Here is a 40,906-nt window from a genome sequence, read left to right on the forward strand (position 1 = left end):
CATAATGATTAAATGGTGTGTTTTAAATTGAGATTAGCTACTTTCTATGTTCACAAAATTAGTTTGCTTGTGAGCAAGCAAACTTTCCTAGATTCCAGCGTCACACGCTGGAATGACAAAGTTATGGGTATCATCTAAGCGCACTTTTCCCGTCATCCCAGCGCACAACGCTGGGATCTCATTTCATTTTACAATGGCATCACCCAAGTAGCCTTTTTTTTGTCATCCCAGTACTCGATACTGGGATCTAGGATACTACTTTAGTAGTAAATATTTAAGAAATTTACCAAGTGAGGAAAAAAGCAAAAAACCCCGTGGTAGCTAGTTATTTACTACCTATCTTATAACATTGGCGTTTTTGATGTCTTAAACGACTTATAAGCGCGTTTGAGCTTGTATAGGTAAAAAACCAAAAGTTTTAAAAGAGATGCAGTACACATAGTGCGAAAAATTAAACATGAGACGCCAAATATGCTAAGTTTCTTTGTCATTTAATCTGCACAGACTGAAGATAAATAATAACTTCAGTACTATGATAATGGTAACGGCGAAGGTTGTTAAGTAGTTTTTTTGTTTCTATTGGAAACAGTTGTTATATGCCTATTTCAACAGTAGACAGTGTCACTTCTAATTACCTTAACATTTTCTCTTGGTAGTTCTTTAATGAATCGCGAGACATACATTGGCTGCCACTGGTTATTCACTTCCCTTCTGTCTGCGCATGAAATGATCAACTTTTCTTTTGCTCTGGTTATTCCAACATATGCAAGTCTTCTCTCTTCTTCCAAAGCTTTACCACTGCTGTCCTCGAAAGATCTTTGATGTGGAAATAGCCCCTCTTCCCAGCCAGGCAGAAACACACATGGAAATTCAAGTCCTTTGGCTGCATGAAGAGTCATAACATACACGGTGTTGTAATTATTCATATTATCAACTTCCATCACTAGACTTATGTGCTCTAGGAGAGTTGTAACACTATCGAAATTTTTCAAAGATGAAATGAGTTCTCTAACATTCTCTATGCGTGCTAAACCTGTCACTTCTTCATTTTCAAGCATTTCAATATATCCTGATTGATTTGCTATAGTCTTAACAAGCTCGTTTAGCGGCTTTACGCTTACTATTTTTTCCCAAGCTTTAATTTTATTTAAAAAACCATTTAGCGAAAGTTTGGTTTTCTCAGCCACTTGATTACTATCAACCAATGTTTTTGCCACTTCAAAAAAAGAAATTCTGTTATTTTGAGCAACCGCATATATCTTTTTCATGGTGGTCGGCCCTATGCTTCTTTTTGGCTGATTTACAATCCTCTCAAAAGCTAAGTCATCATTATTGTTTATAACGAGTCTTAAATATGCAATTATATCCCTAACTTCTTGACGTTCGTAGAATTTTACACCACTTACAATCTTATAAGGGATTGAGTATTTTATAAAGTACTCTTCTAGAACTCTAGTTTGGAAAGTAGCTCTCACCAGCACTGCAATGTCACTGAATTTGTATTTATTTAGCTTTAATATCTGCTCGCTTATGAACCTCGCTTCGATTTTCCCATCCAATAGTTTTATTAGATTTACTTTCTCTCCTTTAATATTTGTCGTCCACAATTTTTTTTCTAAGCGGGTTTTATTGTGATTGATAACATGTGATGCAGTTGCAAGTATATGGGATGTTGATCTATAATTGCATTCCAGTTTGACGGTTTTTGCACCTTTAAAGTCGTCGGAAAATTTTAAAATGTTTTCAACTTCTGCACCACGCCAACTATATATCGATTGATCATCGTCTCCAACACAGCAAATATTTGAGTGCTCTTTTGCAAGGTATTGTAGCCAAAAATATTGTATTGTATTTGTATCTTGATACTCATCTACCATGATATATTTAAATTTGTTTTGGTAGTAGGACAGAGTTTCAGTATTTTGGTTGAAAAGTTGTATATTGTATAGCAGTAAATCACCAAAATCGACAGAGTTAAGGAATTTTAACCTCTCTTGATATTGGTGATAGACTTTTAATGCTGTTACATATACTGGCCTAAATAATTGGGTTTCTTCTACTTCAGATGGCAGTAAAGACTTTTCTTTCCATTGCTTAATAATATTCATAATGGTCTTATGTTTTTCTGATAAATTATTCGGGCTTATATCATTAATAATATTTTTTATCACCTGTAATTGGTCATCTACACCAATGATTGTAAAATTAGACTTTAAACCTATAATTTCAGCATTACGACGTAAAATTCTTGCTGCAATTGCATGGAAAGTGCCAAGCCATGGTATATTTGTGCCAGTGAGTTCAAGTACCCTTGATACCATTTCATTTGCTGCTTTATTTGTGAATGTGACTGCTAATATCTCATCGGAATTAGCGTAGCCATTTCTAATTATATGCGCTATTCTTGAAGTAATTGTTCTTGTTTTTCCTGTTCCAGCACCGGCCAATATCAAAACTGGCCCATCTACGTTAGTTACAGCCAATTGTTGTTCCGAATTTAGCAGTGAGAGATAATCACTCATTGTAGCCCTACCAAATATAGTCACATAAGTTAACCCTATTGTTTGTGCTCTGTAAAGTTTTTGTTTTGAATGTGATCTAGGCAGTGACAATCACTGAAGCAATTGACCTAGATTTACAATTAGATATGTAAGGAAATATCGTGCATATACTAAAACCGGTGGGATTGGTAGGACTCGAACCTACGACCAATTCGTTATGAGCGAACTGCTCTAACCAACTGAGCTACAATCCCCTTCATTAATATTTATAATACACACAAAAACAAACTTGTCTATTAGCTTATTTCGCTATCAACCCAACTTGACAAGTCACTTATTGCACCAATTTTGCGTGCAACTTCCTTACCGTCTTGAAATATGATCAAAGTAGGTATAGATTGAATTCCATATTCACTCGGCACTTCAGTTCCTTCATCTATGTTGAACTTGCAGACCTTAACCTTGCCCTTCTTATCTTTAGCTAACTGTTCAATACGCGGCATTAGACTTTTACATGGCCCACACCACTCTGCCCAAAAGTCCACTAATACAAACCCCTTGTAATCAGTGACCTCAGACTTAAAATTTTGATCATTTATTGATGTAATATCGTCACTCATAAAATACCTAGCTAAATTTGTACAATATAGCGCACTTACCAGCAACTAATCAACTAAATTCTTACTGAAGAGCCTGAAAGATTGTCTAAAGTATTTTGCATAACTTCCATTACATCTGATGACTAAAGATGTCCACATTTTCCCACCCCATTAAATCTAATTTAACACGAGTAGGAAGAAATTCAAAGCACTTTTGGGCTAATTCTTTTCTGTTTTCACGTTCCAGCATAGAATCTAGCTTTTCCTTTATTTTATGGAGATATAAAACATCAGATGCAGCGTAGCTCTTTTGCTTGTCTGTTAAATCATCGCCTCCCCAATCAGAGGATTGCTGCTGCTTATTTAACTTAGTATCAAGCAATTCTAGGCATAATTCCTTTAGACTATGATTGTCTGTATAAGTACGAACCAAACGTGAAGCTATTTTTGTGCAATAACATGGAAGTGCCCAAGTTTCCAAGTAATAGCATATGATGCTGACATCAAACCGTGCAAAGTGAAATATTTTAGTTATATTTTTATCCCCTAATATTTTTCTTAAATTTGGAGCTGCATAATCACTTTTCAACTGAACTAAGTGAGCGTTGCCATCGTTAAAAGAGAGCTGTACAAGACACAATCTGTCTCTAACATGAAATAGTCCCATCGCCTCTGTATCAACAGCTATAGACCTTACGTTATCTGGTATTGAACTAGCCGGCAAGTCATCTTTATGTACAAATATTCTCATAAGACTTTGTGGAATATTGAAGGACTAATAATAATTGAAAGTGAGTTTTAAGTACACAAATAATAGACAACTCCTAACATTTTAGTATGCATGGGGTTTACAAATCGTTGTATATGCCTATAATTTAAGAAGTGAAAGACTGCGGGAGTAGTTCAGTTGGTAGAACGCAACCTTGCCAAGGTTGAGGTCAAGGGTTCGAACCCCTTCTCTCGCTCTTTTTTTCAAAATCATTCAAAAAATTTGCTTGACAACCTCCGCTGTTACCCTTACCATGGAACTGAAGCTATTCATTTAGCTTCAGTCTGTGCAGATTAAACAACGAAAGTATCACCGTTGGTGTCTTATGTTTAATTTTTTGCACTATGTGCACCTCATGTCTTTATTAATTTCACCTAGACTTCTAGGTTTTTCCCTATACAAGCTGAAACGCGCTTATAAATCGTTCAAGACAGTATAGTACGCCAATTTCAAGGATTAGAGAGTGAGCAACTTCTACCACGGGATTTCTTTTGCCTTTTTTTCCGCTTGGTAAATTTCTTAAACATTAAGCTAAGGTTAGTTGCGGTTTAAAAGCAGCTAAATTGCAGCGTTTAAAGCTAAAAAGATGCCAATGTTTTGAACAGATATTGACCGTGGCTTCTTTTGCTTTTTTTTCAGCTTTTATGCAGGAAAATAGTCAGATCATAGCAAACTAAGTTTTGATGCAAACGTGGCTTTTCAAAATTTTGCAAAAATCCCCTAATTAGCAGGGTTGACTTATCTTTTTAGTGTTTATAATGAAGGTTAGGTTATCAGATAGCATAGGTAGTGCGTAATCTTCTGCAGAAATGTTTAATTCTACTAATTCTTAGCATAAATGTCTGTTATGCAGAGAATGTTTTACTACAAGCCCCACATAAAGTTTCTGAAGAAGATATTAACAGAGTACCAGCTAATCATGTCAGTAGTATATGTTTCGCTCAGACAGAACCGCAAAAATGGCATGTGAAATGGTGCTGTAACTCTTGTATAGACTCTGGAAGCAGCAAATCAGGGTTTCAGCTATCCTTTAATGGTGAAGATTTAATTAAAGAATTAACAAAGCAAGAAAACGTCTTGCTCAGCGATAAAGAAGGACAAAAAAATTACGAATACGGTTGTGTGGTTAGTGACAAAAGGTTAAGTAGCAAAAGATCAAACAATACCTATCATTTTGCTCAAACTTTGTACGAGCAAAATGCAACTCCCAATAGGATGTCAGTACCACAAATTGCTAGACTCATCAACGACAAGAATGTAGTTTTCTACACTGGTGCTGGAATATCAGCGCTAGTAGTGCCAGATGTATCCGAGCTTAATAAACAAATTGGAGTGGCTTTTTACGACCGCAACTTAAAACAAGACGATGTTATTGTACTTATACATAAAATTCTCAAGGAACCAGAAAAGTTTTCAAAAATTATAAGCAATTTCTACAAAGCTTGTCTTTATAGTACGCCAACTTCAGCTCATTACGCAGTGAAGAACATAGCTCTACTTAAAAATTGGCAGCTACTCACTGAAAATGTGGATCTACTTCACAAACGTTCAGGGATTGAGGTCTTGGGAAACACGAGTGGTAAAATGAATTTTAATTGGTTGATGAATAATATCAAACCAGAGCACTTAAGGCAAATTGATTTTATTGTTACCTGTGGACTCAATAGTGACACAGTTGGGTTTCTCGCTTTGTATAAAAAACATAATCCTAAAGGAAAGATAATTGCAATGAACCTAATACAACCAAATTACTTAGGAGATGATGATATTTTGGTAGCTGGTGATTTACAAGAAACTTTGCCTGATTTATTTGAGAACTTATCTCGGCTTTAATTGCGTGAGAACAGAAACTTTACAGAGTGCAAATAGCGAGAATAACTTATTGTTGACAGCTTTAATTTATTAATATATAATATATATATACTAATAAATGGAGCTCAAAATGTACGACATATTTGGTTACTTTCCAAAAAATAATACTTGCAACACACAAAGTGATAAATCAGATAGAGAAAGTTATCAATACACAAAAAGAGATTACGTAACAATTTACTTCAACAACACATTAGCCAGTTTAGACAGATCATGGGAAAGTTTTAAAATAGATGCATATTTGACTATGTATAAAATTAGAACTTGGTTAGAGAAAAAATACAAAAGCTTTACTGAACAAGTTAAAAAGTACGATTTTCACGCCCCAACAGAAAAACCTCCAATTATTGAAGAAATAGAAATGAAGGAACTGAACTGTGCATTTAGACCATTCCGAACTCCTCCTATTCATCCAGCAAGCAGCGATCTTGACGCCAATAACCTAAAGCAAATTGCTGTTACTCAACACGCACCTCAAGTTACTCAACAAAAATAGATTAGGTCTTTAATGCATGATCGTATTTATTCAGTGGCGTGGTGAATATTGAAGCAAAAGTGGTATCATATAAGTAGCTGACACGCAACTGTACGAACGTTGTGCGTCACGCGCTGGAATGACACCCTTCACAGGCTTTTGAATTGCTTTAGCTATAAATATTAAGAAGCTTACCAAATAAAAAAAGGTAAAGAAACCCCGAGTGGCGAGTTTTGACTCTATAATACTGTAAATTGGCGCTATAATAATTTACTGACGCTTAGTTTAAGCCCGATTTGGCTGAATGTAGAAAAAATGAAAAAGACATGCAGCCGCTATAATTTGATACAATCCGCCAAAAAATACCCTGAGTTTTTTACTGAATTTTGTCATTGAGCCTGCAGATCAGAAACAAGTTTTGAGTCAGAAATACCCTTGTTGTAACAATAAGGGTGCTGGAGGAATTTGTCAAGTAGTTTTTTGTTTCTATTGTTGGTTTTTTAGAAATAGCGCTTTACAGTATCATACTGTCTGCAGAGTGATATTGCTTATTCAACCAGTCTGCAAATTCTTTACTGCTACTTATTTCCCATATTTCGCTTTGTAGATCATGGTGACACTTGTAATCTCCTTGTCCAGTACAGTGGAATTGTTTTACAATCGTCTTAGGATGTCGATCGCTTAAGAACTTTGATACTACAATTCCCGTTTTATAAGGATTATCGCTTGTTTGATCATAATAACCATAATATATATTATATAAACTCAAGTTCCCAGACTTAACCTTATCGATTCCCTGCTTAAAACGAGCTTTACATATGGAATTTTCTTCAAGCTCATCGCATGTTTTTTCGCATGCTATAAAGTCTGCACTTCCCTCAAAAACTGGCAATTGAAGCTTCGGCGACAAACCTTCAATGACTGGCTGATAAAACTTGAGAAACTGAATGCAATGGGCAAATTCATGGGAAATATGATACTCAATAGAATTGTCAGAAAAGGGCGTGTTAAAAAGCAATCCATCTCTTTCATTGAGAAAGAGAAATATATCTGAAGCTGAGAACTTTGAAAGCTCTCTATACTTGGGGTGGTTATTGTTGACTGTTAATCCAGTCCAAGTTTTCGGTGGATCAAAGTTGTGTACTTTCTTCAAAACTTCAGCGAGTTGATCCCTATTTTCCAGCATAAAAATGCGAAAATTTGTGTAATCATCAATCTGAACATCAAAAAACCTATAACACCTCTTTAAAGTATTATTGGTGGTTTCTTCGATATTTTTTAATCTCTCACTGCTAAGATTCTTGTGAAATACCTCCACTATCAAATTACTTCCTTCAACACTATAAACATGCTTATCAGGAAGGATTCCACCCACCTCAATTTCAAGTTTGTCTCTAGGCTCGTAGTTTGGCTTACTAGGACCAAAGAATTCTTTAATGCTGCTAAAAAGGCTCATACCATTTTATGGTATTAATATACCTATTATATTATAATAGGTAATTTCCGTCAAGAAATGTAGCTAGCTCAAGCCATATAACCACTTACAGGAGTTTTAGACAGTTTCGGTTTTATTGATGTATTACCTCAGAATATAAAAAGAAGATTAACTTATTAATATTTTTGTTGACATTAGTATGTTAAAATAGCTATAATAACTTTTTATTAAAATAATAAATAAAATTATGTTTATGTTAAATAAATTGTTCAAAGTTAACTCAAATACGTTAAAAATTAAAGAAGCGACAGGTTTCAACCAAGCAAACATAGCACTCATTGAGAGAAATGGTGTTGCTTATAGACTCAGAAATCAAGATAACGGTAATGGAACCAGTAAAGTAAAATTACTCATTAGTCCATTATACCAATCAAAAACATACGAGTGCGATATAGATGTTAACGTAGCAAATGAATTCAAGGGCCAATTATCCCTCACACTGATAGAAAATTCATCTGAAATAGATAAAGTTGGAATAATCTCTCCTGAAGAAGGGATTAACAAAGAAGGAAAAAAACACATTAAAGGCCTAACATTCAGCACTTACAAAATCAAGCATTCAACTAACGCCCCTTCAGTTGAGTATTCAGGTAAAACTAAATTGCAAAAAAAAACGATAATAATAGCAATCCTGCAAATAAAGATAACAGTTACTTTCAACCAAAAGCAGTGAAAGTTGACAATGGTAACGTTATTGTAATCGCCCATAACTTAAAGGATCAAACCCTAGTTTCTTGGTATCTGAAACCAAACGAAAGCGGAACATTTAGAGCACTACCTGTAAAAAAAGGCATCATAGAAAGAAAATTATTCAAATTTGATAATCCAGGGCAATTGGCATTAAATGAAAACACGATGCTTTATGCTCAAATGAGTAAAAAAAGATTATCAAGGAAAATCAGGTGAGAAAAACACAAATTTTTAAATTTGATGTAGCCAAAATAGTCTAGAATTTGAAGGACAGAAAGGGAGCTAACGAATGTCTGCTTAGTAAAAAAGAGTGCCAAGTAGATAATAAGGCATTATCTCTTTCCAGTAAATATGAAATAAGCTTTTTACAGCATGTAAAGCAAACAAAGGGAAATGATCTAGTTGCTTTTCTTGCGAAAGGCCAATCTTCTAACATGCAAGAATTGCATTTAGCAAGTCTTGCTAAGAACGGATCAAAATCGGACTTTATTGTTCATGAATTTAAAGATCCTATAGATCAATTGTATGTTAAAGACGGTGGTCAAGGTTGCTTTATTGTAACTGCAACAAGCGGAGAAAATATCATAATTTTCCATCACAGAAGATTCGAAAAAGCTTCCAAGATAATAACAATACCAGCAAATAGTATTAAAGCTCTCAATGATTTTGTTAATATCATTAACGGTCAATTGACGCCTAGTATTATTTCTAGTAGTACCGTAGCTCCCACAACTACCACAAAGAAAGTTGATACTTCTACGAAAACGTCAACCACTGCAATTACTTATACAACAAAAACTGATGCCGTGGAGACTACTCATCCTTCAACAGCAGAGTTAACAACTCAAACAAATACAGTGTTTACAATGGTGAAACCAACAACATCTGAAACAACCGTTACTTCAAAAGCTACCACAGTTATTACAGACACTGATGAAATAAGTACTGCAAAATCTTCTGCAACAGCGAAGCCAACAACGCCTGTCACTCCACAAGCAACGACAGTTAAACGAGTCACAACGCCAACTCATGAGCCAATTACAAACTCAGAGAAAACTACATACACAGTATTTACTATACCAAGCACCAGAACAAGAGAGTTGACAACTTCTGCATCTATCACAACTTTGCCTCCTCAACAAACTTCTTCTTCGTATCCAGTTCAACATGCTATAATGGGTCCTTAGGCAGGAATAATAGCAGGATCTGTACTTGGAGCAATGGGCATCGTTATTGGAATCATAGGATTCATAGCATATAAATATGTTCAGAAACATCGTCGCTATAGTGCTGCTACTGTGTTAGAGCTATCTGATTTAGAGTCAAATTCGAATAGCAGTAGTGGAGAACTTTTTATCAGTAACAGCAGAACAAGCAGTCCTGAAATAGTGTTAGGCAGCGTATCAGTGGAAAGTGGTAGCAGATCTAGCGGTCCATCACCCGAAGGTAGTATAAATTCAGGGTCTAGAAGACCATCTTTAAATAGCAATGATGTACTAGGACATTACCTCTAGCTGTTTTGCTTGATGTTTGATATGCGGACCATTGATTAGCAGGGAAATTATTTTACTTTTATGATTTTCATGTTAAAGTATAGTCCTAGGTGAAATAAGTAGCTGCTGTTGTGTGATAAGCACAGCAGAGGAAAGTCCGGGCTCCAAGGAAAAATAGTGACGGGTAACGCCCGCCGGGGGTAACTCCAGTTATAGGGCTACAGAAAATTACCGCCTAAAGTATTTTAGGTAAGGGTGAAAAGGTGTGGTAAGAGCACACCATAACAATGGCAACATTGGTAGTCGAGCAACCAACACTAGGAGCAAGATTAAATAAGAGTAGACCTTATGTTTTTCCTCATATCTACTCGGGTAAATCGCAAGCAGTAAATGGTAACATTTACTCCAGATAAATAGCTACATAAACAGAACCCGGCTTACATTTCACCTAGACACTCACATAAATATCAATTATACCGTATTCAAATGTATAAGCACTTTATGCATTGTCTTTTACTTGTTCTACTTGATAGCCACCACTATTCTCACCTACATTGGCATTAGAATATTCTTCTTCATCAACATACTCTTTCAGGACATACCCTCTGCCCCAAACGGTTTCTATATGGCTTTTTCCATCATTTGCACTTTCAAGTTTCTTACGCAACTTGCACATAAAGACATCAACTATTTTGTTATCTGAAGGTTCATCTAAGCCATTGTAGAGATGATTTAAAAACATTTCCTTTGTTAGTACTGTTCCTTTACGTAATGCTAGCAACTCTATCATAGAATATTCTTTATTAGTCAGATGAACCGTTTTACCTTTTACCTCAACAATCCTATGATCAAAATTGATATTTATGTTACCAATTTTTATAACTGATTCAGGATGACCTTTAGTACGACGTACTATTGCCTTTATTCGAGCAAGTAGCTCACTTTTATGGAATGGTTTAGTTAAGTAATCATCAGCACCATATCCAAGTCCTTTAGCTTTCTGATTAACGGCTGATATACACGAAAGTATCAGGACAGGAACTTTAATTTTTGCACTTCTTAGTCTTAACAATATATCATATCCATCAATATCACCGGGCAAGTGTATATCTAGAATAACTAGGTCATAGTGATCTCCATTTGAGGAAACCATATTATTGTTGTAGTCTTGCGCAGAAGTTACAACATCACAAAAGTGCCCATCAGAAGTTAAAGCGTTAACCACAGTCTTTGCACTTACTTGATCATCTTCAATTAGTAATATACGCATATTTTACACCCCGTAAGTAATTTATAATTTTAGTAATATATATAACTAAGGAAAGTAACAAATCAAACTTTTATTAATAAATGGTTAAAACTACTAGTAATAGATATACCATTCCAAAACTATATAAATAGATCTAAAACATAATAGATATACTATATATCATAAGAATAATATTATTTTTAGTAAATATTGAGTTAAAACTATTATTACTAAAAGAATACTTAGGTTAATAAATATTTAACTATTTTATATATCTGTGTTATATTTTTAATTTACTTATCCTAGCATTCTAAAGTATAAGTAATACTTTTCAGGGACATTGTGTGACTATATCAATTTTAGGTGCTGGTGCATGGGGTACAGCAATTGCAATTTCACTAAGTGATAAACAAGATGTGATTTTGTGGACCCACAATAAAACTACTTTCGAATCAATCAATAGAACAAGAGAAAGTGACAAATTATTTGGTTGTAGAATCCCTGATAGCGTGCAAGTAAAATTAGCTATTGAGGAAGCAGTTAATGCTTCAGCAATAGTCCTCGCTGTTCCTACCCAATCTCTAAGACAGGTATGTCAGCAATTACATGATTGTGACCTAAAAAAAGACGTAGCAATAATCTTAGCCTGTAAGGGAATAGAAAGATCTACATTAAAACTACCTAGTGAAATAGTAAATGAAGTTTTACCTAACAATCAAGTTGCCATTTTTTCAGGTCCAAGTTTCGCCATAGAAGTCGCAAAAAAACTACCATATTCAATGGTTCTTGCATGTCAAAACAGCACATTAGGTCCAAAGCTAATATCAGAACTACAGCAGGAAAATATTAAACTACACTTTAGCAGGGACATCATAGGAGTACAGATTTGTGCAGCATTAAAAAACGTTTTTGCTATAGCATGTGGAATTATTTTAAGTAAAAAACTCGGATGCAATGCTCACGCAGCACTGATAACAAATAGTATGAATGAAGTAAAGACTTTATATCTAGCAAAAACAGGTAACGCTAACATAGACATAGACACGCTACTTGGGCCAGCATGTTTGGGTGATCTGGTCATGACATGCACGTCCTTGAATTCAAGAAATCTGTCCTTTGGGTTTAAAATAGGTAGTAGTAACGATAGCTTTGACGTTCAGCAGATTCTGTCAGAAGGTAAGTCAGTGACTGAAGGTTTTAGTACTGCTCAATCTGCATTTAATTTAGCAAAGAAGTTAAAGATAAAAATGCTTATATGTGAAGCGGTATATAGATTATTGTATGAAAGTATATCTATAAAGGATACTATCTTTGCTCTTGTAAATTAATTTTGTAGTTTTGTGTACTGTGGAATTTTTATATAAATTGATATCAACATGGTGGCTATCTGGCACAGTAAAAAAAATGCCAGGTACTGTAGGCAGTTTAGCTGCTTATCCAATTGTTCCTCTAATACTAGGTAATAAAATTTTAGGTGCAGCAATTATCTTTTTCTTATTCTTAATCGGATTGTGGTCCACAAGTAATTACGTAAAACATTATCAGACTTCACATGATCCAAAAGAGGTAGTGATTGACGAAGTAGTTGGTCAATTGCTGACAATATTTCTAATTTCAACATTGCTAAACCAAGAAGTGAATTGTCCTTTATTACTGTTGTGCTTTTTTTCTTTTAGGTTTTTTGATATAATAAAAACGTGGCCTATAAATTTGATCGATAAAAATATCAAAGGTCCTCTAGGCGTTATGCTAGATGATATTATAGCTGCAATTTTAGCCTGTGTTCTCATATGGGCCTTTTATTGTTCATTGTCTGTATATGCAGGATAAGAAAATTTATTATTCAAGATTGGTTACTAAAAATCTGAAGGATTATATACTGTACACAGCAAGCTTATCTCAGTGGGAAGTGCATGATGAATTTGATAACATTACATTTACAATAAATGGCACTAGAGAGTCATTATTCAATTTTGTGTTTTGTGGAGACCAATGTAACGAGCTTTCTGTACAAAGAACTCTAGATTATCTTAGAGCAAGGAATATAGAAGCAACATGGGTAATGGATTTTCATGTAAAGACAAATGACATTTTAGAAAAGTGTGAGATAAAACACGTTAGCACACCAAAAAAAGCTTTACTTAACATGAAAAACTACCTCTTACCTGCTGATATTGTTCCAGATTTGAGGTTGAACGCTGTAAATAGTAGCAACCTCTTAGAACAGTTAGATTTATGTACTTCTAAGATTTTTCATCACAACGTTGGAATTGTCAGCACATTTTTTCGCGGATTATCGAGTTATAATGATAAAGACTCGGGATTAAGATTTTTTCTTGCAACGCTAAACAACGAAGTTGTTGGAACATGCGGCTTTTGCATTCAGGACAACATAGCTGGTTTCTATAGCGATGGAGTTTTACCGATTCATAGAAATCGTAGAATAGGTACCCAAATGGTTTTAGAAAGAATCAAGATAATTCAGCAGCTTAAGTGCAAATATACAGTAGCACATTGTATGAAACCTTCCATCAACCTCTACAGAAGATTGGGCTTTCAGATATTAGGCAATCTTTACTTGTACACTTCTTCAGCGTAACTTATACATACCCTTGTTGAGCGGTTATAAATTTTTACGTCTGTTTTAAAAGTACTATGTTTTTTTTGTATGAAGTAGTTTTATTACTAATTTTAATATTATTCTTTCTTTCTTATTCCAAATTGAAAGTGGATAATAAAATTAAGAGCCTACAACATCAAAATATTATAATAAGTAACTTAATTGATACTGTGGATGATGGGTTTTATATTTGGGATGCAAAAAAACGTATAGAAAAGTTTTCCCCTAACTTACTAATTTTACTTAATACCGTTTTTTACTCATTTAATGAGTTTGTCAATTTTTTTGAGCAATCAGAAAGCTTAATTAAAAATTTTACTGAGGCAAAAAAAGTAAATAAATCTTTTACTCTGGACTTGAAATCAAAAGACGGCGAAGTTTACTGTATATGTTATGGTAGAAGCATAATAAACGACTCTAATAACGTAATTGGTGTGCTGTTGTGGATAAGAAACGTCTCAGACTACAAAATAAAAGCTAACGAACTGGAGTTAGAAAATAGTAAGCTTAAACAGAAAGTAGAGAACTACAGGAGCATTTTCAACTCTCTGCCGTTTCCAATACTAAAATATAATGAAAATAAAAAAGTAAAGTTTTACAACCTATTTTATGATAAATATATAAATAGCTCCCAGAGATTGGCTGTTACTGATAGTGTCCACAGCACCAAACCAGGAAAACATGTGATAACTTGCAAAAACGAACGCAAGGTTTTTGATTTTATTAGAATTCCAATACAAAATTTTGGTGGTGCGGTAATATATGGAAAAGATGTTAGCGATGCAGAGGAGTTACGTGCTAGACTAGATAGTTATTTAGCTGCACAGAAAAGTTTACTTGAGGAGTTACCAATTGCTATTGCAATATACAGTAAGAATCAAAAACTGAAGTTTCATAATAATGCTTTTGTAAAAACCTTTCAACTTGATACAAAGTTTTTGGCATCCAATCCAACTTATCATGAAGTCATGCTTTACCTATTCGAATCTCAGAAGCTTTTAGAACAAAAAGATTTTCAAACTATTAGCAACCAAAGGCATGAATTATTCAAAAGATTATTTGGACCGCATAATGACACAATCCATCTTACAAGTGGAAAAATGTTCAGGATATTGATAATACCCTATGCTTCAGAAGGTTTACTCTTTTCCTATGAGGAATGCAAAAGGTAGCCTCAAACTCCTTCCCTTCCTACCATAAGCTGCTTCATCTTCGCTATTGCTCTTGCTGGGTTAAGCCCTTTAGGGCAGGTTTTCGTACAATTCATTATTGTATGACAACGATACAACTTAAACGGATCATTCAAGGCATCAAGTCTTTCATTTGTCTTATTATCACGGCTATCAGCAATCCATCTGTAAGCCTGTAGCAGTATCGCTGGTCCTAAAAATTTATCACTGTTCCACCAATAGCTTGGGCAGCTAGTTGAACAACAAGCACACAATATGCAATCAGAAAGTCCATCTAGCTTTTTTCTATCTTCAGGAGATTGTAAATACTCTTGATTTGGCAAATCAGGTTTATCTGCTTGTAACCAAGGATTAACTGACTTGTATTGCTCATAAAATTGACTCAGGTCCGGAACTAGGTCTTTTATTACATACATATGAGGTAATGGATATATTTTTACGTCATCCTTTATATCGTCTATGGATTTAGTACATGCAAGAGTGTTGGTTCCATCAATATTCATAGCACAAGATCCACATATTCCTTCTCTACAAGAACGTCTAAAAGTTAAGGTTGAATCTATTTCATCCTTTATTTTTATTAATGCGTCAAGCACCATAGGACCACAATTATCCATATCAATGAAAAACGTGTCTACTCTAGGATTTTTCTCGTCATCAGCAGACCAACGGTAAATTTGAAATCTTCTGACATTTTTTACTCTAGCAGGAACATGGTAGACCTTGCCCTTTTCATTAATTTTAGAATTTTTCGGCAGAGAAAACTGGACCATATTGCTTACCTTTTATCGTCTATAGCTAAAAACCCTTTTGCTTTGTAGATAACACATTTTAGCATTCTCTACTATATTTTTTATTAAATTCCTTTTAAACCGCGCTCATATTATAGCCCAGCGAAGTTAAAATTTTTCTTTCTAGGTCTTTCATTATAATTTCCTCATCTTCTTTTTGGTGATCGTAATCAAGTAAATGTAGCAATCCATGCACTAACATATGTGCAACGTGAGCTAAGATAGATATATGATGCTGATTTGACTCTTTTTGTATTGTATCTATTGAAATTGCTATATCTCCTAAATCGCACTTGTTGGATAATTGCTCACACTGAAATGATAACACGTTAGTTGGCTTATCCATTTTTCTAAATCTTAAGTTAAGTCGACGTAGTAAATCATCATCAGCAAGAGCTATCGATATACTTGGTTTATAGTGGTCTATTTTTAATTCTTTCAGAGAAGCATTTATAATATCTAATACAAAGCCCTCTGGATCCCATGTAATGCTGTGCCACCCCTCATCAAGAATATTTACTTCTAACATTCGCTCATTCTTATTATTTCATTCCATTCGGCTTCTGAGACTGGAGAAACTGATAAGCGCGGTTGTTTTAATATGGCCATGTTTGTTAAAAGTGGGTTTCGTTTTATATCACTTAACGTTACTTGATTACTCAAAGGCTTAGAAAATTTCACGTCTATCAGTCCAAACTTGGAACCGTTAACACGGTAGTACTCCTTAAAGACCTCAATTATCCCAAATATCACTTTTTCTTTACCTGTATAATAAAAAAACGCAGAATCACCTAATTTCATAGCTCTCATATAGCTTTGAGCTTGATAGTTGCATACACCATCCCACTTAGCTACCTTCTCCTTTTCCATTTCTTGCCATGAATATTCGCTTGGCTCTGACTTAAGCAGCCAAAATTGCATTATTTCTTTCTTCTTAAATAAGCTGGTATATCATAGATATTGTTGCTCCTCTTAACTCCTTCATTTACTTGTTCAGCTGGTTTTGTCTCTGGTAGTGGAGTTTGGCTATAGGACCACTTGAACTTTTCTTTCTCTGAAGCCTCGCTTTGATTCACAGGCGGAGTTTCTGACTTGTCATCATAAACAGTGCAACTATCAATACCAGTTGCAAGAACAGAAACCCTAACTTTTCCTTCCATTGCTTGATCAAAGGTAGCGCCGAATATTATATTTGCGTTTTCATCCACTTCTTCGCGTACCCTATTTGCTGCAGCATCAACTTCAAATAGAGTCATATCTCCGCCACCTGTAATGTTAATCAATATTCCTTGCGCACCTTTCATTGACACATTATCAAGCAATGGATTAGATATTGCAGCTTCTGCAGCACCAATTGCTCTATCTTCTCCCTCCGCTTCTCCAGTACCAATCATTGCTTTGCCCATTTCGCTCATCACTGTTTCTATATCAGCAAAATCAAGATTAATGAGCCCCGGCATAACCATTAAATCAGTCACTCCTCTGATACCAATATGCAGGACATTATCAGCAAGTTTAAATGCATCAGAGAATGTAGTTTTCTCATTGGCAATTCTAAACAAGTTTTGGTTTGGGATAACAATGAGAGTGTCCACGTATTTTTGTAATTCTTCAAGTCCAAGTCCTGCAATGCGCATACGACGCACACCTTCAAAGCCAAATGGTTTAGTTACAACTCCAACAGTCAGTATCTTTTTTTCTTTTAACGCTTTATCCTTAACTGCAGCTCTCGCTTCTCTTGCAGCTTTCGCAATTACTGGTGCTGCACCTGTTCCAGTACCACCACCCATTCCTGCCGTGATGAAAAGCATATGACTATCTTTTATATGCTCCATAATCTCATCAATTGATTCTTCCGCCGCACCTTTGCCAATATCAGGCAAAGCACCAGCCCCAAGTCCCTTAGTTAAGTTAATACCTAGCTGAATTTTTTTATCACACAATGACTTCTCTAGCGCTTGAGCATCAGTATTTGCTACAACAAAATTCACCCCTTGCAAATTGGATTGGATCATGTTATTCACAGCATTTCCGCCAGCACCACCCACTCCTACAACGGTAATCCTTGGGTGCAATATAGGTAATTCTGGCAGATTAAGGTCAATTGACATTTAAATTTCCCAAATTTAGTGAATTCACTTGATAATAAGTTACTGCTTTTTTAACAATATGCAAACACTTTTCACTTCTATAGATATAAACAGCAAATAAGATTTACTTATTCTTAACTTTATAAGTACCATAGATACAACGATTACTAGGCTTTCAGATAGCGTTATTGAACCAGATCAAGGAATAGAAAACGTTTATAAAAAGGGATAGAAACCTATCCCTTTTTTCTGCTGAAACTGCTACTAACTTGAAGCAGAAGCAGTTTTTCCTTGTGAGACTCCAAACACTTCCTTAAGTTTTTCTAAATTGCTTTCTGGTTTTTCACCTTCAAGCAACTTACGCGCTTCTCCAATTTGGTTTGCTTTACTATAGCTCATGTATATAAGAGCACCTGTAGTAAACACTATTGCAGCAGTTAGAAGACCAGTAAATACCGGATTAGCCACCGCAAGTGCATATAGTCCCTTACCTCCAGCTATCATACCAGCGTAAGTTGACGCTGCTGTTGTATTGACAAAACCTGCATAAGCTGGACTTAAAAAATAAGCAGCCATAAGCGGAACCGCTACAACTACGCCAACAACCGCAGCTACCTTGTATGGATGGTGACATGCATAATTGGCTGTACCATAAACCGGTGACTTTACTCCGGCCCAAGCCTTCCCAAATATTCCTGAATCCGCACCTATCTGCTTTTTATACGCTAACCCTATAGCCTGAAAATACCAGGTATTTTCTACGATACCAAACTTATTCACTTTACCAAAACTATTATCTGCCATAACTCTACTCCTAAAACATAATGTATTAAATTTTTATTTATAATGGTCTTATATAATAAGAAAAATCTTCTGTCAAGCAAATTAATTTATTAATACGCTCTTATTCTGTAATTGAGAGCTTCAGCAATGTGTGCTCTTTTTACCTCTTCACTTTTTGCAAGATCTGCAATGGTTCTTGCAACTCTTAATACGCGTGTGTAGCCTCGGTTGGAAATGTAGTTTTCTTTTAGTGCGTGTTTTAATAGCTCTAACTCTGCTTGGTCTGGCTTAGTGAACTTATTCAATGCTTCACCACTTACTTCTGAGTTGCAGCTAATACTTAATTTGCTGTAGCGCTCAGCTTGAATTCTCCTTGCTGCTATTACTCTTTGTCTTAATTCTGTCAGCACTCTCTCCCTCTGAATAAATTTCAGGAGAAAGTATACTGACATTTGGCATTTCGATGCATATATCTGTTCTATCAAGCAATGGTACTGATATTTTGTTCCTATAATCTGTGCCATATCGTGGAGCTTTGTTGCACGATCTACTTGCATTTCCTAAGTAGCCACATCTTCAGGGATTCATCGCAGCAATTAGTTGAAAATGCGCTGGGTAAGTAATGTGGGCGTTAACCCTTGCAATAGTAACTTTTCTATCTTCAAGTGGTTGGCGTAGGGAATCAAGCACGAGTCTTGGAAACTCTGGCAATTCATCAAGGAACAATACTCCATTATGAGCAATAGTGATTTCCCCAGGTTTCGCATTTTTCCCTCCTACTATCATCGCTGGCATAGAGCATGAATGATGAGGTTCACGAAAGGGATGAGTTACCTTGAATATCTCATTAACAGCCTATGTTATACTGGAAATAATATTCACATCAATCATCTCCTGCTTAGTTAAATCAGGCAGCAGCCATATAAATCGTTTGGCAAGCATCGATTTTCCAGTACCGGGGGGTCCAACAAGAAGCATATTATGTCCGCCTGCTGCTGCTATTTCAGCCGCTCTTTTTGCTACAACTTGGCCTTTGATATCCTTCATATCTGGTACTGATCTTTTTTCTTTCGGTTTATTAAAAATTACCGGCTCAATCGACTTCTCACCTTTGAAAGGTCTAATAATATCGGTCAATTTCTCTATAGCCAAAACCGAGACATTCTTTACCCATGAAGCCTCTATTCCATTGCTCCTTGGACAAATTATTCCTTTGTTTTTCTGTTTTACGTTGATTACCGCTGGCAAAACCCCTGAAACTGAAATAACCCTGCTGTCAATGGCAAGTTCGCCCATAATGATGTAAGGTTGAACTTTTTCAACTTATATAACGTTCATCACAACAAGCAGTCCAATAGCAATAGCCAAATCATAGTGGCTGCCTTCTTTCAGCAAATCTGCATGAGAAAGATTAATTGTGATTCTTTTAGGAGAGAGCAGTAGATTAATTGAGTTTAGCGCTGCTCTAATACGTTCTCTGGATTCTGCAACAGTTTTATCCGGCAATCCAACGATATTAAAGGCAGGAACACCATTTGCCATGTGAATTTGGACATTAACATTCACTATATTAATTCCCTGAAGCGCAACGGTATTTATATTTGCAATCATAATATATTTTCTAAAATTATTAATAGAATATATTAAAGAGGTTGTTAAGTAAAGGCTTTGAACTCCTTGATTTGGGCTGTCACTAGACTTTTGCATAGTTTTTAGCAGCGTGTTGGATTCAATAGAAACAAAAAAAACTACTTGACAAATTCCTCCAACTCTCTTATCATGACAATAAGGGTGTTTTTGACTCAAAACTTGTTTTGATTTTCAGGCTCAATGACAAAATTCAGTAAAAAACTCAGGGTGTTTTTTGGCGGATTATATCAAATTATAGCGGCTGCATATCTTTTTCATTTTTTCTACATTCAGCCAAATCGCGCTTGAACTAAGCGTCAGCAAATTATTATAGCGCCAATTTAAAGTATTATAGAGTCAAAACTCGCCACTCGGGGTTTCTTTGCCTTTTTTTTCATTTGGTAAATTTCTTAAATATTTATGATTAAAATAGCGTCCCGGATTCCAGTGTCAAGCACACAACTGTACGAACATTGTGACTTGAGCCTGACAGAAGGATGTCATCCAAGTATCTGCCACTTGGATGACAAGACAAGAAAGTACTGGAATGACAGGAGAAAGAGCGCTGGGATGGCAAAAAGGCTACTTGGAGACACCATTATAAAGTGAAATGAGATCTCAGAGGTTATCCGGAAACTAGTAAATTCAAGTATATTCTCTCTTTGACATAACCCTACTAATAGCTAGATGAAATTCTCAGTGGATGTTGTGAGTCTCTCTCGATAGCCTGCTATTCCTATTAACCCAAGCAAAAGTCCTTTCTACAGCCCATCTTGTATGATACTCTGAAGTGTTTTTCTATTCTCGCCCATTCCCTTTCGCTTAGGTCTATTGGATATTTTTTTCTCATCTTTACCACGTACTAAAATTTCAGATATGATATAGCCTTTTACTAGTTTCCGGACAAACTCTCAGTATCAGCTACTTGGATGACACCTTGTATTTGAGGCAAAACCGGTTGTAATGCTTAACACACTGTCTTTGCACACAAATGTTCGTGCAGATGCGAGCTCAACTTACAGGCATCAAAAAAGTTCTTTTTAAAAAAAAACTTAAGGTATAATATAGGTGTTTGATATCTTTTATAGTGATTATGCCGAGTTTAAGCTTCCTTTATGGTGACAATGCAGAGTTTGTGGAGGAAATGTATAGCCGTTACTTGCAAGGCGATAAATCAATTGGGGAGGATTGGTACAGAATTTTTTCAAGCAATTTAGAGACGAGTCAGGCAAAGCCCTGCAGTGTGCAGCATGCAGCCAAGGCGGATAATTCAGCTTATGATCTGGCAAATTTTTTCAAATCTTACGGTCATTTTTTCGCGAATCTTAATCCGTTATCACCAAATGTAAATAAAGAAATAGATTATCAGAAATATTCAAACCTCTCTCCAACGCACAACGCTGGAATCTATAGAGATATTTACTGCAGGAATACTGGTTTTGAATTTATGCATATTTCCTCTTATGAGGAAAGAGTGTGGCTGCAGGAGAAAATTGAAAACCAGACCTATACACTGAGTCCTCAAGACAAAAAGGAAATACTGAGGCACTTGATCGAATCTGAGATGTTCGAGCAGTTTCTCCATATGAAATTTCCTGGGTATAAGCGTTTCTCTATCGAAGGCGGAGAGTCAACTATTGTTGCAATTGAGAGAATTATTAGTGATTCTGTGGCTTTTGGTATTGAAGAGATAGTTCTCGGTATGGCTCACCGCGGACGACTCAGTGTTCTAACCAAAGTTATGGGAAAAGAATATGCAGCAATGCTTTCTGAATTTCAAGGCAACCTTGCATACCCAAGTGGTCTTGAGGTGTCTGGCGATGTTAAATATCACCTCGGTTACTCCTCTGATCGCACACTTGCCAGTGGTAAAAAAATACATTTGAGTTTGTGTCCTAACCCATCTCACCTTGAAGCGATAAACCCGGTTTTGGTTGGAAGAATAAGAGCAAAGCAGAATATGGGATCTGTGCTTGGAATATCAATTCATGGTGATGCAGCCTTCATCGGCCAAGGAGTAGTTGCTGAAACCCTGACCTTGAGCAATATTGAAGGTTATAAAGTGGATGGTATCGTGCATATTGTCATTAATAACCAAATTGGTTTTACTGCTAATCCATGTTGCGCGCGGTCATCTTTTTATTGCACTGATATAACTAAATCTATAGAAGCTCCAGTATTTCATGTTAATGGGGATAATCCAGAAGCAGTAAGTTTTGTTGCGAGTCTTGCAGCTGAGTATAGGCAGAAATTTAAAAAAGACGTGGTGATTGATATAATATGCTACCGCAAATATGGCCATAATGAAGGTGATGAGCCAAATTTCACTCAGCCACTTATGTGTAAGGTAATATCAAAGCATAAAACTCCAGGAGCGCTGTATGAAGAGAAGCTGACTGCAGAGAAAGTGCTAAGTAGTGATGAGATAAGTAAACTACGCAGCGAATTTAGGGCAGGATTGGATAAAAGCCTTGCTGAATCAGCGACTTACACTCGAAAAAAAGCTGACTGGTTTAGTGGTGTGTGGTCAAAACTGAGAAGAGCAAAGTTGAACGATTTGAACGAATACTATACGGATTCTGGTGTTTCGCCAGATGAGCTGAAAAAACTTGGTGTACACATAAATAGTAATATCCCAAGCAGTTTTAATATCAACAATAAGGTTAGAAAAATACTTGATGAAAGAATAGATAGTATAAATTCCGGTCACGACATAGACTGGGCAACGGCTGAAAGTCTTGCGTTTGCATCGCTGCTTACAGAAGGGATAGGGGTACGTTTATCAGGACAAGATTCCGGCCGTGGGACTTTCTCGCACCGTCATTCAAAGCTTGTTGATCAAGCAACGGAGGAAACGTTTATTCCGCTAAACAATATAAGCGAGAAGCAGGCTCACTTTGAGGTCATGGATAGCGCTCTGTCTGAATATGCTGTGATGGGCTTCGAATATGGATATAGTCTTGACTCTCCATATTCACTGGTGCTCTGGGAAGGGCAATTTGGTGATTTTGCAAATGGCGCGCAAATTATGATCGACCAGTTTATTGCATCGGCAGAAACAAAGTGGTTGCGATCAAGTGGTCTAGTTTTACTCTTACCTCATGGTTATGAAGGACAAGGACCTGAGCATAGCTCAGCGCGTATAGAGAGATTTTTGCAACTCTGCGCAGAAGATAATATGCAAGTAGTTAATTGTTCCACTCCAGCAAATTACTTTCATGTCTTGCGCCGGCAAATTCATCGGGACTTTCGTAAGCCTTTGGTGGTGTTTACACCTAAATCACTACTGCGTTACAAAAGAGCAGTTTCTAACTTGTCTGACTTTGAAGGAAAATTCCTCACGGTAATTCCAGAATATAGAATATGTTTAGTTTCAGATGACAAAATACGCAAAGCCATAATATGCAGTGGTAAAGTTTATTACGATATAATTGAAGCATGTGAAAGACAAAAAATGAATGATATAGCAGTAATACGTTTAGAGCAGTTCTATCCATTTCCTGCAGATAAATTAAGTAATGAACTTGAGAAGTACAAAAACGCTGAGATTGGATGGTGTCAAGAAGAACCAAAAAATATGGGAGGATGGTTCTTTGTCAATCCATTGATAGAAGAAGTGTTATCCAATCTCAATATTCAAGCAAAAAGGCCTAAGTGTATTGCAAGACCTGCTGCTGCGTCTCCTGCATGTGGTTATGCTAGTGTTCACACCCAGCAACAAGAGGAGATTTTGAGGCAGGTGGTAAGCTAACTGAGCTTCACCTCCACTAGCAGAATGTTGCTACAACTGCTACTACCGTAGTTATCAATAGAAGCGTTTAAGTAATCTGTATCAAAGCGCACGGGCACATCAAATTCAAATCTTGCAGTGATTATTGCACCTTTTGCTGGTGGTCTGGTAAACATAATTTCTCCAGTTGAGTAATTCACTGAATATTTTTCTGTCTCTACAGCATCTAGATAAATTTTTATTGTGTCATGTACTGGCTTTTTAATTGTTCGTATATGCTTGTCTTTTCCGCTAACATAGGTTTTGATCAGTTGAAAAGTCGTTTTTTTGCTGTCTCCTATTCCAATTTCTTGATTGGTGGCTGTAAAGCCTGACTAATCCTTAAAACGAAAGCCTATTGCTCTACCTTTTCGCGCGTTAAAAAACGTTATGAGTTCTGTTAGCTGCTTATTTGATCTGGACCACATAAGCTATGTTGTACCTAGCACGCGCATGAGACCAGTTGATATTGCGCTGTTCACAACCATTATTGGTTGTTACGACATCAGTGGAAAATTACGGTCCTCCAGTGGAACCGTAGGATATATTTTCTGGAAATCTCATTTCTGTAAATGACATATGTCCTCCTGAAAAAATAAAATTGAAATAATGTGGCTGAAGAAGGCTTGGGAGGTATTTCAAACAGCAAACGATATCATGAAAGTGGCTGAAACTTTATACCACTAAGATAACATTTTAAACTGCTGCTATATTTAGCATACCCATATTTACTATACTTAAGTTCACTTGTATTGTCAAGCAAAAAAAATAAAATTTTATGACAAACTGAAACTAGCTTTGTTTATGGCTTAATTCATCTACTTTTTCGCGTAACACATCCAAGTCAGTTGCTCCTACAAATAGACTATCCCCAATTATTAAAAAAGGTGTACCTCCTACTCCTAGATTCCTTACTAAAAGTCTGCTGTTGTTTATCATCTGTTCAATTTTGTCTTCGTTGTTTTTCATAGAGTCATTGAAGTCATTTTCATTGATTCCTATGCTTTTTACTATACCTAATATATTTTCATCTGAAAATTCCCCTCTGTAGTCTAGGGCAGCATAGTGAAAATCAAAATATTTTCCTTTATCAATAAAATAGAGAGCCAAAGCACTTTTTGCAGCCCTTAAAGAATCATTACCAAGTATTGGAGTGTCCCTAAAAATGTACTTAACTTTGCCATCATTGATCAACTGTTTTACATCGTCCTTTATGGCTTTGCAATAGCCACAAGAATAGTCAAAAAATCCTACAGCTATAACATTGCTATTTTCATTTCCTAAGTAAGGATAAGTGGAGTCAAACATTTCATTTTTATACTGCAAGATTTTACCTTTAGCCGTGTTATCCCGAACAGCGTAACTACTTTTAATTGATTCCTCCAGGAGCATTTTTATAATCTTATCAAAATTTCTACTTATATAGTTATCTAATCTCTCGCCTATATACTTATCGTTTAGCACTTGGCTGCGACTTGAGAGCCAATTATTTATTATTGGCAAACTTCCTATTACTATTATTAAAATCAATAAAAACGATATTCTAAACATACGCTCATGGACATGCAATATAAAATTTTTAGTGTACAAGTAAATATATATTAAAGAAAGCGTCTAATGTTAGCTATAGCCAACTTTGCCGCAAGTTCAAACTTTACGCAAAGAAACTCAGGACAAAACTCACCAGAAGATTTTATAATGCAAGTAGCTAAAGCACGCCAGGACAGCCAACTATAAGATACTTCATCCTTTACCGCCACGTATAGCAACCGTAAACGCGGCGGTAAATTATATGAGCGAGCCAATAATTGGCAGAGAAAAGGAAACAGCCATTCTAGAAAGTAAGCTTCTTTCCCAATCAGCTGAATTTATTGCCGTTTATTGTCGACGTCGTGTGGGCAAGACGTATCTAATAAAACAATTTTTCAGTAAACATGCCGATATTTTATTTGAACAGACTGGTCTTAATAATGGTACTTTGCAGGAGCAGCTTGCAATTTTTACACAATCATTACCAAATACTTTTACAAAGGTGCAAGGATGGCTTTGCCTAAAAATTGGATTGATGCATTACAGCAGTTAACACTTGCTATTGATAACACACATAAGAACGAACGAATTGTCTTATTTTTTGATGAACTGCCATGGCTTGCGGCAAGAAAATCTGGTTTTCTGAAAGCATTAGAATATTTTTGGAACACACGCTGGACATACCGAAAGAAACTTATCTTGGTTGTGTGTGGTTCAGCAGCTTCTTGGATGTTGGAAAATTTAATTTATAGTAAAGGAGGATTGCATAATCGTATTACTGCGAGAATACCTTTGCAGCCTTTTAACTTACGCGAAACTAAAGAATATCCAAGATATTTAGGAGTCAACCTTAATCACCAGCAAATGTTGCAGCTCTATATAGCCATGGGAGGGATACCGCATTACCTTAAGGAAGTAAGTAAAGGATTATCGGCAACACAAAATATTAATGTGATCTGTTTCCAGGAGGATGGTTTATTATTTGATGAATTTGGTATGCTATTTCATTCTCTGTATGAAGAACCAGAAACGTATCTCAGCATTATTCGCGCAATTGCAAAAAAGCCAAAAGGGATCAGTAGGAAAGAACTTATAAAAGTAACTAAAATCGCTGAGGGTGGTCGCTTAACTACTAAATTAAGGAGCTTAGAAGAAGCTGGATTTATTGGTGGTTTTTTACCACTGAGTAAAGCAAAGAGAGGAGTATATTACAGAATAATTGACGAATATATATTATTCTATATAACATGGATTGAACCGTTTAGAGAAGTAACAAAAAGGGCAATAATAAGCGATGCCCACTATTGGGAGTTAGCAATAAAGAAACCAGCTTGGCAAATATGGACAGAACAAACATTTGAAGCAGTGTGTTTTAAACATGCCAATAAAATTAGAAGAAAATTAAATATAAAGCATATAGCAGTCATATGTGGAGATTGGCAATATCACCCAGAGAAGAACAGTAAAGAATCTGGTGCTCAGATTGACTTAGTTTTCGATCGAGAAGATGGGTGTGCAATGCTTTGTGAAATAAAGTATAGTGATAAACCTTATACAGTAATGAAGGAATTTGTTGAACAATTAAAGAAAAAAGAAACAGTTTATAGAGAAAAAATGAAATCAAAGAAGCAGATATTCTGGGTATTGATTGCTGCAAATGGAGCTTCTGAAAACCAACATCTAAAAGATACGATACATCATGTGATTACATTAGAAGATTTGTTTTAAGCTATGTACAACAACTTACACGACTTCATCTCTGCTTTAGAAGAAAAAAAAGATCTGATTAGGATTAAGGAGGAGGTTTCAACAGTTATTGAGATGACAGAAATCCATCGCAGAGTCTTGTCAAACAAGGGACCAGCAATCATTTTTGAAAATGTCATCACAGAGAACGGCAAAAATTCGATTCCAGTTTTAGTGAATTTATTTGGCACTATCGATAGGATAGCTTTAGGGCTGGGTATAAACCCTGATGAACTAAGAGTTCTTGGTAAACTTCTAGCATTTTTACAGTCCCCTGAACCGCCAAAAAACTTCAAGGATGCTATGAAGATGTTTCCTCTGTTGAAAGTTGTGTTGTCGATGCGCAGTAAAGTCGTGAGCAAAGCTCCATGCCAAGAAGTGGTGCTAACTGTGGATGAAGTAGACCTCAGTTTACTACCTATTCAAACGTGTTGGCCAAACGAACCTGCACCGCTTATCACCTGGCCGATTGTGGTAACAAAAGGACCAACGAAGGACAAGCAAGATAACTTCAATCTTGGAATATATCGTATGCAAGTCGTGGATAAAAAAACGACTCTAATGCGTTGGCTTGCACACCGTGGAGGGGCAGGTCAGCATAAACGGTGGAAGGAAAAGTGGCAAAGTATAAAGTTTCCTGCTGCTGCTGTAATCGGTAGCGATCCTGCAACACTTATCGCTGCAGTAACTCCAGTGCCAGAAACATTGTCAGAATACCAATTTGCTGGACTGCTCCGCAAGAAGCCGCTTGAACTTGTAAATTGTAAAACTGTACCACTTCAAGTGCCAGCTCATGCAGAGATCGTTTTGGAAGGCTATGTGAGTTTGTATAGATATCAAGATGAAGGGCCATACGGAGACCACACTGGTTACTATAATTCTGTTGAGCAATTTCCAGAATTTAACATTACTGCAATCACAATGCGTAAAAACCCAATATATCTTAGCACTTTCACTGGCAAGCCACCAGATGAACCATCGATTCTTGGTGAAGCACTCAACGAAATCTTTGTGCCGATTCTTATCAACCAATTTCCAGAGATAGTAGACTTTTATCTGCCACCAGAGGGTTGTTCCTATAGAATAGCAGTAGTGTCGATCAAAAAATCTTACCCCGGACATGCGAAAAGGGTTGTTATGGGCATACTCTCTTTTCTCAAGCAGTTTTTATACACAAAATTTATTATAGTTGTTGATGATGATATAAATGTACGTGATTGGAAAGAGGTGATGTGGGCAATATCAACAAGAATGGACCCTATGCGTGATACAATCATGATAGAGAACGCACCAATTGATTATTTAGACTTTTCCTCTCCTGAAAGTGGACTTGGAGGTAAAATGGGATTTGATGCGACAAATAAAATTCCGCCTGAAACCAAACGAGAGTGGGGGAAAAAAATTGAAATGAGCGAAGAAATAGTAAAAAAAGTTACAGAGAAGTGGGGGGACTATGGATTATAGTGCTAAAAAGTTAAAAATATTATATACTTAGCTGAACAGCCAATGGCGTTAACTTAAGGGCCTCAATTAGCAAACTCTCCTAAGCGTGTACCCATCTTGCACCGGACGCGTACATAGATGGTATAAACGCCACTCTTCGCTAGTTCATTCAATTTGGCTGATCATAATTTGTTGCTATTACACTTTCTTTCTCATCAAAATGTGAATGACAATTATTATTTCCTAATAGCTTTTCGTCATAAGTTTCAATATCAAAATATTTTTCATATTTATCTATATTATTACAAAGTGAAAGGGCTCTAACATTGCTCATAATCAAACCTGTACCAGCAGGAATTAATCTTCCTACTATGACATTTTCTTTTAGCCCGCTCAAAGAATCTTCCTTTCCACAAAATGCTGCTTCTGTTAGCACTTTCGTTGTCTCTTGGAAGGAGGCAGCAGAAATAAAGGAATTAGTTTCAAGACTAGCTCTTGTAATTCCCTGCAAGATAGGAAGATAACTAGCAGGTCGTTTGCCAGAATTGTTCATAGCATTATTTTCCCTATCAACTTCCAGCTTATCAATGCTTTCGCCAACCAAGTACATAGTATCACCAGGATCAGTAATTTCTACTTTTTGCAACATTTGCTTTAATATTACTTCTAAGTGTTTGTTGTCTATACGAACACCCTGCAATCTATAGACTTGCTGTATTTCAGAAATCATATAGTGTGCTAGAGCTTCGAGTCCAAGTACACGTAAAATATCATGAAGGTCAGGATCACCATCCATCAATAGATCACCTTTACGTACAAAATCACCCTCATTGACTATTATGTGCTTGCTCCTTGATACCAGATATTCAACTGAAGAAATCTGCTCATCTACAGGTTTAATTAATATACTGCGCTTTCCTCTCCGATCTTTCTCAGAAAATGCTACATAACCATCTATTTCACTAACAATTGCATGCTCTCTAGGACGACGTGCTTCAAACAATTCTATGACTCTAGGTAAGCCACCAGTAATATCACGGGTTTTGACTGATTCTCTTGGCGTTCTTGTAATGATGTCACCTGCATGAACCTTCTGGCCATCTTGTACATTGAGTACTGCACCAATTGGTATAAAATAGCATGCTTCAACGCCACTTGCGAGTGTCATTACTTCACCGTTATCATCAAGCAACACTATACGAGGACGCAAATTAGCTCCACCAGAGTGCAATTTCCAATCCTTCACTACTTTACTTGATATTCCGGTAGATTCATCCATAACCTCAGTGATTGATACTCCATCTTTTAGGTCTCGATAAGATACTGTCCCAGTCTTTTCCGTGATAATAGGTAATGTATAAGGATCCCATTCTGCAACTCTATCGCCAATTTTTACTGACTGACCTTCATCCACATAAAGTTTGGCACCATAAGGTACACTATGTCTCAATTTTTCACTACCTAGACTATCAATTAATATAACTTCACAAGAACGACTTATTACAATTTTATCTCCATTTTTGTCTATAATTATATTACTGTTGTTCAATTTTATTTTAGCATTAATAGAAGCTATAATATTTGAAGATTCAACGCCCCTAGTCATTACTCCACCTATGTGGAAAGTACGCATCGTTAACTGAGTACCTGGCTCTCCAACGGATTGAGCGGCTATCACACCAACTGCCTCACCTATTGAAACAATTCTGCCAGTTGCAAGGTCTCTTCCATAACACAGAGCACATACACCTGGGCTTAGTTCACAGGTTAAAGGTGACCTAATTTTCACAGCGTCAAGACCTGCAATGTTAATTTGCTTTACCTTACTTTCATCAATCAATGCTCCTGCTTTCACCAATAATTCTTTTGTCACTGGATTATATATATCATTTGCAGATGCTCTGCCCAGCACAACGCTCTCTAAAGATGCAACTATGGTACCTCCTTCAACCGTGGCTCTTACAACGAGACCATTTTTGGTTTTACAGTCATGTTTTTTAACTATGCAGTTTTGAGACACATCAACCAAGCGACGAGTTAAGTACCCAGAGTTTGCAGTTTTAAGCGCAGTATCAGCAAGACCCTTACGTGCACCATGAGTAGAATTGAAGTACTCAAACACGTTTAACCCTTCACGGAAGTTAGAGATTATAGGTGTTTCTATAATCTCACCAGAAGGCTTAGTCATAAGTCCTCGCATTCCAGATAGCTGTTTCATCTGTGAAGTAGAACCCCTTGCACCAGAGTTAACCATCATATATACTGAATTGTACTTACTATTTTTGTCGTATATAGATATTGCCTTTAACATATCATTGGCTATCACATCCGTACACTTAGACCATTCATCTATAACCTTGTTATATCTTTCACTTCTGGTGATTAACCCGTCTTGATATTGCATAGAAAACTTTTTAATTTCATCCCTAGCATGATCAACATGTGTGGCTTTAGTTTTGGGTATAACCAGATCACAACGACTAAAAGAAGTACCAGAAAATGTAGCATACTCAAAGCCAAGCACCATTAGTTTATCAGAAAATTCTACTGTAGCGCTTTGACCACAGTTACGATACACCAAATCAACTATATTGGTTACTTCCTTAACTGTTAACACCTGATTTACAAGATCAAAGCTCAAATTCTCATGTTTAGGAAAGATCTGCCATAATATTAGGCGACCAGGAGTTGTACGAACAGTTTTATAGCAAATTTCACCGTCACTATTCGTATATTCCATCCTATGCTCTATACTAGAATGAATATGCAAAGTACCGTTACTCAGAGAGTGTTCAATTTCACCAAAAGTACTCGAGAATGGTAAGTCATCATCTTCCTCATCGGTTTGTTCTTGCAAAGTTAAGTAGTGTATACCAAGTATTATATCTTTACTAGGAACTATAATTGGTCTGCCGTTAGAAGGACTTAAAACATTATTAGTCGACATCATCAATACTCTAGCTTCAAGCTGAGCCTCTAATGAAATCGGCACGTGCACTGCCATTTGATCGCCGTCAAAGTCAGCATTAAACGCTGTACAGACAAGCGGATGCAGTTGTATTGCTTTGCCTTCAATAAGGATTGGTTCAAAAGCCTGTATACCAAGCCTATGCAGAGTAGGTGCTCTATTTAACAACACAGGGTGTTCTTTTATTACCTCCTCAAGCATGTCCCAAACTTCTGGCTTCTCTGCTCTTATTAGCTTACTAGCAAACTTAATAGTTGGAGCCATACCATACATTTTGAGCTTTGAGTAGACAAAAGGCTTGAATAATTCGAGAGCCATTCTTTTTGGCAATCCACACTGATTTAACTTTAAAGTTGGACCAACAACTATTACAGAACGTCCAGAGTAGTCCACTCTTTTTCCTAACAGATTCTGACGGAAACGACCTTGTTTTCCTTTTAGCATATCGCTAATAGATTTTTTATATCCAACAGTACCAGCTTTACTCGCCAAAGTATTACGACGGCTATTGTCAAAAAGAGAATCAACTGCTTCTTGTAACATCCTCTTTTCGTTACGAATCATAATTTCAGGAGGATTTAAACTTAATAGCTTTCTCAACCTGTTATTTCTATTAATAATAGTCCTATAATGATGATTTAGATCAGAAACTGCAGGACGACCACTTTCAAGCGACACTAAAGGACGCAAATCAGGTGGCAAAATAGGTATAGTCGTAAGTATTATCCACTCAGGTCTGTTTCCTGATTTGATAAAGTTTTCAATAATACGTAATCTCTTTATAATTTTCTTTCTTCTTATTTCGGAAGTAACAGATTCTAACTCCAATCTTAGATCCTTTCTAATTTCGTGTAAATCAAGACGAGTTAGCAACTCTCTTATAGCTTCAACGCCTTGCATAGCCACAAAGCTATCGGTTCCATAACTATCCTTAGCTTCATTGTAGGCTTTTTCACTAATAATCTCACCTTTTTCAAAATGAGAAACAAGAGGATCTATTACAATGTAATTATCGCTATATAAAATGTTCTCAATATCTCTTAGAGACATGTCTAGTAATGCTCCAATCCTCGAAGGAAGCGATTTCAAAAACCATATATGAGCAACAGGATATGCAAGCTCTATATGGCCCATTCTTTCTCTTCTTACTTTAGAAGATGTAACCTCTACTCCGCACTTTTCACATATACGACCTCTGTGCCTTCTTTTTTTGTATTTTCCACATAAACATTCGTCGTCACTGACAGGCCCGAAAACCTTAGGACAGAACAATCCACCTTTTTCAACTTTAAATGTACGATAGTTTGCAGTTGAGACGTCTTTTATCTCACCATAGGACATAGATTTAATACTTTCAGGACTAGCAATGGATATACTAATCTTATCAAAAGATTGTGCAATATTAGTATGAGATATGTCTTCAATAACTACCTCATTTTGCTTTAAAGCTACATTTAGACATAAAGAGCGTAATTCTTTTATCATCACATTAAAAGATTCAGGAGTCCCACACTCAAAATTACTGTCACCTTTTATTATTGATTCATAAATCTTAATCCTACCATTAATGTCATCAGACTTCACGGTTAACATTTCCTGTAAAGTATAGGCAGCACCATAGGCTTGCAATGCCCAACATTCCATTTCACCAAAACGCTGACCACCAAAATGAGATTTTCCTCCAAGAGGTTGCTGAGTAACCAAGCTATAAGGCCCTACTGAACGTGCGTGAATTTTATCATCAACTAGGTGGTGCAACTTAAGCATGTACATATAACCAACCGTAACCTTACGATCGAATTTTTCACCAGCGCAACCATCATACAATATAGCTTGCCCAGAGTTATCCAAACCGGCGAGTTCAAATAATTCTGTTATTTTTTCATCTTTTGGACCTTCAAATACAGGCGCAGCAACAGGAACACCATCACGTAATTTATTTGCAAACTCGATCAAGCTACTATCGCCAATCTCACGAATACCATTACAAATAGATACATCACTACCACAACTATACACCTCAATAAGGAAGTTACGTAAGTTGTCGTGTGCGCTTTTACAAGAGTTTAAATAATTTTCCACTAATGTGTTTAGCTCGTCATTTAGTGCATTTTTATTAGATATATTAAAAATAGAAGCCGATATTTCTTCATCACTAACTTCTTCAACTTTTCTGTTATCAAGGTACGCTGCTGCAAATTTTGCAGGGTTATCATTGTCGAGAGACCTAATTTTCTTACAGAAAGTACTTTTAGTTTTGTTGATTTCATCAAGAATTTCACCTACTTTTTCTCCTAATTTTTTGCAAGCCCAGCCTACATGAGTTTCTAATATTTGTCCCACATTCATTCTTGATGGAACACCTAGAGGATTAAGAATAATATCAACAGGAGTACCATCTTCTAAATAAGGCATATCCTCCACTGGTACAACTCGAGAAATCACCCCTTTGTTTCCATGCCTACCGGCCATTTTATCTCCTGGCTGCAAACTGTGCTTCACAGCAATGAAAACTTTTACTGACATCAACACACCCTGAGGTAAGTCATAACCCTCATCTAATTTTTCTACTTTTTGCTTAAACTGTGTTATTGCATTTGATACTTTTTCATCAAAGTCTTTTTTTAAGCTCTTAACTTGTTCAGAAATAGATTTGTTTTTTAACCCTATACTCCAGCATTGTTCACGTTCAATAGCGTTAAGTTTTTCTTGATCTTGAGAGCCAGAATGCACGAGAAGTTTTTCTAGTTCGTCATAGAAATACTCACTAGCTACATTGATTACATAGTCCCGCTCTTTCTCTAGATCATCCATTTCTTTTTGCTTAATAAGCAATGCCCTTTCGTTCTCTTCAACTCCCCTGCGTGTAAAGACTCTTACATCAATTACTGTTCCTTCAACATCTAGAGATGTGTACAAAGAGGAATCTGCACAATCGAATGACTTTTCACCAAAAATCGTCATCAACAATTTTGTTTCAGGAGGCAATGAAAGAGAAGGTTTAGGTGTAACTTTACCTACTAAAATATAGCCTGGACCCACTCTTGTACCAATTTTTGCTATACCACTATCATCCAAGTGGTATAGATTTTCTTCATTAACACCAGGTATAGCACGAGTTATTTTCTCTGATCCTAAAGGAGTATCATGTACAACACATTCAAATTCTTCTATATGGATAGAAGTAAATAGATCCTTTTTAACAACTTCACTGGAAATAATAATAGAGTCTTCAAAATTATAACCTTGCCAAGACATAAAAGCGACCAGCAAATTTTTACCAAGTGCTAGCTCACCACTATTAATTGCAGGACCATCAGCTATCACATCACCCTCTTTAACATAATCACCAACACGTACTAGTGGCCTTTGATTAATGCAAGTATTATGATTGGAACGCTGAAATTTCTTTAAATGATAAATATCTACACCCAGGTAGTTAACCCTTTCTTCATCAAAGGCGCGTATAACTATGGAATTACTATCAGAGCTATCAACTATGCCATCACGTTTTGCCAAAACTACAGCACCAGAACCAGAAGCAACAAAAGATTCCATACCAGTTGCAACCAAAGGAGCAGTAGGCTTCAATAAAGGTACAGCTTGGCGTTGCATATTTGAACCCATTAATGCTCTGTTGGCATCGTCATTTTCTAAAAATGGGATCAAGGAAGCTGCAACTGATATTACCTGTTTAGGAGATACGTCAATGTAACTCACTTGATCGCTACTTACCATGGCAAAACTAGCAGCATACCTACAGTATAGCATATCATCAACAAAACGGTTATTTTCATCGAGCCTTGCACTGGTATCAGCTATATAATACGAACCTTCATCTATTGCAGATAGATACTCAATTTGATCAGTGACAACCCTATTTACTACTTTCCTGTAAGGGCTTTCAATAAAACCATATTTATTAACACGTGCGTATATAGCCAAACTGTTGATTAGCCCTATATTTTGTCCTTCGGGGGTTTCAATGGGGCAAATTCTTCCATAATGAGTTGGATGAACATCACGCACTTCAAATCCTGCACGGTCTCTCGTTAAACCGCCAGGACCTAATGCTGATAACCTTCTTTTATGCGTTATTTCAGATAATGGATTAGTCTGATCCATAAACTGGGATAATTGAGAAGAATTAAAGAAATCTCTTAAGACATTAGTTAATACTTTTGGATTAATAAAATCAGATGGAGAAACTTTGTCTAAACTAGAAGTAGACATAGAGTCAATTATTACACGTTCCAATTTTAGTAACCCAGCCCTAAACTGGTTCTCTATAAATTCTCCAACTGATCTTACTCTTCTATTTCCCAAGTGATCAATGTCATCCACAGATCCTTGGCCGTCACGTAACAGTACTATTTTTCTTACAATTTCAATAATATCTTCATGTGTTAAGACAGTTAAATCCTCGTCACAACTTAACCCAAGATAAGAATTAAGTTTCAACCTACCAATATTAGACAGGTCGTAATACTCAAGGTTGAAGAAAAGATTATGAAAAAACTCTTCTACTATTTCCAAAACGGGAACTTCACCAGGACGCAAGACTCTATATATTTCATACAGCGCATCCTGATAAGACATGTTTTCATCTAGAAAAAGTGTATTTAATATATAAGGCCCAACATATAGATTATCGATGTTTAAGACTGATATTTCACCCACAGATAGTAATTCAAGCTTTTTTACATCTTCCACTTTTATAGACTCACCAGCAGATAAAATTTTCGTAGAGCTAACACTATCTACTAAGTCTTCTGCAAGAAATAAACCACATATAGAATCAAAAGGCACTAGATACTCTTTTAATCCATCATCATATAGCTTTTTAGCTAGCCTTGAGGTAACACGAACATTAGCCTTAAGTAACACATTACCTTTAACGTCCATTAAGTCAAAAGGTAACCTAACTCCCCTAAATTTGTCAGGAATAAAAGGTGCTTTCCAGCCATTTTTGTATTTTACATACTTTATCTTTTCATAAAATTTATCGAGTATATTATTATTTGACAGGCCCAACGCTTTTAATAAAACTGAGATTGGTAATTTTCTTTTCCTATCAATACGAAAATACAAATGGTCTTTAACATCAAACTCAATATCAAGCCAAGAACCTCTATAAGGAATAATTCTAGCAGAATAAATTAATTTACCGGAGTTATAAGTTTTTCCCTCATCGCTATCAAAAAACACACCAGGGGACCTATGCATCTGTGAAACGATAACTTTTTCCACCCCATTAATGATAAAAGTGCCTTTATCAGTCATCATCGGCAACTCACAAAAGTGGACTTCCCGCTCTTCTATAAATTTTACAATAGCCGCAAGCTTGGAACGATCCCCACTCTCTTTAATCGATCTATATTCATCAAGAGAAATACCATCTTGTAGAACAACAAGACGTATAGAAGCAATAACTCGAGCAGAAAAAGTTATACCGCGCTTTACACATTCAGACTCATCATACTTAGGATCATCTATTCTGCAGCTTATGAACTCAATAGTAGCCCTGTGCAAAGGATCATTTACTGGAAAGACTGAATGAAAAATAGATTCAAGTCTTTCATTATCATGACTTCCAGGAGTAAATGACTTGTATGACTCTTTTTGAACTTTAACTAAGTCTAACAAAGAATCTTTTAAATCAATTGACCTGGAATAAGAAACTCTAGGAACAAAAGCATCAGAAACACACATATAAGAAGAATCAACCATTAAAACACCCCAAACTAACTAAAAGCGCTGCATCAATATAAAATTAATATTTAAATATAAGCATCTTATTCAAGTTCCACTTGGGTTGCTCCTGCTTCAATGAGTTGTTGCTTTATTTTCTCTGCTTCATCTCTAGGAATACTAGCAGTCAAATCCTTAGGCAAGGATTCAACTAACTCTTTTGCTTCTTTTAAGCCTAATGTAGAATTAACCTTTCTAACCATTCTAATGATTTCCATTTTTTTTCTTGCATCAATTTCTTTAATTACAACTTTGCATTCAGTTTTTTCTTGAGAAGCAGAACTATCAGCATTATCACTAGTAGGTGCACTAGCACCAACAACTCCGCCAACAAAAGAACCAGCGGGTAATCCTATCTTCTCTTCTAGAACTTTTACAAGTTCAGAAGCCTCTAATAGATTTAAAGATAATATTTTATCAATCAAATCGTTTGTTACATTACTCATACTACTACCTTACTTAACAACAAATTTACTTTTTAGAACTATAATAATCTAACACTCTTATAAGCCTCATAGAAGGTGAGTTAATAGATAACGCCAACCGAGCGGGAATATTATAAAATATTAAACGCATAATTTTAATACGCAACTCATCCAGAGAAGGCAACTTAGCCAGTTTATTAACATCCTCTACTGTAAGCAATTGATTTAAGTGAGCTGCGCAAATCACAGACATCTTTTTTTTATTAGCATCAACGAAATCAACTATCAGCTTTGCAGCTTCTACTATACCACTAGAGTATATGATAGCAACAGGACCAGAAAATCTATCTGATAAATAGGAAAATCTACCAGTTCTTTCCAAAGCTAAACGTGCTAGAGTATTTTTAACCACTAGCATCCCGCCTGCTACAGCTTTTAGACCATTCCTGAGGGCTAATGAGTCACTAGCATTTATAGATTTAAAATCTACCAGTATTAAGAAATCATTATTTACAAACACATTCATTATGTTCTTTATAAAATCATCCTTACTTTCACGCTTCACAGCATTACTCCCTTAAATTATATCTTCCACTTTGTTTATTTTATAAGCTTTGCCCATAGTTGAATTTAAAAAGACACTCTTAAAGTACACTACTTTAACAGAAACAGGTTTACTATTTTTAATGACTTTAAGAAAGGCTTTCAAATTTTCTAGCAAATCATCAACACCGAACTTGACGTTTCCTAATTTACCGTGGATAATACCATTTTTGTCTGTCCTAAATTTTATTTGACCAGACTTAATGGTTTTAACAGCTTCTGCAACTTTAGAAGTTACGGTACCAAATTTAGGATTAGGCATTAACCCCTTGGCACCCAATACTTTTGCAATAGGGGTAATTTTTGCTATAAAATCGGGAGTGGTGATACACCAATCAACATCTAATTTTCTACCCTTTTTTATTTCTTCAACTAAATCGTCCCCTCCTACAATATCAGCACCAGCTTTTTCAGCTTCTGATAAATGCTTATCTTGGGCAAAAACAGCTACTTTAATATCTTTTCCAATACCCTTAGGCAAAACCACTGTACCGCGCACCTGTTCTTCAGATTTACGTGAATCCACACCTAAATTAACTGCAATATCAACTGACTCATCAAACTGTGCTGAAGCAGACTCAATAATCTTTTCTAAACATCGCTTGGGATTACCGTGATATGTACTCATGCGTCTAACCTTCTATAACTTCTATACCCATAGATTTGGCAGTGCCTATAACCATTTTCACTGTTGAATCCTCATTATCCACTTTCATGTCAACCATTTTACATCTTGCTACCTTAATTATAGCAGACATAGGCAACTTTGCCACCAATTCTTTACCCGGATTATTGGAGCTTTTGGTCAATTTAGCTTCCTGCTTAAGCAAATAAGCAACAGGCGGACCACTGACAGTAAAATCGTGAGAGCGATCGTCCTTTATAGAGATTCGTACTGTTACCAAATCACCTACCTTATAGTTAGCGTTAGCCGTGGTAGTCGCTTTATTAAAAGCTTCGCAGAACTTAGGAACGGGTATACCACGCGGACCAAGCACCGAAGCAATTTTTGACCCTGGTACTGCCTTTCCCGCTTCCATCAATAAGTTAATCTTAGCAACCACGACACTCATAATTAATCCTCTATTTTCTCTACTTGAGCTAAATCTAACTCTATTATTGTTGGCTTACCTAGAATTGACACTTCTACATTAATAATTTTTTTCTCATCGTTAATCATATCTACTTTACCAGTAAAATTTTGAAAAAGACCGTCGTTAATTTTCACCTTTTCTCCCTTTTCATAACCATGACTTAATTTTTTCGTCTCTTGAGCATTATAAAGTGCATTACACATTGAGCGAATCTCATCATCCAAAATTACCTTGGGAACATTACCATCTTTTAAGAACCCATAAACTTTAAGAGACTTTGGTATATTATTAACAAAGTTTAACACTTCATCGCATAAATTTACATATAAAAAAACATAACCAGGAAAGCATTTTCTTCGTGTAACAGTTTTTTTAGACCTTAATTCTGCCTCACTTAGCTCTTCATATGGGATAAAAACTTCCTTAAAATAATCGCTAACTCCTAATCTCATAGAATTTTCTAACACGTGTTGACACACCTTTTCTTCATAATTGGAAGCAACTCTCAAAATATACCACTTGTATTTGTCAAATTCTCTACACTTTAAACTCATTTCATCATCTAAAACTACTTCAAAATTACCAGGCTCATCACTGCAGAACCCAGGTGTTTGATTCAGAATATCCTTGCTCTCATCACATAGATGCATATACACGTACACTTCACACAACTCTCTTATGTCAGATTTTGAATTACCTACCGTTTGATAAGGAATAAATACCTTCTTGAAATAAGCAGTGTAGTTTATCAACTCACGTACGCTCCTCTCATGCCAGTAATCAACTTTAATAATGTACCATTTATATTCCATAAACAATTCCAAATAAAGCTTTAATTGCGTAAAGAGACGTAAAATCTATCAAATGAAAGAAAACTGAAAAGCATAATATAACAACTGCTACAACAAATAAAGACGATAACACTTCTTGCTTCTTCACCCAGGCAATTTTTCGTATTTCCTGCTTGATATCACACAAAAAGACACTTAACCCTTTTAACATTTCTACCACAACATTAATGCAGGAGCGATAGGAATTGAACCTACAACCTCTGGTTTTGGAGACCAGCGCTCTACCAATTGAGCTACACCCCTATGATTAATTTCTACTCCAAAATTTCAGAAACAACACCAGAACCAACAGTTCTACCGCCCTCTCTTATTGCAAAACGCAATCCCTTATCCATTGCTATTGATGCTTGCAATTCCACTTCTATACTTACATTATCTCCAGGCATTACCATCTCTTTCCCTTCCAGCAATTTTATACTCCCCGTTACATCTGTTGTCCTTATATAAAATTGTGGCTGATAATTCGCAAAAAATGGCGTA

35 protein-coding genes, 3 tRNA genes, 1 other RNA gene and 3 pseudogenes are annotated in these 40,906 nt (G+C 36.1%); 18 read left to right on the forward strand and 24 right to left on the reverse strand.

Annotated features, from left to right (window positions below; translation table 11 throughout):
- Positions 1–605: 605 nt before the first annotated feature.
- The 4 genes from AB6N09_RS02285 to AB6N09_RS02300 all read right to left on the reverse strand — a co-directional run bounded on the left by AB6N09_RS02285 (position 606) and on the right by AB6N09_RS02300 (position 3,851).
- On the reverse strand, positions 606–2,522 hold the full coding sequence (locus AB6N09_RS02285; protein ID WP_411131345.1) for an ATP-dependent helicase: 1,917 nt from the start codon (positions 2,520–2,522) through the stop codon (positions 606–608).
- A 159-nt stretch (positions 2,523–2,681) separates the two neighbouring features.
- A tRNA-Ile gene (locus AB6N09_RS02290) sits at positions 2,682–2,755 on the reverse strand.
- Between the two features lie 42 nt (positions 2,756–2,797).
- Entirely contained in the window at positions 2,798–3,121 is a 324-nt protein-coding gene (gene trxA, locus AB6N09_RS02295; protein ID WP_411131346.1) for a thioredoxin, read from the reverse strand.
- Positions 3,122–3,230: 109 nt separating this feature from the next.
- A complete protein-coding gene (locus AB6N09_RS02300) occupies positions 3,231–3,851 on the reverse strand; it encodes a ribonuclease D (RefSeq protein ID WP_411131347.1) in 621 nt (206 codons plus the stop codon).
- Between the two features lie 141 nt (positions 3,852–3,992).
- Between AB6N09_RS02300 and AB6N09_RS02305 the strand changes: the two genes are divergently transcribed.
- The 3 genes from AB6N09_RS02305 to AB6N09_RS02315 all read left to right on the forward strand — a co-directional run bounded on the left by AB6N09_RS02305 (position 3,993) and on the right by AB6N09_RS02315 (position 6,237).
- A tRNA-Gly gene (locus AB6N09_RS02305) sits at positions 3,993–4,065 on the forward strand.
- A gap of 593 nt (positions 4,066–4,658) precedes the next feature.
- Positions 4,659–5,702 carry a Sir2 family NAD-dependent protein deacetylase gene (locus AB6N09_RS02310; protein ID WP_411131348.1) on the forward strand — a complete coding sequence of 348 codons (1,044 nt, stop codon included), beginning with the start codon at positions 4,659–4,661 and terminating at the stop codon, positions 5,700–5,702.
- Positions 5,703–5,811: 109 nt separating this feature from the next.
- Entirely contained in the window at positions 5,812–6,237 is a 426-nt protein-coding gene (locus AB6N09_RS02315; protein WP_411131349.1) for a WD_0964 family protein, read from the forward strand.
- A 493-nt stretch (positions 6,238–6,730) separates the two neighbouring features.
- On the opposite strand, the gene AB6N09_RS02320 is transcribed toward AB6N09_RS02315, so the two are convergent.
- Complete coding sequence (locus tag AB6N09_RS02320; protein WP_411131350.1) at positions 6,731–7,672, reverse strand: collagenase; 942 nt, start codon at positions 7,670–7,672, stop codon at positions 6,731–6,733.
- Between the two features lie 232 nt (positions 7,673–7,904).
- Here AB6N09_RS02320 and AB6N09_RS02325 point away from each other — a divergent pair, with 232 nt between their 5' ends.
- The 5 genes from AB6N09_RS02325 to rnpB all read left to right on the forward strand — a co-directional run bounded on the left by AB6N09_RS02325 (position 7,905) and on the right by rnpB (position 10,350).
- Positions 7,905–8,384 (forward strand): hypothetical protein, encoded by a 480-nt coding sequence (locus AB6N09_RS02325; RefSeq protein ID WP_411131351.1) that lies wholly within the window; start codon positions 7,905–7,907, stop codon positions 8,382–8,384.
- Entirely contained in the window at positions 8,381–8,617 is a 237-nt protein-coding gene (locus AB6N09_RS02330; protein WP_411131352.1) for a hypothetical protein, read from the forward strand. Before AB6N09_RS02325 ends, AB6N09_RS02330 begins: the two co-directional genes overlap by 4 nt.
- 47 nt (positions 8,618–8,664) lie before the next feature.
- Positions 8,665–9,588 carry a hypothetical protein gene (locus tag AB6N09_RS02335; protein WP_411131353.1) on the forward strand — a complete coding sequence of 308 codons (924 nt, stop codon included), beginning with the start codon at positions 8,665–8,667 and terminating at the stop codon, positions 9,586–9,588.
- A gap of 33 nt (positions 9,589–9,621) precedes the next feature.
- On the forward strand, positions 9,622–9,915 hold the full coding sequence (locus AB6N09_RS02340) for a hypothetical protein (RefSeq protein WP_411131354.1): 294 nt from the start codon (positions 9,622–9,624) through the stop codon (positions 9,913–9,915).
- Between the two features lie 85 nt (positions 9,916–10,000).
- Positions 10,001–10,350, forward strand: an RNA gene (gene rnpB, locus AB6N09_RS02345) — RNase P RNA component class A.
- A gap of 43 nt (positions 10,351–10,393) precedes the next feature.
- Here the strand turns inward: rnpB and AB6N09_RS02350 are convergent.
- Positions 10,394–11,164, reverse strand: a complete 771-nt coding sequence (locus AB6N09_RS02350) for a response regulator transcription factor (RefSeq protein WP_411131355.1) — start codon at positions 11,162–11,164, stop codon at positions 10,394–10,396.
- A 323-nt stretch (positions 11,165–11,487) separates the two neighbouring features.
- Here AB6N09_RS02350 and AB6N09_RS02355 point away from each other — a divergent pair, with 323 nt between their 5' ends.
- The 4 genes from AB6N09_RS02355 to AB6N09_RS02370 are packed head-to-tail and all read left to right on the forward strand — an operon-like array spanning position 11,488 to position 14,935.
- Positions 11,488–12,471: an NAD(P)H-dependent glycerol-3-phosphate dehydrogenase gene (locus AB6N09_RS02355; protein ID WP_411131356.1), complete on the forward strand. Its 984-nt coding sequence runs from the start codon at positions 11,488–11,490 to the stop codon at positions 12,469–12,471.
- 19 nt (positions 12,472–12,490) lie between these two features.
- Positions 12,491–12,973: a phosphatidylglycerophosphatase A family protein gene (locus AB6N09_RS02360; RefSeq protein ID WP_411131357.1), complete on the forward strand. Its 483-nt coding sequence runs from the start codon at positions 12,491–12,493 to the stop codon at positions 12,971–12,973.
- The gene (locus tag AB6N09_RS02365; protein ID WP_411131358.1) at positions 12,963–13,742 is read left to right on the forward strand and encodes a GNAT family N-acetyltransferase; all 780 of its coding nucleotides are present in this window, start codon (positions 12,963–12,965) and stop codon (positions 13,740–13,742) included. The genes AB6N09_RS02360 and AB6N09_RS02365 overlap by 11 nt, the downstream gene beginning before the upstream one ends.
- Positions 13,743–13,798: 56 nt before the next feature.
- A complete protein-coding gene (locus AB6N09_RS02370) occupies positions 13,799–14,935 on the forward strand; it encodes a hypothetical protein (RefSeq protein ID WP_411131359.1) in 1,137 nt (378 codons plus the stop codon).
- Positions 14,936–14,937: 2 nt separating this feature from the next.
- On the opposite strand, the gene AB6N09_RS02375 is transcribed toward AB6N09_RS02370, so the two are convergent.
- The 6 genes and pseudogenes from AB6N09_RS02375 to AB6N09_RS02400 form a co-directional block, all read right to left on the reverse strand.
- Entirely contained in the window at positions 14,938–15,726 is a 789-nt protein-coding gene (locus AB6N09_RS02375) for a succinate dehydrogenase iron-sulfur subunit (protein WP_411131360.1), read from the reverse strand.
- 94 nt (positions 15,727–15,820) lie between these two features.
- The gene (gene ybeY / locus AB6N09_RS02380) at positions 15,821–16,273 is read right to left on the reverse strand and encodes an rRNA maturation RNase YbeY (protein ID WP_411131361.1); all 453 of its coding nucleotides are present in this window, start codon (positions 16,271–16,273) and stop codon (positions 15,821–15,823) included.
- The gene (locus tag AB6N09_RS02385) at positions 16,267–16,665 is read right to left on the reverse strand and encodes an EVE domain-containing protein (RefSeq protein WP_411131362.1); all 399 of its coding nucleotides are present in this window, start codon (positions 16,663–16,665) and stop codon (positions 16,267–16,269) included. Before AB6N09_RS02385 ends, ybeY begins: the two co-directional genes overlap by 7 nt.
- Positions 16,665–17,855 (reverse strand): cell division protein FtsZ, encoded by a 1,191-nt coding sequence (gene ftsZ / locus AB6N09_RS02390; protein WP_411131363.1) that lies wholly within the window; start codon positions 17,853–17,855, stop codon positions 16,665–16,667. Before ftsZ ends, AB6N09_RS02385 begins: the two co-directional genes overlap by 1 nt.
- Before the next feature lie 243 nt (positions 17,856–18,098).
- Entirely contained in the window at positions 18,099–18,638 is a 540-nt protein-coding gene (locus AB6N09_RS02395; RefSeq protein WP_411131364.1) for a hypothetical protein, read from the reverse strand.
- Positions 18,639–18,727: 89 nt separating this feature from the next.
- Positions 18,728–20,228 (reverse strand): annotated as a pseudogene (locus tag AB6N09_RS02400) (YifB family Mg chelatase-like AAA ATPase).
- A gap of 369 nt (positions 20,229–20,597) precedes the next feature.
- On the opposite strand from AB6N09_RS02400, the gene AB6N09_RS02405 reads away from it, so the two are divergent.
- Together AB6N09_RS02405 and AB6N09_RS02410 are read left to right on the forward strand one after the other, a co-directional pair.
- On the forward strand, positions 20,598–20,651 hold the full coding sequence (locus tag AB6N09_RS02405; RefSeq protein WP_411131378.1) for a hypothetical protein: 54 nt from the start codon (positions 20,598–20,600) through the stop codon (positions 20,649–20,651).
- Positions 20,652–20,666: 15 nt separating this feature from the next.
- Complete coding sequence (locus AB6N09_RS02410) at positions 20,667–20,855, forward strand: hypothetical protein (RefSeq protein WP_411131365.1); 189 nt, start codon at positions 20,667–20,669, stop codon at positions 20,853–20,855.
- 151 nt (positions 20,856–21,006) lie between these two features.
- Here AB6N09_RS02410 and AB6N09_RS02415 read toward each other — a convergent pair.
- Positions 21,007–21,096: pseudogene (locus AB6N09_RS02415) on the reverse strand (IS5-like element ISWpi1 family transposase); the annotation flags it as partial.
- Between the two features lie 243 nt (positions 21,097–21,339).
- Between AB6N09_RS02415 and AB6N09_RS02420 the strand changes: the two are divergent.
- Positions 21,340–23,997 (forward strand): 2-oxoglutarate dehydrogenase E1 component, encoded by a 2,658-nt coding sequence (locus AB6N09_RS02420; protein WP_411131366.1) that lies wholly within the window; start codon positions 21,340–21,342, stop codon positions 23,995–23,997.
- On the opposite strand, the pseudogene AB6N09_RS02425 reads toward AB6N09_RS02420, so the two are convergent.
- Positions 23,994–24,594: pseudogene (locus AB6N09_RS02425) on the reverse strand (TIGR02217 family protein). The gene AB6N09_RS02420 and the pseudogene AB6N09_RS02425 sit on opposite strands and share 4 nt — an antisense overlap.
- 213 nt (positions 24,595–24,807) lie before the next feature.
- Entirely contained in the window at positions 24,808–25,566 is a 759-nt protein-coding gene (locus AB6N09_RS02430) for a DsbA family protein (RefSeq protein ID WP_411131367.1), read from the reverse strand.
- A 241-nt stretch (positions 25,567–25,807) separates the two neighbouring features.
- On the opposite strand from AB6N09_RS02430, the gene AB6N09_RS02435 reads away from it, so the two are divergent.
- Genes AB6N09_RS02435 through AB6N09_RS02445 form a run of 3 tightly spaced genes read left to right on the forward strand, consistent with a single transcriptional unit; the run spans position 25,808 to position 28,755 of the window.
- The gene (locus tag AB6N09_RS02435; RefSeq protein WP_411131368.1) at positions 25,808–26,098 is read left to right on the forward strand and encodes an ATP-binding protein; all 291 of its coding nucleotides are present in this window, start codon (positions 25,808–25,810) and stop codon (positions 26,096–26,098) included.
- The gene (locus tag AB6N09_RS02440; protein WP_411131369.1) at positions 26,056–27,273 is read left to right on the forward strand and encodes an AAA family ATPase; all 1,218 of its coding nucleotides are present in this window, start codon (positions 26,056–26,058) and stop codon (positions 27,271–27,273) included. The genes AB6N09_RS02435 and AB6N09_RS02440 overlap by 43 nt, the downstream gene beginning before the upstream one ends.
- A 3-nt stretch (positions 27,274–27,276) precedes the next feature.
- Positions 27,277–28,755, forward strand: a complete 1,479-nt coding sequence (locus AB6N09_RS02445) for a UbiD family decarboxylase (RefSeq protein WP_411131370.1) — start codon at positions 27,277–27,279, stop codon at positions 28,753–28,755.
- 148 nt (positions 28,756–28,903) lie between these two features.
- Here the strand turns inward: AB6N09_RS02445 and AB6N09_RS02450 are convergent, their stop codons facing one another.
- From AB6N09_RS02450 to AB6N09_RS02490, 9 genes are all read right to left on the reverse strand, one after another.
- On the reverse strand, positions 28,904–37,432 hold the full coding sequence (locus AB6N09_RS02450) for a DNA-directed RNA polymerase subunit beta/beta' (RefSeq protein WP_411131371.1): 8,529 nt from the start codon (positions 37,430–37,432) through the stop codon (positions 28,904–28,906).
- Between the two features lie 65 nt (positions 37,433–37,497).
- Complete coding sequence (rplL, locus tag AB6N09_RS02455; RefSeq protein ID WP_411131372.1) at positions 37,498–37,899, reverse strand: 50S ribosomal protein L7/L12; 402 nt, start codon at positions 37,897–37,899, stop codon at positions 37,498–37,500.
- A gap of 25 nt (positions 37,900–37,924) precedes the next feature.
- Positions 37,925–38,443, reverse strand: a complete 519-nt coding sequence (rplJ, locus tag AB6N09_RS02460; RefSeq protein ID WP_411131373.1) for a 50S ribosomal protein L10 — start codon at positions 38,441–38,443, stop codon at positions 37,925–37,927.
- Between the two features lie 12 nt (positions 38,444–38,455).
- The gene (gene rplA, locus AB6N09_RS02465; RefSeq protein ID WP_411131374.1) at positions 38,456–39,109 is read right to left on the reverse strand and encodes a 50S ribosomal protein L1; all 654 of its coding nucleotides are present in this window, start codon (positions 39,107–39,109) and stop codon (positions 38,456–38,458) included.
- Positions 39,110–39,113: 4 nt separating this feature from the next.
- The gene (locus AB6N09_RS02470; RefSeq protein ID WP_411131375.1) at positions 39,114–39,554 is read right to left on the reverse strand and encodes an uL11 family ribosomal protein; all 441 of its coding nucleotides are present in this window, start codon (positions 39,552–39,554) and stop codon (positions 39,114–39,116) included.
- Positions 39,555–39,556: 2 nt separating this feature from the next.
- On the reverse strand, positions 39,557–40,393 hold the full coding sequence (gene nusG / locus AB6N09_RS02475) for a transcription termination/antitermination protein NusG (RefSeq protein ID WP_411131379.1): 837 nt from the start codon (positions 40,391–40,393) through the stop codon (positions 39,557–39,559).
- Complete coding sequence (secE, locus tag AB6N09_RS02480) at positions 40,377–40,577, reverse strand: preprotein translocase subunit SecE (protein ID WP_411131376.1); 201 nt, start codon at positions 40,575–40,577, stop codon at positions 40,377–40,379. Before secE ends, nusG begins: the two co-directional genes overlap by 17 nt.
- Positions 40,578–40,596: 19 nt before the next feature.
- Positions 40,597–40,669 (reverse strand) — tRNA-Trp (locus tag AB6N09_RS02485).
- An 11-nt stretch (positions 40,670–40,680) separates the two neighbouring features.
- The coding region (locus tag AB6N09_RS02490) for an EF-Tu C-terminal domain-related protein (RefSeq protein WP_458783165.1) at positions 40,681–40,906 on the reverse strand (226 nt) is incomplete at its 5' end.

Source organism: Wolbachia endosymbiont of Tettigetta isshikii, assembly GCF_041154185.1.
Classification (GTDB): Bacteria; Pseudomonadota; Alphaproteobacteria; order Rickettsiales; family Anaplasmataceae; genus Wolbachia.

Coding starts and splice junctions, on each gene's coding strand:
- AB6N09_RS02340 (WP_411131354.1), top strand. CDS start 9,622: ATGGGCATCGTTATTGGAATCATAGGATTCATAGCATATAAATATGTT.
- AB6N09_RS02445 (WP_411131370.1), top strand. CDS start 27,277: ATGTACAACAACTTACACGACTTCATCTCTGCTTTAGAAGAAAAAAAA.
- AB6N09_RS02285 (WP_411131345.1), bottom strand. CDS start 2,522: ATGAGTGATTATCTCTCACTGCTAAATTCGGAACAACAATTGGCTGTA.
- AB6N09_RS02430 (WP_411131367.1), bottom strand. CDS start 25,566: ATGTTTAGAATATCGTTTTTATTGATTTTAATAATAGTAATAGGAAGT.
- AB6N09_RS02320 (WP_411131350.1), bottom strand. CDS start 7,672: ATGAGCCTTTTTAGCAGCATTAAAGAATTCTTTGGTCCTAGTAAGCCA.
- ftsZ (WP_411131363.1), bottom strand. CDS start 17,855: ATGTCAATTGACCTTAATCTGCCAGAATTACCTATATTGCACCCAAGG.
- AB6N09_RS02300 (WP_411131347.1), bottom strand. CDS start 3,851: ATGAGAATATTTGTACATAAAGATGACTTGCCGGCTAGTTCAATACCA.
- trxA (WP_411131346.1), bottom strand. CDS start 3,121: ATGAGTGACGATATTACATCAATAAATGATCAAAATTTTAAGTCTGAG.
- AB6N09_RS02435 (WP_411131368.1), top strand. CDS start 25,808: ATGAGCGAGCCAATAATTGGCAGAGAAAAGGAAACAGCCATTCTAGAA.
- AB6N09_RS02375 (WP_411131360.1), bottom strand. CDS start 15,726: ATGGTCCAGTTTTCTCTGCCGAAAAATTCTAAAATTAATGAAAAGGGC.
- AB6N09_RS02350 (WP_411131355.1), bottom strand. CDS start 11,164: ATGCGTATATTACTAATTGAAGATGATCAAGTAAGTGCAAAGACTGTG.
- rplA (WP_411131374.1), bottom strand. CDS start 39,109: ATGAGTACATATCACGGTAATCCCAAGCGATGTTTAGAAAAGATTATT.
- AB6N09_RS02325 (WP_411131351.1), top strand. CDS start 7,905: ATGTTAAATAAATTGTTCAAAGTTAACTCAAATACGTTAAAAATTAAA.
- AB6N09_RS02315 (WP_411131349.1), top strand. CDS start 5,812: ATGTACGACATATTTGGTTACTTTCCAAAAAATAATACTTGCAACACA.
- AB6N09_RS02385 (WP_411131362.1), bottom strand. CDS start 16,665: ATGCAATTTTGGCTGCTTAAGTCAGAGCCAAGCGAATATTCATGGCAA.
- secE (WP_411131376.1), bottom strand. CDS start 40,577: ATGTTAAAAGGGTTAAGTGTCTTTTTGTGTGATATCAAGCAGGAAATA.
- AB6N09_RS02440 (WP_411131369.1), top strand. CDS start 26,056: ATGGCTTTGCCTAAAAATTGGATTGATGCATTACAGCAGTTAACACTT.
- ybeY (WP_411131361.1), bottom strand. CDS start 16,273: ATGTTAGAAGTAAATATTCTTGATGAGGGGTGGCACAGCATTACATGG.
- AB6N09_RS02395 (WP_411131364.1), bottom strand. CDS start 18,638: ATGGCAGATAATAGTTTTGGTAAAGTGAATAAGTTTGGTATCGTAGAA.
- AB6N09_RS02450 (WP_411131371.1), bottom strand. CDS start 37,432: ATGGTTGATTCTTCTTATATGTGTGTTTCTGATGCTTTTGTTCCTAGA.
- AB6N09_RS02420 (WP_411131366.1), top strand. CDS start 21,340: ATGCCGAGTTTAAGCTTCCTTTATGGTGACAATGCAGAGTTTGTGGAG.
- AB6N09_RS02410 (WP_411131365.1), top strand. CDS start 20,667: ATGATTAAAATAGCGTCCCGGATTCCAGTGTCAAGCACACAACTGTAC.
- AB6N09_RS02370 (WP_411131359.1), top strand. CDS start 13,799: ATGTTTTTTTTGTATGAAGTAGTTTTATTACTAATTTTAATATTATTC.
- AB6N09_RS02365 (WP_411131358.1), top strand. CDS start 12,963: ATGCAGGATAAGAAAATTTATTATTCAAGATTGGTTACTAAAAATCTG.
- rplL (WP_411131372.1), bottom strand. CDS start 37,899: ATGAGTAATGTAACAAACGATTTGATTGATAAAATATTATCTTTAAAT.
- AB6N09_RS02470 (WP_411131375.1), bottom strand. CDS start 39,554: ATGAGTGTCGTGGTTGCTAAGATTAACTTATTGATGGAAGCGGGAAAG.